A 57,671-nucleotide genomic window follows, 5' to 3' on the forward strand; every position below is an offset into this window, starting at 1 on the left:
TATGCGATAAAACATTCTCATTACCTGCCGGCAGGCCGGTATGGATATTTGGTGCAGGCAAGGCGGCAGCGGCCATGGCACAAGCACTGGAACCTATACTTTCTGACGTTCCTGTTCAGGGTATTGTCATTACCAAATACGATCATGCACTCCCCTTGCAGCATATCGAGGTAGCAGAAGCGGGACATCCTTTGCCGGATGAAAATGGTGTACAGGCTACTGCGCGAATGGAGGCCAGGTTGAAAGCGGTGCAGCCAGGTGATGTCGTATTGTTCCTTCTCTCCGGAGGAGCCTCTGCCCTGCTGGCCGATTATCCCGAAGGGGCCAGTCTGATACAGGTACAACAGGTATTCGGGTTGTTGCTGAAAAGCGGTGCTGACATCCATGAAATGAATGTGGTACGTAAACACCTGTCGTCCATAAAGGGTGGTCAGCTGGCTTTACTGGCAGATACGGAAGCCTGGTGCAGTCTTATTCTCAGCGATGTAGTGGGCGATGATCTGTCTATTATCGGTTCCGGCCCTACTGTACCAGATCCTTCTACTTTTTCAGATGCAGTCGCCATACTGGATAAATATAATCTGACGGCCCAATTACCGTCGGTCATATATGACCACCTGCAACGTGGTTGTGCAGGTGATATTCCGGAGACGCCAAAACCCGGGCATCCGGGATTAAAGGCTGTACATAACTTCCTGGTGGGTAGTAATGCCATTGCACTGGCCGCGGCGGCACAAAAAGCGATCAGCCTGGGTTATGCGACCGCCGTGCTCACCTCCACCGCTACTGGCCAGGCCAGCGCCATTGCAGGAGAACTGGTGACAACGGCCAAAGACTGGAAAGGTCCGCGGCCGGCATGTATCTTAATGGGTGGAGAAAGTACTGTTACGGTTACCGGTCAGGGGCTGGGAGGACGTAATCAGCACCTGGCATTGGCGGCAGGCCTGTTACTGGCAACAGCGCCGGGTATTACGATCCTGAGTGCGGGCACTGATGGTACCGACGGCCCGACAGATGCCGCTGGTGCAGTTACAGACCGTGAACTGATGCACAGTGCCACCACACAGGGGCTGGATGCTGCGCACTATCTTGCGCAGTATGATGCTTACCACTTCTTTGAAAAGGCAGGAGGCCTAATTAAAACCGGCCCCACGCAGACTAATGTTATGGATATAATGCTGGCAATCATTTCATGAAGCGTTGGTTCATCTTCTCAGATTTTCTTAGGTTTGCAAAACTTTACGAGGACAGCGTTAGCATAAACCATTGGAGTACACGTAATTCCAGTATGAAAAAGGAGCAGCAATGTGACGATGCCCTTGTGATCAGGAGAAATCATTATTACTAAATCATTAATTATTTTCCGGAAGTCCTATTTTTGGGGGCTTAAACCTTGATATGCGTATGCTTAGAATGGAACAGACATGGCGTTGGTTCGGACCGAATGATCCGGTTAGCCTTGCCGATATTAAACAAGCCGGAGCAACCGGTATTGTAACGGCATTACATCATGTTCCCAACGGAGAGATCTGGACTGTAGAAGAAATACTGAAACGGAAGGAGATGATCGAAGCCGCAGGTCTTACCTGGTCGGTTGTAGAAAGCGTTCCTGTTCATGAGGATATCAAGACACAAAGCGGACGATTCAAGGAATATATACAGCATTACCAGCAATCCCTGCGCAACCTGGCGCAGTGCGGCATTTATGTTGTTACTTACAACTTTATGCCGGTGCTCGACTGGACAAGGACTGACCTGGCCTACACCGTTGCAGATGGTTCAAAGGCATTACGCTTTGAAAAAGCGGCCTTCCTGGCCTTCGACCTGTTCATGTTACAGCGTCCGGGCGCAGAGAACGATTATGATCCTGCGGAAATATCCATGGCAAAGGAACACTTTGACAGTATGACCGATGCAGAGAAAACATTACTGCAAAGGAATATCATTGCCGGTCTGCCAGGTTCTGAAGAAAGCTTTAGCTTACAGCAATTCCAGGCTGCCCTGGATAAATATAAAGGCATTGATGCCACCCAACTGAAACTGCACCTGTTTTACTTCCTGCAGCAAATAGCTCCTGTAGCTGAGGAAGTCGGCATTAAACTGGCTATCCATCCGGATGATCCTCCATTCCCTATCCTGGGACTGCCAAGGATCGTCAGCACCGAGCAGGATGCCAGGGAACTGCTGGCAGCTGCACCATATGCGGCCAACGGACTTTGTTTCTGCACCGGCTCTTACGGCGTACGTGCAGACAATGATCTGCCAGGTATGGTAGAACGCCTGGGTGAACATATTCATTTTATACACCTCAGAAGTACACAAAGGGACAGTATTGGCAATTTCCACGAGGCCAATCACCTGGAAGGAGATGTGGACATGTACGCAGTGGTAAGGGCCTTACTGGCTATTATGCATAAGCGCAGCGTGTCTATCCCTATGCGTCCCGATCACGGTCACCAGATGCTGGATGACCTTCACAAAAAAACCAACCCCGGTTACAGCGCTATAGGCCGCCTGCGTGGACTGGCAGAACTACGGGGCCTGGAACTCGGTATTGCACGCTCCCTCTTCAACAAATGAAAGTCCACACCTGCTGCCCATTGGCAGCTCTATAAGGTTGGGATCAGGAATGAAAGGGTGAGCAGCTGGTTACAGGAACGCTGATGACATTTAATTTAGTAGCTCCAAAAAATAATCAACATGAACAGTTCACTGGATGAGCAGTTAGAGCGGCATCTGGCGCAACGGCAACATAGTCTTATCAGGTTGTTAGGCTTGTTGAAGAAAGATATGGACTGTAGAATAATCGGGAAACTACAGCACAGAGGGTATAACAACTTCAAACTGGGAGACCTTGTGCTGATCGTAAACATTGAGCCGCAAGGGACAATTAACAACGAACTGGCTAAGAAAGCCCGTATCACCAAACAGGCTATGAGTAAAGTGGTGAAGAACCTGGAGGCAGAAGGGTATATCCGTACCTGCAAGCATGCCAGCGACAACCGGGCATCACTTATTTCCCTGACGGACGAAGGTAAAAAACTGATTATCTGCGCGGCCGAGAGCTTCGAGGAAATACAACAGGAGTACACCGGTATTATCGGAGAAGAGGATACCACTGCCCTGAAAGAGATATTAAGAAAGCTGGTATTCAACCTGCACCCGGAACAATGCGGATAATGGGTATTATTTTACCTCTTTCTAATATGCACTAAATTCCGGTGGCACTATAACGTTTATATTCGTTTGAGTATTAAATGTATGGTAGTTGCCTGCCATATCAACAATAAACTTATATCATAGGCCGAAAAATATAACATAACTGTTCACTTTTATATGTTCCGACGCAGATTCCGGCACAGGCATTGTATTATTATTTTTGTCTATTGACCAGTGATTTTATACTTTTAATATCAAGTAGCAGACGTAGCAACTTATGGTTTCCAGCCGGCTAATAAATAATGACGATGAATACATTGATGGTTTGCTAGACAGCTCCCCTGCCATTGTAGATGCTATTTACAAGCGTTTCGCCCGTAAAGTGAAACATATGGTGACAGGTTGGGGAGGTAATATCAAGGAAGCAGCCAATGTATTCGAAGATGTGATAATGGCGATATACGATTATGCTCATCTTCACAAATTAACCCTGACCAATCACTTCGAGCCTTTTTTCCTGTATGCCTGTCAACTGAAATGGAAACAGGATCTCATGCAAAAAGAGCCCGGCAAGGCCATGTCCTTCCATCCGGTAGCGCCCGCCCCCGGCCTTGACGAACAACATATCAGATACATTGAAGCAGCATTAGCTGCCCCTCACCCCCACGTCAGGCAAGGTGCGGACAATACCAGGGAAGAACTGGAAGAAATAATTGCTGACCAGCGGGAACGCTGGTTTCACACCAAAGATGGTCCCAACAGAAAGGTGAGCATCTACGTGATCATAACGGCAATAATAGGCGCTGGTCTGGCTGGACTATTGTTCGTTAGCCCCTGGCACAAGGACATCTACCGTCAGTTCTCAGGAACGGAGATGGTGCATGCACATCATCAACCAACAGAACAGGATACCGCATTACTTATGCATCAGGCAGCAGCAGCCTTTAATCATGGTCATTTCAATAAAGCGATAGGTCTACTTAATCAGATAATAGTTAGGGACTCCTTAAATACAACAGCCCGTTACTACAGGGGAATCAGCCTTGTAGACGAGGGTAATCTTGCAGAAGCGCGTAAAGATCTTCAAACGGTTTTCAACAGCCATTCACCGTTCCGCTATGATGCCGCTTTCTATATGGCTTTAAGTTATATCCGTGAAAGAGATAAACAACAGTGCCTGGAATGGGTGCTTAAAATTCCGGAGAACGCCCCCATATACTGGAAAGCAGCGAGGCTCAAAGAGGAAATATCTTACTAGATCAATTCAGGTGGATCATGTGCTTGCTGAAGTGAATAATACTTTCTACTTCACCCTTGATCAATTCGTAGATCTGAACTTTGTCCTTTTTGATCATAATGAGTTGTTGCAGAACGAGGTAGTAGGTTTCTCCACCGTGGCCACTCATCTGGGCCCTTAAAATCTCTTTTTTGACTTCTTCAAAACCAACAGCTCCCAGCTTTTGGTAGATTACGTTAAGTTCTTCAATCCATTTCATAGGTTATGTGTTTTTGCATAGGCATATAAATTTATTCATAATATAATTAATAAACAAGGGGTTGGAGATATTTTTTTTATTGTGTCGGGCATACAATTTATCCCTTTTCCATTCGTCTACATTTCTGGAAACTATATTATCATGTCTGCTCCCCTCCCTTTGATCACCTCTTATGAGCTGGGAATTAAATCTCCGGCAGGTGTTCCTTTTTACATAGAAAAACTGTCTGCCCAAACAGTCAATGATGAAAGGATGCAACATCTGCACCGCCATGATTTCTATGTACTCGGCCTATGCCTGGAAGGCGCTACCACCCACATGCTGGACTTTAAGCAGGTCACCATTAAGACGGGAGAAATGCTGCTCCTTATCCCCGGACAGGTACATCAGACGATGGATGACGAGGGCTATGGCGTGAATGGTTACCTGATCGCATTTACTGCCGATTTCCTGTTACCCATGCAAATCGTATTGCCGAATTATCCGTCAGGCCCTGTTCAGCTTCCATCGGCAGATCTGCAACAGGCCATGTTGATATTCGGCCAGCTTCAGAAAGAATATATAGAGCGGTCACCACAATTTGTGGCAATGTTACAGCATTACCTGGCCCTGCTGATCATGCTCTTTCATCGCCATGCCGCGCCCCATACGCAGGCAGGCCCTCCGCTTCTGAGACGCTATAAAGAATTACTGGCCATACATTTCAATGAATGGACGAAACCAGCCCAGTATGCCAGCGCCATGCATGTCTCTGCCGATCATCTGAATGAAGTGGTAAAACAGCATACAGGGCAGACAGTTTCTGCCCTTATCAGTGAGCGGCGTATACTGGAAGCGAAACGACTCCTCTTACATGCCAATGAGAGCATCAAAGAGATCGCCTGGCACCTGCAGTTCAATGAAGTATCTTATTTCAACCGCTTCTTCAAACAGCATACAGGTTTTACGCCCGCTGCCTTTAGAGAGAAAGCCCGGGAAAAGTATCTATCTGACCCGGAATAGTATAAATACCTGCCTTAGGGGCTCGTTTAGCTTTGCATTATTATGTCATACCTGAAAGAAAAAGCCACGGCATTCCTGATGTCGCGGATAGGAAAACCCGCGCACGTTACTGCTGCGGAATATATTACAGACAGCCTGCTTGCCATCACACTACACATGCCTGAATTTGTGAAATGGCGCAGCTGCCAGCACCTGAAGTTTGAAACAGAGAAGTCTCACTTCAGGGACTATACGCTGGCCCAATGGGATGAAGCCAACAAACAGGGTATCCTGCTCATAGATGTCGGGCATAAGGGCCCGGGCAGCAACTGGGCAAGGCAGCTGCAACCTGGACGCTCCCTGTTGTACGCCGGCCCCGGGGGCGGCTTTCATCAGCCTACAAACGCGCCTCATCTTGTTTGTATTGGTGATGCCAGCGCTATCGGACAGTTTACTTCTTTGTACCACCGGATAACGTCGGGACAACAAGTGCATACCCTCATCAGTCATCAGCAGGCACTGCCAACCCAAATATTGGGCATGCCCGTACAAACCACACCTGCTCATATTGCAGGCATCGAACGCTGGTTATTGCTGCAGCCGCTCCCGATGCACGATACCACATGTTATGTAGCAGGACATATTCCTATGGTGGTACAGATAAGAAAGCTGCTTAAACGACTGGGAGCGCAACAGATCAAGGCCCAGGGGTTCTGGGAATAAAAAACGCCCCGTAGAGAACGGGGCGCCTTCTTATATCCGAATTAATCAATTATAGCCATCGTTCTGCTTCAGGTTGCCTCCTCCCAGGTCAATCTGACGCTGAGGAATCGGGAACACCTTATTCTTGGCAGCAAATGTTTTGCCATGCGCGGCAAAGGCAGCGGCAGCCCGTCCGGGTGACAGTGCATCCTGCCTGATCAGGTCAAAGAAGCGGTCATGCTCCATCGCCAGTTCCACCCGCCTTTCATGCCAGATGGATTCCCGGGTCACACTTCCAACAGGTCCCAGACCGGCACGCGGATGTAATGCATTGATATCAGTTATTGCTGCACCCGGATTACCTAAGGCCAATGCAGCTTCGGCATGGATCAGCAGGATCTCGCCATACCGCAGTATGCGCAGGTTCTTTGGCAGGCGCCCCCTGTTACCGCAATTGGATTCGGCAGTCTGGCTGTGATACGATTTGTAATTATAACGGGCGTTTTCCACACTATCCCGGCCCGGTACACGGAAGCCATCCCAAAGGAAGGTGCCATTAGGATTGATGAAGATAATCGTAGCAGCCTCCCTGCGATCGCCGTCGTCATACTCATCCACCAGACTTTGGGAAGGAGTACCAAAGCCCCAGCCAAGGTCTGCCCAGCCAAACTTACCGCCCGCACGGGGAGCCTGACATTCTGCATAGTTGGCGATAGCTGCTTCACAGGCTGAATTTATCCCTGTCTGTACTTCAAACAGGGATTCCTTGCTATTTGCCCCTGCTTCCCGCCAGATTTCGAAATAATCGTCCAGCAAACCATAAGTACCTACTTTCTGCGTGATGATAGAATCAGTAAGGCTAAACGCCCTTTGCCAGTTCTGGCGATACAACATCACCTTGGCCAGCATACCGGCAGCAGCACCTTTTGAGACCCTGCCATCAGCTGAGTTGGGAGCGCCTTTAGTCGCCACATTAGCCAATGCATATTCAAGGTCTCCTATGATCAAAGCATAGATCTCATCTACACTGGCCTTGGTCTGAAAGGCGGCGCTGTTTGCCTCTTGTGGCGTAATCACTCTATCTATCTTCGGCACACCTCCAAAGAAGCGTATGAGGTCAAAATAGAAATAGGCACGTAGGAAACGTACCTCTCCCATCAGCTGATTTTTCATCGTCGCATCCAGCGTACTGGCGTCGAGGGACGCCAGCGCCTGATTGGCACGTGATACACCCAGAAAGAAAAGCCTCCAGATGCTGTTCAGCGTATTAACAGAAGCGTCCATTGTCAGGTTGTCTAAAGCACCTGAGTTGGGTGAATCATCCGTAGGATTGCTGCCTTTATCTGCATCATCAGAAGCGATATTGGTCATTTGTACATAAGCAAAGCCATGCATATCGCCTTCCCACATGGTATTGTACACACCAACCACCAGTTTCTGGGCAGTAGCAGGGTCGAGTGCGGAAGCCTCCTGGTCCAGCTGCCCCTGAGGCCTTACATCCAGATAGTTGCTGCAGGAAGTAACACCGGTTAACAGTGCTGTCATGAGGCAGCAACAGATTGTTTTATGCTTGCGTATAAGATTCATTGTGTTCCGTTTTAAAATGTGACGTTAACACCCAGCGCGAAAGTGCGGGTGGTTGGATAAGCGCTCAGTTCAATACCGGCATCCAGGATACCGCTTTTGTTGTTGGTAGCATTTGCATCATCAATTGTACCACCTGGTAATTCCGGGCTGAAACCACTGAACTTCTTCAATGTGAAAAGGTTCTGGGAAGTGGCATAAACGCGGAAGCTGCTGATACCGATCGCCTTCATGGATTTAGCGGCGAAAGTATATCCCAGCATCAGGTTGTTGAGACGCAGATAGGTGCCTGATTCCACGAAATAGGTAGAAGCGGGGGTACCGGACGAAATAATCCGGGGATCGGTGGATGAAGGCCGTGCCGTCGTCCAGCGCTTTTCAGCATATTTTGCTTCTATGTTATCTGCCGGGTCAAAACGGAAAGCCTTTTTACCATTATAGATCTTGTTGCCTGCATTACCGTAAAAGTTAGCACTCAGGTCAAAGCCTTTATAATTGAGGCCCAGGTTAAATCCGAAGAAACATTTGGGCTGGAAAGAGCCTGCATAAATTTTGTCGTTGTCGTCGATATCACCATCATTATCCACATCACGGTATTTCAGATCACCGGGAGCAGCGCCTGGCTGCAATACGTTACCGTTCTTGCCTTTGTAGTTATCTATTTCTGCCTGATCCCGGAATACACCGATGGCGTCCCTCACGTAGAAACTACCTACAGGATGGCCGTTGTCTGTACGGGTCACAAAACTCTGCTGCCCAACGTTACCACCGAGCAATGCCTGACCTCCATTAAGCCCTGTAAGCTCGTTCGTGTTAAAGGTGATATTACCGCCTATATTGTAGCTCAGATCTTCGGTGATCTTATCCTTCCAGGTCAGGGTGATCTCCCAGCCCTGGTTCTTAAAAGAGGCCGCATTGGTGATATAGGAGTTATCCTGGTCACCCAGGATAGCAGGGGTGTTCACAATCACCAGTGCGTCTGTTGTCTTTTTATTGTAGTAGTCCACCTCACCGCTTAACCTGTTTTTCAGCAGGGCGAATTCGAGGCCGACATCATATTGGGTGGTAGCCTCCCATTTCAGGAATGGATCTTTGATCTCTTTCAGTGCGCCACCGATACTGACGTTCCCGTTAAACACATAGGGCGCATCCACACTGGTCACTGCTATATAGGCATTAGTGGGGATGTTATCGTTACCCAGTTTACCCCAGCTGCCGCGTAGCTTCAGAAAATCGAAAACACCGCTGCCTTTCATAAAACCTTCTTCAGAGATCACCCAGCCCAGCCCTACTGTAGGGAAATATCCCCAGCGTTTGCTGAACTTCGAGCTACCATCTGCACGTATGGAGGCACTCAGCAGGTAGCGGCCGTCATACCCGTAGTTGATACGTCCTACAAACGACTGACGGGCATATTTGTCGCCGACATTCGAGAGAGTAGACTGTATATTGGGATCACCCAGGTCCAGGTACCAGAGGTCTTCACTTTCCGGTACATTGATACGTACTCCCTTCAGGGATGTGCTGTAGAACCCTTCTGTTACGGAACCAGCCAGTACCGTAACGGAGTGTTTGTTGAACGTCTTGTCAAACGTGATGGTATTATCCCATATCCAGCCCTGTGAGCGGTATTCTTCGCGGGTCAGCCGGCTGTTCTGGTTCTGTTGGTTACCACCGGCTACCAGGAAGGTCTTATCGTCGTTAAAGTACTGGTAGGCATAGATACGGTCATTGCCGTACTTCAGATCGGCATTAAAGCCTGAACGAAGTTTCAGGAAGCGAAACGGGGAATATTCCAGGGCCACATTACCCTGTAAACGGTTTTCCTGGCGGCCGTCATTTCTTTTATTCAGCGACAGTAGTGGATTACCCACGTTGGCCCAGCCGGAGGTGTTACCATACCGACCACCTTCCATTGCCTTCACGATGGGGGCTGCCCTATAGATGTTCCGGTAGGTATCTCCCAGTTCCACATCGCGGGAGGTAGCCCGGGAGTAGGACAGCTGGGTAGTAAAACGCAACTGGTCGGTAATATTGACCTCATTGTTGGCCCTGAAGGTGAATCGTTTGAAGTTGTTGGTAGTGATAATACCATCTTCCTGTATATAACCACCGCTCAGGTAATAGGTACTTTTCTCGGAACCGCCTGACACAGAGATGTTGTGATTCATCTGGAAAGCCTTTCTAAGCACCTCGTTATACCAGTTAGTGGTACCATTGTAAACATAAGGGTTGTTCACAGCGTCTTTACCAGGCGCCGCGTCAGCGAGGTAGTTTATATATTGTTCACGGCTGGCCATTTTTACCAGACTGGAGGCTTCCCGGAAGCCAACGTTCGCGTCGTATCTTACCTGTGCGGCCCCAGCCTTTCCTTTACGGGTAGTAATGATGATCACACCATTAGCAGCGCGTACACCATAAATAGCAGCGGAGGCATCTTTTAATACGTCCATGGTTAAGATATCTGCAGTGGCAAGATTGCGGATATCATCCGTCAATACCCCATCTACCACATACAAGGGGTTAGCACCTGCCAGTACAGACCCGGTACCACGTACCCTGATCTGTGGCTGGGAGTTGGGTTGTCCGGAAGAGATCACCTGCACTCCAGCTATACGGCCCTGTGCAGCCTGGGTGACCGTCTGCACTGGCTGGGTCAGCAGGTCTTCGCCTTTAACGGAGGAAATAGCCCCTGTGAGGTCCTTTTTACGCTGGGTGCCATACCCAATTACCACCACCTGTTCCAGCTGGCTTTCTGAAGACCGCAGGACAATGTTCAGGGGGGATGTTCCCGCTTTTACTTCCTGACTTATATAACCGAGATATGAAAAGATGAGTGTATCTTTTCCTGCCGGCAGATTGATGGAGAAAACACCATCCGGACCTGAGGTAGTACCTGTATTGGTACCTTTGACACGGATGGTCACTCCTATGAGGCCAACTCCGTTATTATCCTTCACTGTCCCTCTTACAGGTCCCTCCTGTTCTGCAGGTCTGCTGCTATGGGTTGAGGCCACCGCTCCCTCTGCCGGGTCAGATGCCTGCTGTGCTACGGCTGGAAAGGCTGTAAACAGGGCCAATAGCAGCAGAGAGCCGGCTTTGTTTGTACCATTAATTCTCATAACGATGATTTTTGTTGCTTGGGTTTGATCAATTACTATGCTGACAGTTCGATAGTTAAGTATGCGATAGTTTTAGGTTCAATGATGATATATGATAGTTTAAAAGGTGATGAATGAGGCATGGGTAAACGGACAAACGACCGCGGTACAATACATGGATTATTCTGCTACGGGTACTGCGGAATACTATAAGCGCTTAAATGACACGGGTGACAAGCAGCTACAGACAATTGGCTCTGGCCGAAAATAGCATGTTCCAGTTAGATAACAAAACAGGGAATAAAAAGTTACAGATGGGGGAAACGAACAGACTCAACTACCCTACAAGTCTTTCCTGCATAGCTTTAACAATGGCGCCGGAACGGGAATTTACATCCAGCTTACGGTAGATATTCATAATGTGTGAGCGTACGGTGCCTACGCTGATGTGACAATGTTCGGCTATTTTTTTATAGGTATCTCCATTCACAAGACAATCAAGTACTTCGAGTTCACGGGGCGACAGGCCATAACGGTGTTCCTGCGCGTTGCCCGTCTTACGGTTAAAAAAGGCCAGTACCTTTTGCACCGCGAGAATATTGGTTTGCATGGCAGCTTCGTATACCTGGGAAAAGAAATTGGTCAGTGATGCCGGAGGACTCAGTGATACATTACGTGAAAGAACGTTGGCTACAGAAAATTCATTACCATGCGCGGTGAACAGTATGATATTCATGTCAGGGTAAGCAGCTTTTAATATACCGGCGGCCTCAGTAGGCGTTAATCCGGGAATATCCATGTCCATGAATACGATGTTGCTTATATCTTTCGCTAGCTGTTGGATAAGTTGTTTGGCTTCGCCCTGTCCTTCTGCATCTAAAGCATCAGCTTCATCAGTCTGTCCAGCGCCGTTACGCCTCACATTTTTCATAATGTTCTTTTTGGGTTTGAAATGTTGCGAAACCTTTTTCCGGTCACTGCAAGTACTGGCGATTCGTCTAGTAGTATGGCCACAACATGTTAAAACTGGCTAGATTTCATGGTTTCACATACTGAAACAAATTTGATACAAATACCAGCAGTAGTCAATCGGATAAGTATATGATTTTTCAATAAATACTAATAAACAAATTATTCAATATTAAAAATATCCCCAAATGAAAGGCGGGATATCTGGCATTGGCAGAGTTTGACATAGGTGTAACGCGGAGTAATTTTATGTTAGCAATTTACAGGTAAATACTGAAAAAACTAGTCGTGTGGTGTAAGGATCTGAAACTAGTTGTAAGTCATTGGATGATATCTAAAAAGTGAGGTGTCCTTAACAATCGGTTAACCATGGATTCAAAATATTATCTCTAGTTTTGATATAAATAACCCTTTTTAGTACTGATTATCAAATATTTTATTTTGTTGCGGTTATCGATATTCTTGCCATTCTGAAATCCGCAACGGTTGACATGTGAATGTTCAGGGCCCTTACCCATCAGTTGGTAAGGGCTCTTTTTATGTACGGGGCTGAAATCCATTTTTTCATACCGGGGTTGAAACCCCATTTTTTATACCCGGGGTTGAAACCCCGCGCTACAAACAAGGGGACTCCTACGGAGTCCTATTATGGTTTGTTTAATGACGGTTGTTTATAGAGTACGCTTTAAACATGCCTTTACCATGCTTTATACATGCCTTATACATGCCTTTAGGTTGGACTTGTGACAATTCCCGACCGGATCATCCATGGTACAGATAGTATCCCACTTCGCCCGGGAGTCGGTGGAGGCTATATCCTATAGGCTCTCTACTATAGCATTATAGGCACTTTGTATAGCGTTCGCTATAGAATAGTACCTGTAATGTAGCACTAGAGAGCCTATAGGATATAGCCTCCACTGAATCTCTACCGCATCTCCACCGAATACACAACCCCATGCCCGCCAGGGTGGCTATTACGTTTTGTGGAATACGTTATTGTCCCGGCTATTATTCCAGGAGACAAATACCTACTCGCGGTTGGCTATTGCGTTTTTGAGGAATACGTTCGTGGTTGTTCCGGCCCTATTATAGCCAGTGGGCGCTGATCCGGCCTGTCTGTCTTTCCCGCTGGGAAATAAGCCCTGTTCTCATATGGATATAGTCATCACAGATACCTGCAATATGATGCAGATTGATCATGAACTTACGCCTTACCTGCAGAAAGCAATCTTCCGGCAGGCATGCCCAGATCTTCTCAGGAGAGTCTTCAGTGATGACGTGTGAATGGGTCAGGTGAAGCACGCAACCATCGGCCCGGACTTCGACAAACTGAAGTTCCTTCAGAGGTATCCTGATGCGCTGGCCTTTTGAGTGGACATGAAATACTGTATGGTGGTTCATTTTAACTGGAGCAGTGGTTATGGCTGATATAAAGTTTTTTATAGTATACAGATTTAAAATCTAGCAGGTAACTGAATAGAAACCTGCGTACAGAAGCTTATGAAATCTAAACCGTCTTATGAGAAAAGTATTTTGAAAATTCGTTCGTTTGGATGTATAGGAAAGATATAAAGGATTCATCAATGGGTGGTTAACTCTCTGTTAATGCAATAGTTAATACGGAGTTAACTGCGGAGTGTCGGACTCCGCAGCAATTCCGTTCAGGCAAGGGAAATCCCCTGCAAATCAAATAAGAGCAGGAGGAAAACGAGTTACGGTAACAGGAACGAAATATTCGTAAACATACCCTGAAGGAGTACCAGGGCAAGCGTCAGGTTTTTCACGAAACGAATATTGAATCCGCCCTTTTCCGAATAGTAGTAGCTTTCCTTATAGCGGTCATAAGCTATCGGAGCTCCAAGCTCTTTCATCATTTTAAGGAATTCAAATAATGTCCTTTCGGAAATACGCAATCTTTTAGCAAGATGAGCGGGCTTTCCGGTGCCTTTGATCCTGATCAGATAATCAATGGTCTGCAGTCTTTCAAAATAACGTTTAGGCATGCTGGCATAGTGGGGTTTACAATGAACAGATTAAATTATAATTTCTTTTTGCTTCCTTGTTCGCATCGGCTTTCTCCGGGCTAATGTTGTGAGTAGCCATAATGTTTGTGTCTTTTTGTATCGATTGCTGAATGCTATGATGATATATTCTTATTGGCAACGGCATCTTCATAAGACTTTATTAATTGATCCGGATCATACAAACAGGGTCCACCGTTTCCGGTAGTTATAAGTGTAATTTTCATAAACATATATTTTGAGGGTATACGATCAAACTCAAATCTGCATAAAAGATGGCCCTTATGCAAGCTAAAGAAATGTACTGCTATTTTGTTGCAGCCCGACTGGTTTTTGTTGTTGTATTTCATACAGCAAGAATAAACTCCCCCGGTTGAAACCTGGGGAGTATTCATCAAAAACCAACCATTAAAAGTCTCTTCCACCGCGGTTTTCGTCCGCACAGATCCACAACCGGGCAATGTCTTCTTTAAAAAATATTTATCCATTATAGCTGTAACCTTCAGATAACTTTTAAAACTCTCAGGTAGATACCCGAGGGCTGTATCCATGGCTGACAAATAGTGGTATATCCTTTAACTTTCTTTCGCTGCATCACTACGTTGTAATACTACAATACGCGCCGCAGAAATTAGTTAATAAGATGTTAACGGAACAAAATTGTCCACCTCGCCAAGGCTAAGCGCATGTATATGAAAGATTTATAAAAAAGGGGAAGTAGAACGTTTTAGCAAAGAAACGCCCGGTCGTTAACATGTTGTTAAGTGAAAAAGGGTACTTAGCGTTGTACGATATAAGAGAGTATTTGTTGTACTACGCTGACGGCATCGTCATTATAATGATGCCCACCGGGCAACACAACCTGTTTGTAATTACTGATGGTAAGCGCCTTACTGTCGAAATCCTTTTCATTCTGCCCGAATATCAGCAACAGCGGCTTACCGGTTATATTGTTCATTGCGGCAGGTACATTCATACTACCAGGTGTACTTGACTTGCCCAGCATGTCGGATATATGCACCACCATATCTGTACTGGCAGAAGGAGACATAAATACCAGGTGGTGCACCTGGTCCTGCAACATCACAGGCAGCTTGTGATAAATAAATGGCAGCACATCTGCTCCCATGGAATACCCTACGAAAATAAACGAGTGGTTGTTCCACTGCGTTGCATAGTATTGCATCAGCGCGGCCACATCCGCAGCAGCCTGTTCCGGTGTCTTTTTACTCCAGAAGTATTTTAATGCATTCAGTCCGATAACGGGATATCCCCTACCTGCCAACGTATTCACGATATCTACCGAAAACTTTTTCATTCCCCCGTCGCCGGTTATATAAAACACCACGGGACGACCAGCCACGGGAACTGCAGGCACCTTCACCGTTACGGGCAGTTTACCGATGTCACTCTGTGCACTCACTGACATAGCGCCGGCCATCATTACCAGCAATAACAACACATACTTTCCTCTTCTCATATTGTTCCTGTTTATGCTCTCATTACCTTACTCAATGCACCCGGTAGCTGGATAAGATCAAAGTCATGCTCATACACCAGGTATTTATTGGACCACTCCGTTGCATATTTCTCTTTGAACTCACGCAAACCGTGATAATGGCGGAAGGCTTTTATTTTTTCATATGCAAATTTCACTACCTGTTCCGCAGCACTTTGCGGCTGGCTGATACCTGACATCGGCACCAGCCCAAGGTTGAGATATTGTAATCCTTTCTCCTTTGCGTCCTGTATCAGGGCAATGATCAAAGCGTCCATACAGCCACCGGGAGCATCTGTCCGTTTGCGGATCAGATCATATGTACACTCGCCGGGGGCATAGTCAGGGATGATGTTCAGGAACGCCGCTATCCTGCCTTCCGGATCTGTTACTGTAATCACAGATTGTTCCCGGATCTCATCCGCATCAAACAGCCCCTGTGAGAATGTCATCTCTTTTACATCATACTGTTCCAGCCACTCGTCTGATACTTCCTTCAATTCCTGTACCAATGCTGGCGGCAAAGGCGCTGCATGCACCGTGGTAATATATCCCTTGGCAGCAAGGCTGTTCAAACCATTGCGCAATGACTTTCTATCCTTTCCGCTCAATGTAAATGCGGTAACGTCCATAATACCCTCCTGTCCTATCAGCAGTTTCTTTTTGCGCAGATGTTCAAAGTAATACATGCTCTGCTCATCCACCCGGTAGAACGCCGGTTTAAGGCCCATTTTAAGGCACTGCTTTTCAAACTCCTGTAGCAGGGGCAGTTTCACATCGTCCGCACATACCGGCTCTTCCAATACAACGGCAAAGCCATTAGCAATACGGTAAGCAATAAAGCCCTGATATTCTTCAGACACAAACAACAGTTTATCATCCCCTACCTTAAAATGATCCATCGCGGAGCTACCGTACTGGCTCAGATAGTATTGTGCTTTTTCTACGGCAGCATTATTATGCTTGCTGGCAGGCAGATAAGGCCGGATAATGGTATAGAACAGGAAGGCCCAGGCGCCTACCCCCAGTACACGGATAGCGCTCAGGAATTCCCTCCCGAAACGGGTAAGCGGATGCAATCCATCATCTTCCAGTAACAGGAATCCATGGAAAGACGCTCTTAATGAACGTAACCAGGTGAATTCCATCCCGAAATGGCGGGCATGGAGGAAATAGAAGCCGACTGTCCCAAAAATGAGTACCACTAGTAATGTAGCAATCGCCGTCACCACACCAATATTCATCAGTTGCCGGTTACTCTTCAGCCGGTACTGGCTGGCGGTAATGACGAGGATAATAGCCGTAGCCAATGCCAGCGAGGCCTCCTCATAGTCCAACGCTTTACTCATATGCCCCAATACTGACAACAGCGATACTGACAATGCCACGATCCAGGCATTGCGCAATCCGCGGAACAGAAAGGTGGCCGTTACCAGCAGGATCAGTCCCAGAAATACCACCAGCAGGTTGGAGGCATGGATGCTTTCCACCGGTATATAAGCTTTCAGCATTCTTAAACGACCTCTGAGTGGTGGAGTGAGTACCGAAAAGATATTCACCATCCCCAGCAAAAAAATAAGCACCGGGGGAATTAACCGCAGCATCAGTTGTTTCCCTTTCAGCAGAAAAGCAACTACTCCGGCAACCATTGGCAGCCAGAATTCGAAAAGACGGTATAATAAGGTTATTTCCAGCGCTTGTAATGACGTGAAGCCATAGTTGGTCAGCAGATAGGCGAGGGACAATTCTATGGCCCCTAAACCGCGTAAAAATGGGGATACGATCAGGAAGATGGTGGCAACAATATACCCGACACAGGCAGCCTCCAAAGATGGGGTCGCGCCCGTTGCCATCATACTGATGTAAAGATGGGCGATGCCCACGATCTCTATTCCGGCAGAAACCAGGATAGTATGTACAAAAGAGGTACGGTTCAGGTTAAAAGCGAAGATCTCATCCACATGGCTCACCGCTCCCGGCAGATACTTTGCCATCAGGTTGTAGGCAGCCCCTCTGCGTTGTATAGATCTCACCAGCCATGCGATGCCACCTAGCACCGAACAGATGGCAACAAGGCCACCCACGGCCTGTATCATCGACTCGTCATGCAGCATGGCATAACCCACCACCGGAATGCCTACCAGGAACACCGAAAAGATACCGGTAAACCCATAGATGCCTGATGCCTGATGCACCTGTTGTTTGTTTATATGACTGCGGCGAAGATTCTGTGGCAGATAAGCCAGTGAACTGACACCTCCCGCAGGCAAGAAAATACTCAGTAAATTTCTTTTCAGAAAGAGTTCAGTACCAAGGTGGAGATTCAGCTTTCCACCTACTGCACGAAAACTATACCGGTACATCAATGCCTGCATCAGGATATATACTCCCGTCAGGAGAATACCGGCAATTACCCACAGGCGGTCTGCCCTTTCAATGGCGGGCCCGAGTGCATACAACTCATGTCTTTGCTGCCGGAAAAAGTAGATGGCAAGTAATATGAAGAGTACGGCTAATAGTTCTTTCCAATGCAATTTCCGCATTAAGTTTCCGAGGTTCAGTTTGTCCTTCAGCGCCATTACAGGTTATAGTTTAATGGATAAAATGTTCACTACATTCTTCACAAAACTACGGGGAAGTTGAAAGGCAAAACCAGGGAGGATACTACTTTAAGGAGATTTTAAGGCCATAGACAAGCTAGAATAGCTACCAGTAAGGGATAGCAAGCAACAGGCTCTTCCACATGATAAGCAGGTGATTAACCCTAATTTAAGCTGTTATTAAAGAAAAAAGGTGATGACTATAAGTCACCACCCTTTGATAATGTTTGCGCTCTGAGCGGATTAATGACCGTCGCAGTCCTGCTGCCCCGTCCACGCGTATCGAATGCTTTAAAGCGGATCGTACCTTTTTCTGTGATGGGCCCTGTATAGATCTTACTCTTGCTATCAGGTTCCTTTCCGTCTGTTGTGTAACGTAAGGTGAAGCCTGGCAATTGTATATTAGCCGTAACTGCACCATTGCTCAACTGCAGTCCCGGCGTAGGGATACGGTAATTGTAACCACCATTATAGTGATCCAGTCTTACCAGCTCTCTTTTACCCACTACATTCACAAATGTGTTCCAGGCATTGTTATACAGCTGCTCACTGCGGGCGCTGTCTTTCTCCGTTGCCCACTCAGGGTTCTTTGCCCAGGCACGTTCTGCCAGTCCGAGTAACTTAGGCAGGATCATATACTCCATACGTGCGGAATTCTTCACCGTTTCGCTCCACAACAGTCCCTGTACACCGGCAATATTGTCTGCTCCATACGCCGTCAGCTGATCTTTTCCTTTGAAGATCTCCGGGTTCAAACGGTTACCCAACGCGTCTACTTTTGAATTCTTATAGTAATTCTCCGGGATGAAATAGAATGGTTTGTCAATGTCTACAAAACCGCCCCAATAGAAGCCGGGCTCTTCGAAAGACTTCATATAAGCCATATCGAAATACAGATTGCTTACGCCGGATAACACTACTTTGTAGTTCGCATTAGCCAACCGGTAAGCCAGATCTTCTGCACCACCACCCATTACGTTATTCCATACATCCACCATGAAACCATTGTTGCTGAAATCCGGGTTAGGAATAGAATGAGGGTTACCATCAATACTGGTTTTACGCATGCCCATCTCTTCCCATCCGTATTGTTTCAGTCCACGTGCTTTCAACAACGAGTATACTTTTCCGTAGTAGTAATACCACAGATCATCTGTGTTCTTAATCGTCTTATCCTGCTGCATCAAAGCCTGTACAGCCGGTGACTTTGTCCATACGCCGGCAGGCACTTCATCACCACCCATATGTACATACTCCAGTGGTACGCCGGCTTCTTTGTAATACGCCTGCAGTTCTTCCACTACCTTATCCAGGAAAGTATATACTGATGGTAATGCCACGTTGATCACGTTATCATTCCAGTTCTGTACGGAATGATATGCTGATTTATCCTGCAAGTCTGACAACAGGTATTGTGTTGCTGCTGCATTCTTTCCCTGTGCCTGTAATGTCGCATAACGGGCTTCCATCGCTTTTACGGCTGCACGTGCGTGACCGGGCGTTTCTATTTCAGGGATGACAGTAATATGTCTGTCTGCCGCATATTTCAATATTTCCAGGAAGTCCTGTTTGGTATAAAAGCCACTACCTGCAGCATCTGTTACATCGGGACCGGAACCATAGGATGGTAGCAGGTGGTCTTTTTCATCCACAGTATGGCCACGATGACCGCCTACAGTTGTCAGTTCAGGCAACCCAGGTATTTCCAGTCTCCAGCCCTCATCATCAGTAAGGTGAAAATGGAATACGTTCAGTTTATACAGGGACATTAATTCCAGCAGGCGTAAGACGTCCTGTTTACTGTGGAAGTTGCGGGACACATCGAGCATAAACGCACGATATCCGTAACGGGGTGCATCCTTTACTTGTATAGCAGGCACTTGTATAGTTTTTTGTACACCAGCCCAGGAAGTGGGGGGCAAGATACTTTTCAGGGTCTGGATACCGTAAAAGATACCCGCTGCATCAGCAGCTTTGATGACCACTCCCTGAGGAGTTACCTGCAGGGAATAAGCTTCGGGCGCCAGGCTGGCATCCTGTTCCAACGCAATTCCATTGCCACTGCCTATTACTGGTTTGGCGCCAAGCAATTTCCCCAGCTCATCCGCCAGATAGGCGCCCTCTTTTGCAAATGCAGGTGCTGCGTTGATCTGTATACCAGCCTGTAGTGCATACGCACCTGTACCGGGTACAACCTCCTGCGGTGTGGGAAAGACCAGCGGTAACTGTTCGGCAGGAATATCCTTAATGTTCTTGTTCTGGGCATATACATCTGCCGGAGTGGTCAGCGCAGTTTTATCGCCCGGGAAGCGCAGATATTGTTTAGGCTGGGTGGAAGGACGTATTTCCAGGGAGGATAAGCGATATCCTTTAGCTGGTTCCTTGTCCCATACCAGATACAGTCCGTCAGGTGCATCCGTAAAGTTCACGGCCCAGGCATCTCCTACCATTTCAACGCGTATAGAATCGCCGGGGGCAATGCCCTTACTATCATCAGCCGGAGATAATTTGTACAGATCTCCATTCACATGTGCAGCCGTTACACCACCGGTGGTAGCGCCTTCCTTCACTGATCTTACGAAGTTAAAATACAGCTGCCAGCCCTTTGCGGGAAAAGCAGTTTTACCCTTGTTTACAATGGTAAAAGCAGAAAGGAACTGGGCCTTCCCCTGGTGGTTATTTTCCACTACCTCCCATGAAACCTTGATTTTCGAAGCGTCAAACGGCGCCTGTGCATGTAAGGGAGCCGCTCCTGTGAGCAGGCCACATGCTAATATCAGATGGCGAAATTGCATAAGCTGAAAAAAGTTGTCCCGTAAGATAAGGTTATACCCTTTCAAAACAAACTGAAACTGTCCCGGTTTTTCCGCAGTTGACCGGTTACAGGTACATGGCACAGTTATTAGCATAGTCTAGGTATCTGTTCATCAAAAGCTGCTTATTATGAATAACAATGTTTCGAACTGGGGAGATCTGATATGGGATAAGCTGCACCGGTGGGTAACTGCAGGTATTAAAATGCTGCCGAATATGGCAGTGGCTATCTTCGTGGCGATCGCCTTTTTCCTGCTGGCCAGGCTTATTAAAATGCTGGTGTATAAGTTTGTGTCAAAAATGTCTCATAACCTCACGTTAAGTGGCCTGTTTGCCAACATTTTCTCCATCATCGTCACTCTGATCGGCTTATTTGTAGCACTGGAAGTGCTCAAACTGGATAAGGCTGTATCCTCGCTGCTTGCGGGCGCTGGTATCATTGGTCTGGCCCTTGGCTTTGCCTTCCAGGACCTGACTGCCAATTTCATTTCAGGTATCTTCATCACCTTTCGCGGTCCGTTTGAAGTGGGACATCAGATAGAAACCAACGGCTTTTGCGGAAATGTGGAAGAGATACAACTACGTTCTACCCTGCTCCGTACCATCGATGGCCTACATGTTATCATTCCCAATAAAGAGATCTTTCAGAAACCCATCATTAACCATTCGCTCACGCCCGAACGGAGAACAGAGATCTCTTTTAATGTGCCGGCCGCACATGAAAGTGTGTCAGAGATCCAGCGCCTGGTGGCAGAAGCGCTGAAAGGTGTGAATAACCTGACAGAAAACAAACCGCCTGAGGTTTATTTCACCAATATTGATGGCACCAATCTCAAAGTGAGCGTAGCCTGCTGGGTCGTGAATGAGGATATTCGCACTTTTGAGGACACAAAAACTGAGATTATTATGAAGATTATGACAGTGTTAAAGAACAATAAGCTGATCTGATTTTTCCTAACTTAGCCCCTTATTAAAGGGAGCTTATATATGAAAGGATTTATTGCTTTTACGGTAATCAGCCTGGCTTTTATTACCTGTCTGGGATATTTCTTCCCCTGGACCTGGTGGCTACTGGTACTGATACTACCATTGATTATCATGGGGTTGATAGATGTGTTCCAGAAAAAACATGCCATTATGCGCAACTACCCTATTGTGGGCCGTCTGCGTTATTTTATGGAAGATATCCGTCCCAAAATCTACCAGTACTTTGTGGAGAGTGATATTGATGGCAGTCCGGTAAACCGTGTAGACCGCTCTACCATTTACCAGCGCGCCAAAAGAGAATTGAACTCCCAACCATTCGGTACACAGTTCAATGTATACGCTGAAGGTTACGAATGGATGGCCCATTCCATCCAGCCCAGGGCTTTCGAGAAAATGAACAAGGACCCGCGTGTGCTGATCGGCGGTAATGATTGTACACAACCTTATTCTGCCAGCATCCTGAACGTCTCTGCCATGAGTTATGGTTCCCTCAGTTCCAATGCGGTACAGGCGTTGAACGGTGGCGCTAAACTGGGTAATTTTGCGCATAATACCGGAGAGGGCGGCATCAGCGAACATCACCTGACGCAGGGTGGTGATATTATCTGGCAGATCGGTACCGGCTATTTCGGTTGTCGTACGGCAGAAGGCAATTTTGATGAAAAACTATTCTCAGAGAAATGTGCCACGCCACAGATTAAAATGATTGAACTAAAGATCTCCCAGGGAGCTAAACCAGGTCATGGCGGGATCTTGCCGGCCTCCAAGAATACACCAGAAATTGCGGCTATCCGCCACGTGCAACCGCATACTACCGTGGCTTCTCCTCCTTATCACACCGCTTTCAATACGCCCAGGCAGATGGTGCAGTTTATTGCTCGTATGCGCCAGCTGAGTGGCGGAAAGCCAGTAGGTTTTAAACTCTGTATCGGACAAAAAAGAGAGTTCCACGCCATCTGTAAAGCGATGCTGGAAACAGGTCATTATCCTGACTTCATTACCGTAGACGGTGGTGAAGGTGGCACCGGTGCAGCACCCCCCGAATTCTCCAACTCTGTAGGTATGCCGCTGATGGATGCGCTGGCTTTCGTGCATGATACCCTGACCGGTTACAACATCCGCAGTAAGGTAAAAGTGATCGCTTCCGGTAAGATCCTGACCGGTTTCCATATCCTCCGCGCAATGGCTTTGGGTGCAGATGCCTGCAACAGCGCCCGCGCGATGATGATGGCCATCGGTTGTATACAGGCACTGGTATGTAATACCAACCGCTGTCCTACAGGCGTAGCTACCCAGGACAAATGGCTGATGGCAGGACTCGTGGTAGACGACAAAAAGCACCGCGTATCCAATTATCATCAGGACACGATAGAAAGCGCTATAGAACTAGCTGCTGCTGCCGGTCTGGAAACACCACACCACATTACCCGCAGCCATATTTCCCGTCGCGTTTTCATGAACCAGGTAAAAACATTCGAAGAAATATATCCCAGTACTCCAGCCGGTGCATTACTGACCGGACCGGAAATGGAGACTGTGAGTATAGACGCGTGGTAGAACCGACTATTAAGAATCAGGAATTAGTGCTGTGATACTCATCCGCCACTAATTCCTGATTTTTTTTATTTACATTCATGTCTCAACCAAAATTGTTACCCGTACATGAATGCCCGCGTTCCGATATTATTTCTATTCCTGCTGATCAATCTGTTCATTACCTATGATGTATCTGCCCAACAACGTACTACTACAGATAGCATTGTGCTTCGTTATGCAGATACTACTGCCACCCCTTCCGGCTACTTCCTGGTTAAATTTGATGCATTTCCTGGTGAAGCGCTGCTACAACGGCATGGACTGACAAGATCACTCAGTGCCCGGCATCATATTCTGCAACAGGCACAGTTCGATTCTGTGGAGGCGAAACATGTGTTGCAGATCTATCCCGCCAATCATAACTGGAAATGCAGTGATGCCCTGATCAGGGCTATCAGCACATTACAATTAAAGGATACTTTGCTGGTACAGGTATCGTTTAACAATACTGTTAACACCCTTCAATATTGCCGCCCGCTATCTGCTGCGTCGTCCTACCCTGTAGTGATAGCCAGTGTAAAGATGAGCAATTGGGGTTTATTTACCGCACAACGCAATGTTCGCTTTATAGACAGACTCCGTACTGCACGCACGGAGGTCGCTATTAATAATGCGCTGCCATCTGTCGACTATATCAATGTGCTGCATCAACAATACCCTACATTACAAGGCGATAAGCATACTGTAGGCTTGAAAGAAGAATGGTTTGATACTACTGATATTGATCTCTTGGGGAAAGCAGTTCCTTCTCCGCTGGCGGCCAGGACTATCAATCCACATGCGACCATGATGGCTACATTGATTGCTGGTCTAGGGAATACAGGTCCCAGCGGGAAAGGCGTTGCTGTAAAAGCCAGGCTAAGCTCTTCTGATTATCAGCATTTGTTACCTGATGAAAACAACTATTTTAAGAATGCCGGTATTACTGTACAGAATCATTCCTACGGTACTACCCTTGAAAACTATTATGGTGCAGAAGCTGTGGCATATGATCAGCAGGTATATACACTGGATACACTACTTCACATTTTCTCTTCCGGTAATATCGGTAATACCGCTCCTGCGGATGGTACTTATAAGGGATTATCAGGTTATGCTAATCTCAGTGGAACTTTCAAACAATCAAAAAATGTATTGGTGATAGGTGGGATTGATACCGGCTATAATGTTCCTGTACTCAGTTCCAAAGGTCCTGCCTTTGATGGCCGCATCTCTCCACAGCTGGTGGCTTATGGACAAGCCGGTACTTCTGATGCTGCCGCTACTACAACAGGTATTTCCACACTTGTACAGGAAGCCTATCAGCAGGGATATGCCACAACACCCTCCTCCGCTATGGTAAAAGCCATATTGGTGAACAGTGCAGACGATATTAATACACCCGGTCCCGATTACAGCAGCGGATACGGTTTACTGAATGCTATCGCCGCCATACAGACGATCAAAGACAAGCAGCTTTTTAGCGGGGAAGTCGCTACCGGCAATACAGCCAGTATACCTGTTACTGTACCATCCAATACCGCCAGACTGAAGATCACCCTTAGCTGGAATGATCCTGCTGCTACTGAAAATGTCAGTAAGGCACTGCTTAATGACCTGGACCTGTCTGTTACAGACAATGCAGGCAAGACTTACCTTCCCTGGCAACTGAGCACCTTTCCTACGGCTGATTCACTCTCTGCGCCTGCCCGCCGTGGCAGAGACAGTGTGAATAACATCGAACAGGTATCTATTGACATACCTGCAGCTGGAACAGTAAATATCCACGTGCATGCACGGCAACTTAAGTCCGGTACGACCCAGCACTTTCATATCGCCTGGCAGGCTATTCCCCTGTCTTTCTTTGAATGGCAATATCCTGCTGCCGGCGAACAACTCTCCGCTGGAGACAACATTGCTATACGCTGGCGTACACCACATACCGGCAATGGTACACTTTCCTTCAGTGCAGACAGCGGACGTATCTGGATGCCGATAGCTGCAAATATTCCACTGGCAGGCGCGAACAGTCGCTGGAACATTCCGCGCATTTTCAGCAAGGGATTACTGCGGATGAGCACTACGGATACTACCTGGGTAAGCGATTATTTCAATATCTCCACTCCGGTAAGTATCAATATAGGTTATAATTGTCCGGATACATTGCAGATAAACTGGCGTTCTATGGACAATGCTTCCGGTTATAATGTATATACCATAAAGGGACAGACATTATCCCTTATCAGTACTACGCCGGATACTGCGCTGCTCATTGCTAAAACACAATTATCCTCTCCCTATATCTCGATCATACCGCAACATAAAGACGGATGGGCCGGATTACAGGGCACTACTTACAACTATGAACAACAGGGTGTTGCCTGTTTCTTCCGGCAGGTACTGGCAGATGTATTGGCAGATAACAGTGTTGATATTACCGTGGTGTTCAACGCAGGGAACAAGGTGAAAAAGATCTCCTGGGAACGTTTACAGGGCAACGATTTTATAACGCTCTCCAGTGAGGATATTACTCCGGATGATCACAATAACATGCTGCTTTATAAAGACCATCCTGGACACTCTGGTATCTTTTATTATCGTGTGAAGTTGGAATTAACTGATGGCCGCTCCATTTATTCTGATGTACAGTCGGTGCAGATATTGATCAACCAGGAATTCTATTTGTTCCCGGTACCGGCTTCACAGCAACTTACACTACTTAGTAGTCGCCTTGGTGATTTGCAGGTGCGGTTTGTAGATATGAATGGCCGTACCGTGTTTACACAACAGTTGACGCAGATGCGGGAGACCTATTCGTTGAAGGGACTGGCAGCTGGGATTTACATATGTGTGGTTTATGAGGGAGCGCAGAAAATATTTACGAAACGGTTTGTGAAATTGACGGATTAACATCATTGCAGCGGGTATTCAGATGGGACCTCTGGCTGTAGTTCTTTGAAGTTCCTAAGCATTTAGCTTTGGAATGCGTATGGGCAGTAATTATCTATTTCACTCCCATCAGCGTATCGGCACTTCAAACAACTAAGGCCAGAGATCTCCATCTGAACCCGCTGCTGCGACCAGATGTCTGATTATAATCTGGGCTTCATATTTTTAACTGTACTTCCCACTCTATTTGATCTTTATTACAAACAGGTTGCTGGTAATATCTCCCGGACGTAATCCAGACAGATTGATTACACAATCCTTGCCTTGCTGTTGCCATGTAACTGATTTATTACAGCCCAGTACTACTGCTTTGGCGTTTTTAGCAGGTGCGAAATCCTTTATCCGTAATTGTGGTTCATAACCGGTCGCTATACAATACAAAGCATCATCCTTCTTTGTAAAGAACATCTCAATATGCGCATGCTCTTTGGAAGGCTTCACCATCTTTGCCACATTGTAATCTGACATGAAGCTAGCTTCTTTCACCTGCGGACGATTTCCTGCACTCCACTGACGCGTTTCTTTCCATGGTTTTGTATTGTAGATCGCTTCTCCGTTCACTTCCAGCCAGCTGCCTATATCTACCAATCGTTGCTGCATGATCACTGGTATACGACCGTCAGCAGTGGGGCCTATGTCCAGCAGCAGGTTGCCACCACGGGAAACGATATCTACCAGTAATACGACCAGGTCATTGCTCTTCTTATAATCGTTCACATTTTCCATACGGTTATACCCATAGGAATTACCGATACCCTGACTTTCTTCCCATATTACACCGGGCTGCATACCACTACCATATTCAGAGGTAAGATAGGTAGCACCGTTGTTATGCCCTCTTGTGTTGCTGCCCCAGCGATCGTCTATTACTACTTCGTCTTTTACAGGAGATTCATTGAATAACCAGGCCAGTAATTCAGGACTGTGCCAGGCGGTATCTGACTGTTCCCATTCACCATCGGAGAAGATCACAGAAGGTTTATAACGTGTTACGAGGTCTTTGAACTGCGGTGTCATTAAGTTCTTTACATAGCTGGCCTTGTCTTTCTTCCACAATGGGTTGAACCACTCGTAGAGAGAATAGTAGTAGCCCATTTTCAGACCGGCCTTTCTGACTTCATTGGTCAGATCTCCCAGCAGGTCTCTTTTAGGCGTACCCGTTACGGCATTCCAGGGGCGGCCCCATACGGAATCTGCCTGTTTGTTGTCCCAGAGACAGTAGCCTTCGTGATGTTTGGAGGTCAGCACTACGTATTTAGCGCCTGAACGGCGGAATACATCAGCCCATTGGGCGGGATCAAATAAGGATGCGTTAAACTGCGATTCAAACTGCTGATAGGAGAAATCCTTTCCGTAGTTCTTATCATGGAAAGCCCGTACTTTCTGGTGTGTCTCATCTTTTGCACCATCCAGCTGGTACCAGTACCATTCGGAATAACCACCAGGTCCTACCACTGCAAAGGAAGGAACCGCATACACACCCCAGTGTATAAAGATGCCAAACTTAGCTTCATTGAACCAGGCAGGAATACCACGTTTGTTCAGTGATGCCCAGTCTGCTGTGTATTGTTGTGCAACAAGCGGCACGCACCCTATAAAAAAAGCGCATGCATAAAGGAAGAGTTTTTTCATAACTGTAGTTGATAGATGAGACCATGAATTGATAATACCCTTAAATATAGAATGACAGGGCAGGAATTCCTAATAGCATCTGCACAGGGACCGGTATAATATTAGTGTTCTGCCCATCTCCTCAAAGCATCTCTTTCAGTGATCAGATTAACAACAACGTTTGTCAATTCGCGGAACTTTCGCTGATTATCCTCCTGAAATAGAAAAGCCTCTCCGGTTATACCAGAGAGGCTTTTGCAATATGTTGCAATAAGTAATACTTACATTTCCAGCGCACCTGCTGCCGCTTCATCCACAAACCAGTGCAGTTCTCCATCCTGCGGACGGATCAGCTGAGAAGGGAATTTCTCCGCATTAAAGTCGCCTTCTATCACACTCTTCAGTGTCAGGGCCTTACCGGTACCGGTAGCCATGAATATCACACAGGCGGCATCATTTACAACCGGTGCTGTGAGTGTGATACGGAACATGTCCTGTGCTTTCAGGAAGAATGCTTTTACCCAGGCCTTTTTCTCATGCACGACTTCTGTACCGGGGAAGAGGGACAGGGTATGTCCGTCATCTCCCATACCTAAGAGTACGAGATCGAAGGTAGTATCGCTGTCTTCGAAATATTTCTGCAGGATCTTTTCATATTCTGCAGCTGCTGCTCCAGGCTCAATATCAGTGCGCATTACATGGATATTCTCTGAAGGTACGCCGACAACATTCAGCAGGGTATCGTAGGCCATGCGGGCGTTGTTACGTTCATCTTCAAAAGGCACCGCTCTTTCATCTCCCCAGAAGAAGTGAATCCTCTCCCATGGGATGATCAGTTTATACGGCTCTTTTGTGAGCAGGGTATATAACTGTTTAGGCGTGCTTCCTCCGGAGAGGGCCCACGTAAAGATAGGCTGGTCCTGCAGTACCTCCTGGATATAATTGCTGATCCATGCGGCCAGGTTCTCGCTGAGTTCCTGGGTGTTTTTGGCTATATGTAATTCCATTGCTCTTATTTAGGTAAGTTGATCCAGGCGTGACCATCTCTTGCGATCAGGGCGTCTGCATCCTCAGGTCCCCAGGAATCAGGTGCATAGTTAGGGAAATCTACCGGCGTGCGGGATTCCCATGTTTCCAGTATCGGCATTACTACTTTCCATGCAGCTTCTACCTGGTCGGCACGCATGAACAGGGTAGCGTCTCCTTCCATTACGTCCAGCAGTAGTGTTTCGTAGGCTTCCGGTGCGTGGTCGTCACCATATTGACGGTCGAAGTTAAAGACCATCTCCACAGGGTCCAGTTCCATGCTCTGACCCGGGCGTTTTGCCTGGAAGCGGATACGGATATCCATTTCCGGCTGTATACTGATGGTCAGGCGGTTGGGGCGCCAGGTTTCTGCTGATTCGGCCGGAAACGCATAGTGCGGTGCCTGGCGGAACTGCAGGGTGATGTTGGTCGCCTTCTGGTGCATGTTCTTACCGGTACGTACGTAGAACGGTACGCCCTGCCAGCGCCAGTTGTCGATATAGAACTTAACAGCAGCGTAAGTTTCAGTAGCGGATTCTTTATCCACTCCTTTTTCTTCACGGTAGCCTACTACCTGCTGGCCTTTTCTCCAGCCGGCAGAATACTGTCCGCGTACTGCGTTTTCGTGTATCTTATCTTTAGTGAATTTGCGGATAGCGTTCAGTACATCCACTTTCTTGTTACGGATCTCGTTCGCATCAAAAGACACCGGAGCTTCCATCGCAATCATACACATCACCTGCAGGATGTGGTTCTGTACCATATCGCGCAATGCACCGGAGCCTTCGTAATAACCACCGCGACCTTCCAGTCCCACAGTTTCAGAAGCTGTGATCTGTATATGATCGATGTAATTGCGGTTCCATATCGGCTCAAACAGTGCATTGGCAAAACGCAGGGCGATCAGGTTCTGCACCGTTTCTTTACCCAGGTAATGGTCAATGCGGTAAATCTGATCTTCAGAGAAGAGGCCTTGCAGCAGTGTATTCAGGTCGTGAGCGCTCTGCAGGTCATGACCGAATGGTTTTTCTATCACGATGCGGGTGCTGCGTGTATCACTGCACAGGTTCAGGCTACCCAGTTTCTGTGCGATGGCAGGCATCAGCTGAGGCGCTACAGACAGGTAGAATATCACGTTAGGATGTTCGTTCCATTCTTCTTCCTTTGCTTTCACAAAGTCGGTGATGGCCCCATATGCAGACTGGTCTTCCGCATCCATCTGCAGGTAACTTACATGCTGGTTGAAGTCTTTCCAGTGACCGTTCTGTTCTCCTTTACGGCGGGAAAATTTCTTGATACCATCCAGCAGGCGCTCTCGGTAAGCTTCATTATCATAGGGACTACGGCCGATACCTGCAATAGCAAATTTCTCCGGCATGTAGTTATCCAGGAACAGGTTGTATAAAGCCGGCGATAGTTTTCTGTAATTCAAGTCGCCGCTGCCACCGAAGATGAAGACGATGGAGGCAGGCGGACGTTTATGATTTTGCATAACTCTATATTTTATATGAGTGCTTACCCACCGCAAGCGGGTAAGCACTCTAAAATTCTTATTCACCCCATACAGTATGGAAACTACCAGGTACATCTATACGCTGATAGGTATGAGCGCCGAAGTAGTCGCGCTGTGCCTGCACCAGGTTGGTTGGCATACGCTCGGTGCGGTAAGCGTCGAAGTAAGCCAGTGCAGACATTATACCAGCAGCTGCGGTACCTGTCTGTGCAGCCTGGGCTACTACTGCACGTGTATTCGTGATGGCATTCTCAACAAGGGCTGCAACGTCCTTGTTCAACAGAATATTTGGTAACTCAGGAGAAGCTTTATAAGCGGTAGTGTATACTTCCAGGAGGGTAGAACGGATAATACATCCGCCTCTCCAGACTTTCACTGCTTCAGGTAAAGGGATTTCCATCTGCAGTTCTTTGGATGCCTGATGCAGCATTGCCAGACCCTGTGCATAGCTGATGATCACACCAAAGTACAGTGCATCGTGTACCTGCTTGATCCAGGTATCTGCAGGTGTATTGAGTTTTGCGTCAGGAGCTTTGTATAAAGCAGCTGCCTGCACACGCTCATCTTTGTAACCAGACAGGGTGCGGAGGGCTACAGCGGTGTCTATTACCGGAACGGCAACAGGCAGTTCCATTGCATCCTGTGAAGTCCATTTACCGGTTCCTTTTGAACCCGCTTTATCGGAGATCACGTCTACCAGTCTTGCGCTGGTCTTATCGTCCTTCTGCAGGAAGATATCGGCAGTGATCTCTATGAGGAAAGATTGCAGATCGCCTTCATTCCAGGTTTTGAATACCTGATGTAAACGGTCGTTATCCAGGCCCGCCTGTTTCAGCAACGCATACGCTTCGCTGATCAGCTGCATAATGGAATACTCGATACCATTGTGTACCATCTTCACATAGTGACCCGCACCTTCCTTACCCAGGTAGGCTACGCAGGGCTCACCATTTACCTTTGCGGAAATTGCTTCCAGCATTGGTCTTACTTTCTCATAAGCTTCTTTATCTCCACCAGGCATGATGCTTGGTCCCGTACGGGCGCCTTTCTCACCACCTGATACGCCGATGCCCATGAAATGAATACCTTTATCCCGCAGGTATTTTACCCGGCGCAATGTATCTGTATAATGTGAGTTACCACCGTCTATCACCACATCACCTTTTTCCAGCAGGGGGATCAGTGATTCGATCACATCATCCACCGGCTGACCGGCTGGTACCAACATCATCAGCTTACGCGGACGCTCCAGTAATTGTACCATGGTTGCCAGTTCTGCCACTCCCTTTACAGTAGTGCCAGCTGTAGCAGCCGATTCCAGAGCCCCGGTCTTGGTACTATCTTTATCAAAACCAATAACGGAAAAACCATGATCAGCCATGTTCAGTAAGAGGTTTCTCCCCATTACGCCCAGACCAATCATGCCAAAATCGAATACGCTTTGTGCCATAAATTATCGTGTAAGTGCCTAAAAGAATGAAGTAAAAGTACGAATTATCAATTACCAATTACAATTACTATTAGATGACCTGACAAAACTTTGAACATCCCATGACGTTTACCGTGGTTTATACATGAAAATCCGCGATAAGTGCAAGCTCCGGCCGTGTCTTAAATTTTCCTTAAATCTACCAGCCCAGGCATACCATTCCTATGCCACATACCAGTATAGTGAACCCTCCCAGGGCATGTGCATACCGCTCCAAACTACTGGTTCTCAATACGGAAAAGCCATAATACCCCAACATGACCATGGCCGTCATTGTAAGCAGCGTGAACAGTGTAAAAGCCCCGATCAGCATCACCATACCATAGGTAGAATGTTGTGCCGCCGGGTAGGTCAACAGAGGGATCAATGGCTCACAGGGCCCCAGCCCGAAAATGAGCAGCATAATCCAGGGTGTGACCTTCGTCCTGTCCTGAGGATAAACAATCCCCCCGTGTTTATGTTCATACACGTAAACATCCCCGTTATCATACACATCGAAATGCTTATGCACCTTGTTGCTCCAGGCCCGTTTCAGACCCCATACCGTATACAGCAGACCAAAGGTGAGCAAAGCCCATCCCGCCAGCCCTCCCCGCAAGCCTTCCAAACCGCTGATCTTTGACAAAGACCAGCCCAGACCTATGCCCAGCAGGCCTAATAATACGGAACTACCCACATGCGCGATGCCACACAGCAATGTCCAGACCACCGTTTTACCGGCAGTCCAGCCTCTCACCCTGCTCAGGGCAATGAACGGGATGTAGTGATCGGGCCCCGTCAATGTATGCAGACAACTTATTGTGACGGCTGTCAGCAACAATACCTGCAGTTCCGTATTCATATCCGGTAAAGTTTATAGTTTTCGTTCCTCCCCGGCCAGCAGCGCTACCTTTTTGAATAGCTCGTACAGCTGTTCTCCTCCCTGTCCCAGCACACGCAGAAGCAATGCTCCCGAGGCCGTGCGTGATACACCGGCAGTAATATTTGTTTCTGCGGATAAACACTCGTGCAACACCTCTCCCATCGCGGTCATATCCTGCCTTTCATCATACCACAGCAGGGAGGCCTGGTGTGTATATTCTTCCCATTGGCCCATATTTGCCGGTGGTACCATACCTGGTTGTAATACCGTTACATCCTTAAACAACAACCTGCCATTCCTGTACACTTCCAGTATATTTTGAAAACGTTTGCACTGAAACACTTCTCCGTTCAGTTTTCGACCACAGGTAATGATCTCGCCCCACAGTAAGCGGCAATCTTCCCCCAGCTCAATACGACTGGCACTGTCAAACACCGATTGCTCATGTGGCACCGCGGGATGCGGCAGATAGCATAAACTGCTGCCACGTTCCATCTCCACATGAAAACGTTGCCGTGCGCCATGCTGCATGTTAAAGATGCGCTGATAGGATTGCGTGTACAGATGTAATGCTGCATCTTCTTGTACCACAACCCGGATATCATATGCATCCCCGTCCAATATACCCGGCGAAGCCGTCATCATGGTCAGATGTAACATACCGGCCCTGCTGCCACTGATATCAGCCACTTTAAAAGGCTTTGTATAATAGCAGTGTTGCAGGTAAGTACGGGGGCCCCTGACAGCCGCTTTTATTTGCAGTTCACTCTTCATTGCAGCAAGGCAGGCTCCTCCACCATTTCCAGTAATGCGTACTTCCTGATCCATCCTATAACGGTGTCCAATCCCTCTTGCGTCATCAGGTTAGTAAACACGAATGGTCTACCCTGACGCATCTTACGGGCGTCCCGTTCCATCACTTCAAGACTGGCTCCCACATAAGGTGCCAGGTCAATTTTGTTGATGACCAGCAGGTCCGAACGGGTAATGCCCGGTCCTCCCTTGCGGGGGATCTTATCGCCCTCTGCTACGTCAATCACGAAGATGGTCAGATCAGCCAGATCCGGGCTGAAAGTGGCAGACAGATTATCGCCGCCGCTTTCAATAAAGATGATCTCCACATCCGGAAACCTGGTTGCTATTTCTTCCACGGCTTCCAGGTTCATACTGGCATCTTCACGTATGGCTGTATGCGGACAGCCACCTGTCTCCACTCCAATGATCCTCTCCGCAGGCAATAAGCTGTTCTTCACCAGGAATTCAGCATCTTCTTTTGTATAGATATCATTGGTGATCACCGCCAGGCTATACTGCTCATGCAGCCGCCGGGACAGCCTTTCTATCAGCGCTGTTTTACCGGCGCCTACAGGGCCGGCAACACCTATCTTTATGTATGTACGCAATTGCATGTTCATTCTGTTTACATAAATCAATTCATACGGTACCGGTCATACGGCATATGCCCTAAGACATATATAATCTCGAATACAGTCTTTCGTGCTGCATACTCCTGATATCAAATCCCACGCTGCAACGCCCCGCCAGTTCCCGTGGTATGTTAAACGTCTGTTCGACCAATGCAGGTAGCTCCGGCAACAGTGCAAACAGGATCTGCTGTCCCTGCTGCTGCCCTAGCGGCACCAGCTTTACGCTATTGGTCACCATACCGGTAGCGGCATTGTAATAGAAGGCGGTGATGGCTTCTGATAATGGTATGCCTGATAGACAGGCATACATTCCGAATACCAGACAGTAATGCCCGGCGGCCTCACCTGATTTTATGTACGCCATATAAGCATTACCGGTAGTATGTTCCACCATCGGAGAGAACAACTTCAGCAGGCGCAGGCCCAGCTTCTGACTGGCCGTTCTCAATTCCTGTGGCGCTTTCAGTGCCGTGCATTCCTGGTCTAGTTGCACCAGTTGCTGTACATCTCCAGCTTCCGCCGCGCGATATGCCAGTACGGCAAAAAGTGCATCGTTATATGGCAGGTTTTGCATCAGCATATTCCTGATAAATGCAGCTGCATCCCCCGCGTCTTTTATGAGTCCGTGCTGTACATAGGTTTCCAGTCCGCCGGAATGCGTATACGCCCCTATCGGCAGTGTAGGATCACTCAGGTGTAACAGGTATGGTAGCCAGTTGTACATGATGGTTTATTTGGACGCGAGCTGCATGATCTTACTGAATAGCGATCCTGAGCTGCCATGTTCATGTGGTATAATATTGCTCCGCAGCATATTGGTGAGCCTGCGCTGTTCCTTCATAGGATGGTGTCCTTTGGCTTCCAGCCAACGGAACAACGGCTCCTCGTATGGCACCAGCACTTCATTTCCTTCCAGGAATAATGGCAGATGTTTATTCCCGATCTCATAACAAACAGTCGCCATATCCTTCATGGTAACTGGTTGCAGAACAATCGCCGCTGCAGGAATAATGTCGATCGCGATGGCCTTTTTATCGTCCATCCACACAATATCTCCCTGTTGTAACATAGGCGCTTCCCGCATAAAACGTAGCGCCACTTCCTGCCCACCTTGTGTATGCCGGCGCAACAAGCGCTTGCCCGTTTCAAACCATTCCAGCAACAAAGGGTCTATGACCCTTTGTGCAGCGGAACCGTTTACGACGTTGCCTTCTATCTTTTCTATAATGATCATAACTATAATTAAAACAGGAAATACCGTTGCGCCAGTGGCAACACCGCCGCCGGTTCACAGGTCAGTACCTGCCCGTCTATGCTTACTTCATATGTCTCCGGGTTGACCTTTATTTCCGGTGTACTGTTGTTATGTACCATATCCTTCTTGCCGATATTCCGGCAGTTCTTCACAGGCAGTATTGTCTTTTGCAGACCATATTCCTGTGCAATATTTTTCCCGGCTGCCGCCTGTGATACGAAGGTCACACAGGTCTTATGCAGGGCGCCACCAAAGGCACCGAACATCTCCCGGTACATAACAGGCTGCGGCGTGGGAATAGAGGCATTCGGATCGCCCATACGGCTACAGATGATCATTCCTCCTTTGATGATCATTTCCGGTTTAGCGCCAAACAGGGCTGGCTTCCACAGCACAATATCTGCCAGTTTACCCGGCTCCAGCGATCCGACATGTGTGGCTATGCCATGTGTGATGGCAGGATTGATCGTGTATTTGGCTACATACCGTTTGGCCCTGAAATTATCATTGTTTTTACCCTGATCTTCTGCCAGAGCTCCCCGCTGCTTCTTCATCTTATCCGCCGTTTGCCAGGTGCGGATGATCACTTCCCCTACGCGGCCCATCGCCTGTGAATCGGAACTCATCATACTGAATACGCCCATGTCATGCAGGATATCCTCCGCAGCAATTGTCTCGGGGCGAATGCGCGAGTCAGCGAAAGCCACATCCTCCGGTACGCTTTTATCCAGGTGATGACATACCATCAGCATGTCCAGGTGTTCATCGATAGTATTGACGGTATATGGTCTTGTAGGATTCGTAGATGAAGGCAGGATATTCGGGTACATGGCCGCCTTGATAATATCGGGCGCATGGCCACCGCCAGCGCCTTCTGTATGATAGGTATGGATCACACGACCATCAATCGCCTTAATCGTATCTTCCAGGAAGCCTGATTCATTCAGCGTATCTGTGTGGATAGCTACCTGTACATCGTATTTATCTGCCGCCTTCAGGGAGGCATCGATAACAGCGGGAGAAGCGCCCCAGTCCTCATGGATCTTCAGCCCCAGGGCACCGGCTTCTATCTGTTCCCAGAGAGGTGCTTCCGTAGCGCAGTTCCCTTTACCGAGAAATCCCAGGTTCATAGGAAAAGCGTCTGCGGCCTGCAGCATTTTACGTATGAACCATTTACCAGGTGTGACAGTCGTGGCATTGGTACCATCAGCAGGACCAGTACCACCACCGATCATCGTGGTAATACCACTATGTAAAGCATGGGTGATCTGCTGTGGACTGATAAAATGGATATGCGTGTCAATACCACCGGCGGTAGCTATCAATCCAGCGCCGCCATGTACTTCTGTACTGGCGCCAATGATCATACCAGGATCTACGCCGTCCATGGTATCAGGATTACCGGCCTTCCCTATCTTCACGATCTTCCCGTCTTTGATACCGATATCCGCTTTTACAATTCCCCAGTGGTCAATGATCATCACACTGGTGATGACCATATCCAATACACCCTGGTCGCGGGTAGCAGTAGAAGACTGCGACATGCCATCGCGGATGGTCTTACCACCGCCAAATTTGGCTTCATCGCCATATACGGTATGATCATGTTCTATTTCGATAATAATGCCTGTATCTCCCAAACGTACTCTATCGCCTGTGGTAGGACCATACATCGCCGCATAGCGGTCGCGGTTTATCTGAAGACTCATTCCGGCTGGTGTTTAAATTGTTGTGCTTTTACCTGTTCCATGGCTTTATGGCGGGCATCATCCCCCACAGTAGTACCATTCACGAGGTTATTCATACCAAAGGCTTTCCGGTTACCGCCCAACGTCACCAGTGTGACAGTCTTTTCTTCTCCGGGTTCAAAACGCACCGCGGTGCCGGCTGCAATATTCAGGCGCATGCCAAAGGCGGCTTCCCTATCAAAGGACAGCATACGGTTCACCTCAAAAAAGTGACAATGGGAACCGATCTGCACAGGTCTGTCTCCTGTGTTGACCACCTTTACCTGTGCGACAGCCCGGCCCTGGTTAGCGTCAATTACGCCGGGAACAATAAAATATTCACCTGGGATCATCATTGAAGAGGATTTAGATCTTGGTTGATAAGCGTTGTTATCTGATTGGATGATGTACCGTTACAAGTTTGGAACCATCCGGAAAAGTAGCTTCTATTTGGATCTCATCGATCATTTCCGGGATACCCTCCATCACATCTTCACGGGTCAGGATAGTAGCGCCATACTGCATCAGTTGCGCAACTGTCTGTCCATCTCTGGCAGCTTCCTGTAAGCGACTGCTGATCAGGGCTATAGCTTCCGGATAATTGAGTTTGAGTCCTCTGGCCTTTCTCTTCTCAGCAAGTTCTCCCGCCAGATATAACAATAGTTTTTCAGTTTCCCTTGCCGTTAAATGCATAATATTCTGGTTTAAATGTGTCTTATAGCTCCTGACAGCTTATTGCAGGGAATGGGTTAATGACATTAAGTGTGTTCTTCCCATGTGTTAATTTACGCAAAAAAAGCAGAAAGAAAAACGCTCAATGCGGAATGCATTGAGCGTTTGTATAACAAGTATAAATAATCGTATTAAGCAGAATTCCTGCCGGCATTAATAATACCAAACGAGCAACGTACGACCAGTTTTTCATACGTCTCCTTCAGCCCATCGCCATTGCCTGCTTCATTGAGCTCACGGATACGGACCAGTGCTCCCTGCTGAATGGTTAGCAGTGGCAGTACGATACGCTCACGCATCTGGATAGACAACTGGTCTACAGGCGATTCTCCCATCAACTCTGTCTGTCCTACCAGGCGCAGTATGTATTTACGCGTACATTGGTATTCGTCATGTATCATATTCCACACCTCTGCAAAACGGGGATGTTTGCCATAGGCAGCGGTGAGCGGGAAATAACTCTTCTTCATCGCCATCTGGCAGTTGTCCAGCAATGTGCGGAAGAACAGTGAATTTTTATACAGTTTCTGCACAGCATCCCATTTACCTGCTTTATCCATCGCCTCCAGTGCAGCACCTACGCCATAGTAACCAGGTACATTCTGTTTCAGCTGACTCCATGCACCCACATAAGGTACTGCACGCAGGTCATTGAGGTTCAGTTTAGCGGCTGCATTCCTTTTGGACGGGCGGCTGCCGATATTGGTTTCTGCATAGTAGCGCAGCGGACTTGCAAAGTCCAGGTAGTCCAGGAAGTCAGGATGTAACTTCAGTTTATTGAACGACTTGAAGCCTTCATCTGCCAGCTCCTGCAGCAATGCATCTTCTTCATCTGTAAGGGTCACCTCACGGGAAGAGAAGATCTCATTGGCGATACCTGCATGTACCAGTTGTTCTATGTTGAACTGTGCAGAGTCAACCGTTCCGAAGTTGGAACTGATGGTCTGCCCCTGTATGGTCAGCTGAATTTCTTCATTGGCAATATCGCGTCCCATGGATGCATAGAACTGGTGCGTTTTACCACCACCTCTTGCAGGAGGACCTCCACGGCCATCGAAGAAGACAACATCTATATCATATTCCCTGGAAACGCGCGTCAGCTCCTGTTTAGCTTTGTGAATGCTCCAGTTGGCCATCAGGTAACCACCATCTTTGGTACCATCAGAGAAACCCAGCATGATGGTCTGTTTGTTGGAACGCTGACGCAGGTGCTCTCTATATGCGGCATTGTCATACAGTTCACGCATCACATTACCCGCCTGACGGAGATCGTCTATTGTTTCAAACAACGGTACAATGTCAACGCTCATGGTTTCCTTCTGCCAGCCAGCCAGCAGGAACAGGCCATACACTTCTATTACGTTCAGCGCATTCATACTGTGGCTAATGATATAGCGATGACAGCCAAACTCACCATTGTTCTGCTGTATTTCTTTCACAGCCGCGATAGTAGCAAGGGTATCCTTATGCAGCGGATCTTTCAGCGCATCCGGATTCAATGCCCCTCTTATATTCAGCAGGCTGTTTATTTTCTCTTCATCGGAGAGTGATGCATAGTTGGATGGCAGCAGATCAGAATTAGCTGCCACTGCATCCAGCAGTGGCCCGTGTACTGAACTGTCCTGCCTGATATCCAATGTGGCAAAGAACAGTCCGAACAGCTCTACCCGGCTTACCAGGTCATCGAGCAGGTTCAGGAAGAGTCCATTGTTCTCTTCAATGAGCACGATGCGGATACGTGCCAGTGTATCAAGGATATCTTTCTGAGAAATATTCGTCTTATGGCCAGGAATGAACAGGTTATTATACAACTGCTGTTCAAGTGCGGCCAGTTCCTGTTCAATCCCTTTAAAGGTGAGGCGGCGTTTCAGTTTGCGTACATCCAGGTAATAACACTTGAGGATGCCGCCACGCAGCGCTTCCGCCACCCGCAATGTAATGTCGGCGTTCACGAAAGGATTACCATCGCGGTCACCACCAGGCCAGAAGCCCATTCTGATCACCGGATTACTGCTATTGATAGCTGAAGGGAACTGTGCTTTTAGTTTAGCTATAATACGTCCGGCAGCGGGATAGAACGTATTCTCCAGGAACCATAACAGGCTGATAGCCTCGTCGTATGGTGTCGGCTTTTCCTTTTTGAAGAATGGCGTTTTACCTAACTGCTGCAGGTAAGAGTTTACGTGCGCGGTATTATCATTGATCAGCGCCCTTGACAGGTCATTGATGATGGTGAGTACATTACCCGGGTAGAACTGGGTAGGGTGTGCTGTTAATACCAGTCTCACTGAAAAGTCCTGTAGCTTCTTAGCCAGCTTTTCTTCTGCCTGCTCTGCAATGATCTCGGACTGCAGGTGACTCAGAGAGCCGGTACCATACATGTCGTGAATATTGCGGAAAGCCGCATCTTCCAATGCGTCAAACAACACTACCTGTCTTTCGGCATACTGCACAAAGCGGAACATGAGGTCCAACTTCTGCTGTTCATTACTACATGATGTGTATTGCTGAAAATAAGAGTTGAGAATTTCCTGGGGACTCTTTTCCTTCTCATATCCTTCTTCACAATGGATCAGGAATAAAGACAGAAATACGCCGGTTCTTTCTACCTTATGAAAAGGCAATGCCGTGAAAAGACTATTGTATAACTGGAACTTGGTACCAACCAGGTTCTTGAATAACTGCAGGGTATTATTAACCGGTGCTTCCATAACTAAATTTCGTAATTTAAAAGAGCCTTTGCCAACCGGGAGCTAAAAATAATATAAAATAGTTACAAAGTAGAATGGAAAGTTCCTGAAAAAAGTAAGGCCGTAGCTATCTGCCACGGCCTTTTGCAAGTCCCCCCTCAGTTTGAGAGTGTTGAAAGAATGAATCTGTTAATTGAGTAATATGATCTGGTAAAAAGAAATCAGCATTTAGTTGTCCAATTTGAAACCTATAGGCAGGTTATATCTTACGTTAACAGATTGACCGTTTTGCCTGCCTGGCTTCCAGTTTGGCATTAATTTCACCACGCGCATAGCCTCTTCTTCCAGTCCGCCGCCCTTCTGAGCGCCTACTGTCTGTACTTCACTGATCTTGCCTTCATGATTTACCACAAACTGAACAAACACCTTTCCCTCAATGCCATTTTCCTGCGCCATATGCGGATACTTTATATTTTTCTGCAGAAATCTTGATAACGCTTCTTCACCTCCGGGAAATTGCGGCATGATTTCTACCCAGCCAACTATCTCTTCTCTTTCAGCCACTTTGGGCGGTTCTACAATGGGGTTGCCTGGAGTACCATCACCTGCAAACGGATTGTCAACAACACCATTTATATCGTCCCCCTTAATATTAGCAACACCAATACTTTTATTACCAATACTATCTAACTTCGGCACTTCATCTTCTGTGCGTACAAGTTCGTCTTCGGTAATAACAGGTGGCGTCAATCTAATGGATGAAGTGGCCGGCGGTGGTGGTGTTGTTACCGGAGGAGGTGGTGGGGTTAACGGTTTCTCCTCTGGCATCTCAAGCTTTTTTAAGATCGTTTCTTTCACAGCTACATCTTTTCGTGTATGCATGTCCGCAGCCATCAATTTATTACTGAGTACATATCCACCGATGATGACCAATGCGATGGAAGTTGTACCAATAATGGCGTTGCGTACACGCCTGTCTTCACTTCTACGTAAGTCATAGGCACCGTAGTCTTTATTCCGACCATCAAAAAGAATGTCGAGAAAGTCTGATTTAATAATGTTCGTTGCATTCATGGGATAAACATTTACAATATAGATGCGACGTCATTATTTTTCCATAAGAGATTTTAAAAAACTTTAAGAGGAGTATTAATATTACCAGCCCAGATTGAAATCCGGATCGGGATCACCTATTTGCTAAAGGAAGTATTCACTATCTTTTGATGATGACATAATCGTCATCATCACGCAGGTATAGCAATGTTGTAATAAATCAAGTTGGCAGATAAAAAGGTAAGGAGGTCATGCCAGGGGGCGCGGGAGGTATATTACATTATAATTTACCACCAATAAATCTGCAACACACCTTCCCCGCTAGCCTGACCGGGCATTTTATTTACAGCTTATAGCAAACAATATCTTTTGTGATCAGCAACAGCCGTTTACAACAGCTGCACTACAGGATCGGGTATGATCAATATTTACCACTACACCTATCTTACTACATATTAATATTCCCTTATGCTGATGCATATAATAATCAGTTTTTGATTTTTACGTTGCCGATAATATTGTTTTGCAGGTGGGACAAAACAAGGAGAATACTCAGCGCTTTTCTCCGGTGGTGGTAAATCTTATTAGTCTACTGAATCTGTAGACAAATATACAGCATGAAATCATATTTCCAAATTCACGGACATACTTTTTTTCCAGACAGCATTCCTGCACGCAGCAAATGGCTGATTATCACACAGGAAAAAACTAATATCAACAATGTTGGGCAGATCATCTTCATTGCAGAAGCAAGTGCTATAAGCGCGCATAACGTTATAAGGAAATAACAGTATCTGCAGCATGCAATACCAGTGATCCTAATTCGCCCGTCGGATAAGGAAAATACAAGTAGATTTGAAATAACAGAAGACACTTATCTGATGAAAAAAATTCTACTGGCCCTTAGTATACTACCGCTGGCCACTCATGCACAATCATCATCTGACACTACCCGTCGTCTCCGCGAAGTAGTGATACAGGCATACCCCGGCAAACAATTCACCCTGCTCCAGGTGCCTACCAGCAGTACTGTACTTACTGCCCGCCAGTTACAACTGCAACAGGGCCTTACATTATTACCAGCATTGAACACCGTACCGGGCGTACGCATGGAAGAACGTTCTCCCGGCAGCTACCGCCTGTCTTTAAGAGGCAGCCTGTTACGCTCTCCCTTTGGTATCCGGAATGTAAAACTGTACCTGGATGAGATCCCGCTAACGGATGCCGGTGGCAACTCCTACCTCAATCTTACTGACCCGGGAAGCTTTCAGGGTATTGAAATATTAAAAGGGCCAGATGGCAGCCAGTTCGGCGCCAACTCAGGTGGTGTAGTATTACTCCATCCGGCAGGCACATTACCTGACAGCAGTCATTTGAAGGCAGATATACAGGGTGGCAGTTATGGGCTGTTCCGTGAGCAATTGGGCTGGCAGCAGCAGTGGGGCAATTATAAACTGCATATCTATGAAGCCGTTCACCACGCTGACGGCTACAGGGATAACAGTGCCATGAAGAGGTATTATGTGCAGACAGCGCAGGAATGGCAATATAATCCGCACAACCAGCTTAAACTGATCGCATTTTACAGCGACCTCGATTATCGTACTCCCGGTGGACTGACGGCCGCACAGGCAGCCGCCAATCCGAAAGGAGCGCGTCCTGCTACTGCCACATTACCCGGCGCCATCACCCAAAAGGCGGGTATCCGGAACAAAACAGCTTTCGGCGGACTGGTACATACCTCACAGCTCGCCACGCATTGGCAGCATGTGATCACCGTATTCGGCAGCAATACCCACTTCGAAAATCCATTTATTACCAACTTCGAAGCCCGGGACGAGAATACCTTCGGTGCCCGTACTTATATCGCCCTGCAGGACCAGCCACTGGGCAACAGCAATATGCGGCTGGATTGGACCACAGGACTGGAATGGCAACAGACAGGCTCCAACATCGATAACTATGGCAACAGAGCCGGCGTAAGAGACACCATACAGGCCGCCAGCGACATTACAGCCAGGCAATACTTCTATTTCACCGGTGTAACCTTACGCCCCGGTAAACAATGGGTGGCCGAAGCGGCAGTCAGCGTGAACTATTACCGTTATCACTTCAATGATGTGGCAGCAGGCGTAAACGGTAAAAAGAAATTCAGCGCGGAATTAATGCCCCGCTTCTCCCTCTCCTACCTGATCACACCCGACCTCTCAGCACGCGCTACGGTAAGCAGGGGCTATTCCCCTCCTTCCATCGCCGAGGTACGTGCTTCCGACAATATCATCAACACCGCCCTGCAGGCAGAAACCGGCTGGAACTATGAAACAGGTCTTCGGTTCAATAGCCGGAATAACCGTTTTCAGGCGGATGCGGCTGTTTTCTATTATAAGCTGCAGGATGCCATCGTCCGCAAGCTGCATGATGATGGCACAGAGTTCTTCACCAATGCTGGCGGTACGCATCAGACGGGGGTGGAATTTCAGGGGTCTGCCTGGTTACAGTCGCCCAGGCATCAGGGTTTTACCCGCGGTATACAACTCATGGGAAGTTACACCTACAGTCATTTCCTCTTCAGCGATTATATCAGTGCAGGCAAGAACTTTTCTGGCAATGCATTAACAGGTGTTCCGAAAAATGTCGCCACTGCATCCCTGCTCATGGAATTCCCTGCACGGGTGTCGCTGTATGGTCAGTATACCTATACCGACCGCTTACCGCTGGATGACGCCAATACCGCTTTTGCAAAGGAATACCACCTGGTACAGGCAAAAGTCAATTGGGGCATCAATACATGGCTGGCCGTTTATGCGGGCGCCGACAACCTGTTAAACCAGCGCTATAGCCTTGGGAATGACCTGAATGCCGTAGGCGCCAGGTATTACAATCCGGCACCCGGCAGGAATTATTACGGGGGCCTGCGGCTAACCTTATAATACGATTACCCGATAATAACCATCTCGTTTAAATGCATGAATAAAATAAGGGGCTGCTAAAAAGCGGCCCCTGCACATTTTGGTTCAAAAAAAGAATAAACAAAAAACAAGTCTATGCAGGTACCCCTGCTTTCTTATAATGCACTACCGGCAGCTCTCTCAAGCGTCCGGCAGCGTATTCTGGTGTAATATCCCTTTGAGGGTGCGCCAGCATCTCATATCCCACCATAAACTTCTTCACGGTTGCAGAACGCAGTAATGGCGGATAAAAGTGCATATGCCAGTGCCATTCAGGATGGCTCTCGCCATCATTAAAAGGCATCTGGTGCATACCTGCCGAATAAGGAAATGATGTTTCAAACAGATTGTCGTATTTGGTGGTCAGCTCTTTCAGGATTGCTGCCAGTCCATCACGTTCAGCAGGCGTAAACTGTAAGAGGTGCTGTACATGACGGCGACTGATGATCATTGCCTCATAAGGCCATACTGCCCAGAAAGGTACCAGCGCCACAAAATGTTCATTCTGTGCGATAATACGCTCTTCCTGCTTCAGTTCCTTCTCCAGGTATGCAGACAGCAGGCTGCGGCCATGCTGCTGATAATAATTACGTTGCTGGCGTGTTTCTTTTTCTATCTCCATCGGCACATCTTCAGACGCCCATATCTGTCCATGGGGATGCGGATTACTGCACCCCATGATCTCTCCTTTATTTTCGAAGATCTGTATATACTTAATGAAAGGTACTGCTGCCAGCGATTCCAGCTCGGTATGCCAGAGGTCTACTACCTTCCGGATGTCCGGCAGTTCCATTTCTGGTAATGTAAGGTCATGACGCGGGCTAAAACAGATCACACGGCAGATACCTTTCTGTGAACGGGCTACCAGCAAGTCATCTTCACTCACAACGCCCTTTGGCGTATCAGCTAATAGCGCAGAGAAATCATTTGTAAAGGCAATAGGTCCGGTATATGCAGGATTCTTAGTTCCATCAGCACGGGTATTGCCCGGACATAAATAACAATCTTCCACATAGGATGGACGTTGTACCAGCGCAGGTGATTCCACCTTCCCCTGCCACGGACGTTTAGAGCGGTGTGGAGATACCAATACCCATTCTCCTGTCAGAATATTTAAACGGGTATGAGGGTGAGCTGTAAGATCAAAGGTATTTTCAGACATTCTCTCAGAACATTTATCAGAACATAATGAAGGACTGATCCTGAATATGGTATAGGATCAGTCCTTTAATATCATCACTTAGTTGTTTACAAGATTATTAACGGTACGGCATCCATCTTCAATACTGGTCACATATGCCTTCAGCGGAGTTTTGAACTGCTGCTCATAACCTGCAGCTGCTTTTTCCAGCAATGCCGGTACAGCAGACTTCTTCACGATATTGATAGTACAACCACCAAAGCCGCCTCCCATCATACGGGCGCCCAGCACTCCCTGCTGACCAGCTGCAAATTCTGCCAGCCAGTTCAGTTCAGGACAGCTCACATTATACAGCTTGTCCAGCCCCTCATGTGTAGCGAAGACTTTCTGACCGAAAGCCTGCAGGTCATTACGCTGCAGATCTTCACATGCATCCTGCAGACGCTGTATTTCTTCCACCACATAGCGGCAGCGGTTATAAACGGTCGCATCATGTCCTTTCACATAAGCATCCAGCATATCCATATTGGCATCACGGAGGCTATTCACATGCGGATGATGTTTTTTGATCAATGCCACACCTGTTTCACATTCTTCGCGGCGGGTATTATACTCTGAAGATGCCAGGGAGTGTTTTACCTGTGTATCCAGCAGTACCAGGCTCACATCGTCAAAGTTGAAAGGAATATATTCATAGTCCAGTGAAGCGCAATCCAGTTTGATCAGCTGTTGTTTTTTACCGAACATGCTCGCAAACTGGTCCATGATACCACAACGCACACCTACAAAATGGTTCTCTGCAGCCTGTGCCAGCAACGTCATATCCTTGCGGCCTATTTCCAGTCCGAAGAGCTCATTCAGCGCATAAATAGTGGCGCATTCCAGCGCAGCAGAGGATGAAAGGCCTGCACCCAAGGGCACATTACCACAGAAAGCACATTCAAAACCACCAATGATATGCCCAGCCTGTTGCAGCTGCTGCACTACACCCAACAGATAGTCAGGCCACTGCTTGGCAGAATGTACCAGGCTATCCAGTGCGCCTTCATAACGGTCATTTACATCCAGTGCATGTAAGACGATCTTGCTGTCATTACGTTTTACAATAGCCAGGTAAATGGCTTTATCTATGGCTGCGGGCAATACAAACCCGTTATTATAGTCGGTATGCTCTCCGATCAGGTTAATACGCCCTGCCGCTCTTACCATAATTGGTTCCTGGTCAAAATGCTGCTGGGAAAAGGCGTTTAATTTAGCTTGCTCCACTGTGTATTTTTTTAATTGTTGATATGCTAATGGGAGATTGCGCTCCCCTCAAAGACTGAATCAATGTGACCTCTTCTTCACTGGATGGTATCCCATCCTTTCGGAAAACGTCATTAACGCCGCCGGTTCTTTTACCCCGGATGCGGTCATTTATTCCATACAGATCAGCTGACGGCCATATGATGCAGGCGCTCTATTGTCGGCTGATGTACTGTTTCATCTGTAAACCGTATGTTAATGAGGAAACCCTGTTGACATTAAAATCTAACCGTGGATATACTCATGGAATTCTATTTATGTGGAATAATTCTCAAAGTTAAATGATTTACGTAAACGATTACAATACTTCTCTCTAAATTCCGGTGCAGTACGCTTAACCTATTGGCAGTTTTTACAATAAATTATTGATAAACAACACAGTATAGAAAAAAGGATGTGGAATAGACATTAAATGTAATCGTTTACTTTCAATTTTGCAAGCGGCTGGTTGGGAGATTTCTCTTTGAGGCGACCGGATGATACGCGGCTTTCAGGTGGTATCCCTCAGGCCGTCCACCTGATTTATAGGACATTGGTACCAGGAAAAGAACGTCCGGCAATTATTCAAACGGAACTCCTGTACCACGGCAGCAGCAGATGGAGCTGGCTGGCCTCAGTTGTTTGAAGTTGCCGACACGATCCACCAGGGGTTTAATAGACATCCAACTGCCAAATACGACAATCACCGTCCCATAGAAAGGAACTTCAAAGAACTCAGCCAGCAAGCCCATACTGCCTGCTGCCGGTACGTCCTTCGCAAATAATTATTGAACGGCTAAAAAATAAAAAGAACCCTGATAGAGAACCTATCAGTATATTATAAAAGAAAAATCACCGTTTCTGAGAAGACTGCCTAAACCGCGTCACAGGATCAAGCACAACCTTCGTCCGCGTCTGCTGACTGACAACACCGTTCCCTTCAATCAATTCCATCAGCAACCGGAACGCCTCCTTCCCCATCTCGACAGTCTGCTGATCAATACTGGATAGACTCGGCGTAATATGCTCATCAAAAGACTCATTTGCAAACCCGATCACCCCAAACGCCCCGGGAATATCTATATGTTTATCTTTCAACTCCTTCACCGCACCCAAAGCCGTAAAATCCTCTACAGCAAAGACAGCATCCGGCGGCTGTGATAAAGAAAGGAAATATTGAATTGCCTGACGACCGGCATGAATAGACACATCTCCAAAAAAGACCAGCTCTTCTTCAACAGGAACACCATTATCAGTTAAAGCAGCCTTATACCCCTCTAACCGATCCTTGAAGATCTTGAGATGCTGCTGCCCCGCAATATGCGCCACCCGCTGATACCCCTGTTTCAGGAGATGCTCAGTAGCATAGTACGCACCCTTAAAGTCATCTACGACGACAGAAGGAATATTCAGACTGTCATTCGCACGGTCAAAAAACACCAGCGGTACCCCTCTCTCCTTGATCTCAAGGTAGTGACTGAATTCCATGGTCTCCTTGGCAATAGACGCCAATATCCCATCCACACGGGTGCTCAGGAAGGTCTCGATCGCCTTTTTCTCATACTCCGGCTGCTCATTGGACTGATAAATCAGCACATTGTAACCGTGTTGGTTCGCCATGCTCTCAATACCGTGAACAACGGACCCAAAAAAGTTTATTTCTGCACTGGGAATGATGACACCGATGATATTGGTGCGCCCCGACCTGAGAGACCAGGCGATCCTATCCCGCCTGTAATTCATTTTTTCCGCAGCAGCCTGCACCAGTTTACGTGTTTCTTCACTGGTGCCTTTGCGGTTATTCAGTGCCCGGGATACGGTAGCACCCGTTAAATTCAGCTCTTTAGCGATGTCTGCTATGGTGACTTTGTTATTCAACCAAGGATTGCTTTATCACTAAAGTTAAAAATTCATTCCGGATACGCCAAAATTTATGACTATGCGTAGTAAAATGGTTGTATTATATTTATAGACAACATATTTTACAGGCAACCAATTTCTATTTTTCCAGGTAACTAATTATGACTATGAGCAAAGCAACACCACAGCGCTTTTTACCGCTGGACGTTTTCAGGGGACTCACCGTATGTTTTATGATCATTGTGAATACGCCGGGATGGGACACGGCCTATTCCATTCTCAACCACGCTAAATGGCATGGTTGTACACCAACGGATATGGTATTCCCTTCCTTTCTGTTTGCCGTGGGAAATGCCATGAGCTTCAGCATGCGTAAGTTCGCGGAACTGGACAACACCACCGTGCTGGCCAAGATCTTCCGCCGTACCATTCTTATTTTTCTGCTGGGTTACCTGATGTACTGGCTGCCCTTTGTACGGCATACAGACACCGGCCTGGAATTTATCCCTATTTCCGACACCCGTATCCTGGGTGTATTACAACGTATTGCCCTCTGTTACTGCTTTGCCTCCCTGCTGATCCACTACCTGCCTAAAAAGGCGGTATGGGCTGTGAGCGCATTGTTTCTGCTGGGCTACTGGGCGATCATGTATTTCTTCGGAGATCCGGCAGATCCTTACAGCCTGACCGGCAATGCGGCGATACGCTTTGATAAACTGGTACTGGGCGACAGTCACATGTATCATGGGGAAGGCATCGCATTCGACCCCGAGGGACTGTTAAGCACACTTCCGGCGATTGTCAATGTCATTGCCGGCTACTTTACCGGCCTGTTTATCCAGGAACATGGTAAAACAACCCTGGGCCGTACCCGTCTCTTACAGATGGGTGGACTGCTGATACTGGTGGCATTGTGCTGGAATACCATATTCCCAATCAACAAAAAGCTCTGGACCAGCTCCTATGTGCTCTTTACCGTGGGTATAGACCTCTGGATCCTCGCGATACTGATCTATATCATTGACATAAAAAAACAGGAACGCTGGACCGGCTTCTTCACCGTATTTGGCAAGAATCCGCTGTTCCTCTATTTACTGTCTGAAGTGCTGGTTATTTTCCTCTATTTCTTCCAGGTCGGTGATATGAACGTACACCGCTGGATCAATACCTATATTTTCCAGGCGATACTGCCCGGTAAACCAGGCTCCCTGCTGTTTGCCCTGCTCTATATGCTACTGTGCTGGTCGGTGGGTAAGATACTTGATAAAAAGCGTATATACATACGTGTTTAAGTCAGGATGTCCTATCTTAGCTAATAAATTAAATAACAACGGCTTTTGCAGATCATTGTGTAATTATTAGTTATCTATTAGTATGGAACTATCGTTAAAGGGGAAAACCGCCGTTATCTGTGGAAGCACTCAGGGTATAGGATTGGCAACAGCACGCGAATTGGCAGCGTTGGGCGCAGAGTGCATCCTGCTGGCCAGGAACAGGGAATCGTTGAAAGCCGTTGTGCCTACACTGGCAACCGATCACTTACAGGAGCACAGTTACAAAGTAGCTGACTTCCGTGACACACAGCAGGTAGAACAGACCATCCAGCATATTACTGAAAGCAAAACAGTACATATCCTGGTGAACAATACCAGCGGCCCAAAAACAGGACCTATAATGGAAGCTGATATACACGAATTTACAGATGCCTTCCAGCAACATCTGGTCATCAATCATATACTTGTACAAGCTGTCATAGCCGGCATGACCGCCGCCGGCTATGGCCGCATTATCAATGTCATTTCGACATCAGTAAAAACACCACTCAAAAACCTGGGTGTATCCAATACCATCCGGGCAGCCGTGGCCAACTGGGCAAAAACGATGGCCAGCGAACTGGCGCCCTATGGCATTACAGTGAACAATGTCCTGCCCGGCACAACCAATACCGCCCGACTGCAGAGCATCCTGGAACAGAATGCCGCCCGGCGCAATACCGCCATTACTACCATCGAAGAAGAATTGCTGAACGAAATACCCATGAAACGGTTTGCAGATCCGAAAGAGATTGCTGCAGCTGCTGCTTTCCTGGCCACACCTGCAGCCGGTTACATAACCGGCACCAGCCTCTGTGTAGATGGAGGGAAAACACCTGTGCTATAAACTTCATATCAGTCTCACGACATTTCATGTGAGATATCCAACCTGAGAACATAACAAACAAGATCTTATAAAATGTAAAGGCCCCGGCGAAAACCGGGGCCTAATTCATCACTTTTTACTATTACAAATTGAACAAGTGTGTATCTGATTTTACAAAACTCCACATTCCTGAATCATTCTGTAAAGCAAAAACGGAAATTCATTTACGCAAGCGGGAAAACTGTCCCGCTTTTATGTTACTCCTTGTCAAACCATAAACGGGTAGTCAGCTGATCAGCGCCCTGATTGGCCACAGCTTTCTTATAATTAACCCCGTTCAAAGCCTGTTCAGAAGATGGATAAGTCAATCTCAGTGGCATCTTGCCTGCACCAAGTGCACCGGTATATGCCGGTGTCAGTTTAGGATAGTCCAGCCTACGCCATTCTGCAAAACCTTCCAGCCCGTCTCCAAACAGTGCCAGCCATTTCTGGTCACCGATGGATTGCTTGTAGTTAGCAGGATTGTATATTACGGAAGGCTGCGCCAAGTAAGCTGCTACATTCAGGTCGCTTACATTGTACTGCTTCAGTGAAGCGGTAACTGCCTTTGTGTACAGCGTAGCTGCATCACCGGATAATAATCCAACCTGCGCGGCTTCAGCCCTGATGAACCACAGTTCAGCTGCATTGAACAATACTGCAGGAGCCTGAGTAGCCGTGAATACTGCACCAACATCAGAAGTCTTATACAGCCCCAGACGGCCTGCAGAATCTGTACGCAAACCATTCGTAACACCTATGATCTTATTGGTATCTCTTGGCAGCGCACAATAGATAGTCAGACGCGGATCATTCAATGCATTCAGTTTATCTACCACACTCTTACTGATCCTGTAGTCGTTACGGTTTTCCCTGTTCTTTGCTACCGGGTTCTGATTAGGAGATGCCTGATAAATCAGTTGCGCATTATCTAAGTTGTCAATGATCAGGTTATTATCGTCAGCACCTATTTCATCAAATACTGCTTTCGCCGCAGCAAATTCTTTGTCGGAAATACGGAGTGCAATACGTAGTCTTAAAGAGTTGGCGAACTTCTTCCAACGCTGCATCTTTCCGTTGTACAGGATATCGCCTGCAATAGGATTATCTGACGTAGAGATCAGTCCTACCGCTGTTTTCAGTTCTGCCAGCAGGCCTAAATAAACATCACGCTGTGCATCATATTCAGGCGTCAGGTACTGTTCGATCTGCGAAGTCTGCTTATAAGGCACATCGCCATACAGGTCTGTCAATACCTGGAAGATCCATGAACGCATAATGATACCTACCGCCTTATAGTTAGGATTATGCAGGGTATCACCCAGCTGTATCAGTTTGGTAAAATCGGATACGCCCTGTGCATAGAAGTTATTCCATACCGCCTGGATACTGGTAGCCGCAGGCACATACCTGTCGGGATCAGTATACTGGATCTTGGCCCAGTACTGTACGTACAGCAGACTGGTTTCCATAGAAGCGTCAGTACCCCAGTAAGTATCCACATTGGCTTTGATACCATTGGTCAGCAGGTAGTCCGGCTGTACTGATTCAGATTCGTTCGGGTTCTTGTTAATGTCTTCCAGCTGTTTCGTGCAACTGCTGAAGATCACTGCTGCACCTGCCAGACCCAATATATATTTAACTAATTTCATGATTGCTACGTTTAAACTGTTCATTAAAAGGATACCCTCAGGTTAAGACCGATGCTACGCGTTGTCGGGATCTGTAAGGTTTCAAGACCTTGTCCGTTACCAGTGTTGAACGCTGTTTCAGGATCGATGTTTGGCACCTTCTTGTCGATATAAAAGAGGTTACGTCCGGTTACAGTCAGGTTCACCGCCTGCAAGCCCCATCTGTGGATCAGCTCCTGTGGCAGCGCATATCCCAGTCTTACTTCACGCAGTTTGATGAAAGAAGCACTATATACACTTGTTTCATTCAGGGAAGAGCTATACACAGATTTGTAATAGGTCTGCGCAGATACCACCTGCTCATTCTTTTTACCATCAGCAGTTACACCATCGAAGACCATACCGTCATGATATACGGTCTCTCCGTTCGGCGTTGCTGCATTATGATCTGCCAGACGTATCGCGGTAGTACCCGAATTGTTAGCATAGTAATAAGGAAGACCGCCATGTTCTGCATCACGACCCGGCAAACTTGCAGCCAGTACGCCTGTATAGATACCGGTATAATTGGTACCTGACCAGATCTGACCACCCTGTCTTGTATCGATCAGGAAACCGACTGTGAATCCTTTAAAGGAGAAGTTGTTGTTCACACTACCAGTCCATTTCGGAGTAAAGTAACCCAGCACTTTTTTATCGCTAGCGATCTGCGGCGTACCAGCAGAAGGACCAGTTTCATTTACCAATACACGTCCCTGTGCATCGCGGTTGTAGGCTTTACCATACAGGGCGCCATAACGCTTTCCTTTGCTGGCCAGTACCTGGATGTTGCCGGAACTACCCAGTACATAATCATTCAGGAAACCTTCTTTATCCAGTTCAATTACTTTACTGATGTTCTTCGCATAGTTGAAGTTGATGTCCCAACGGAAACCGGAAGCCGTTGTTATTGGAGTTCCTCCTAAGGTTACTTCCACACCATGGTTGTTGATCTTACCCGCGTTCAGCAGTTTTTTCAGATAACCGGTAGTGGCGCTTACATCAGCCAGCAATATCTGGTTGTAACTGCTGGATGTATAATAGGTCACATCGGCATGGATCCGGTCTTTAAGGAAGCTTGCTTCCAGCCCTACTTCCGACGCTTTGGTGATCTCAGGTTTCAGGTCTTTCTTCAGGAATTTATCATTCACTGTCAGCAGCGGATTGCTACCGAAAGGCTGGCTGAAAGGATAAGTATTGATCAGCTGATAAGGATCTGCATCTTTACCTACCTGTGCCCATCCACCTCTGATCTTCAGGGAAGACAGCACGTCGCCTTTGATACCCAGTGCATCACTCAGTACCACAGCAGCGTTCACGGAAGGATAGAAATAAGAGTTGTTTGCAGCAGGCAATGTAGAAGAGCGGTCGTTACGTGCGGTAACGTTCAGGTATGCCCAGTCCCTGAAGCTCAGCTGTGCAGATGCAAATGCACTATATACTCTCAGTTTGGAGAAATAGCTGGTAGAGATCAATGGGTCCCTGGAGTTGTTCAGGGTATACACATCTTTCACTGCCAGTTTAGGCGCCTGCTGATAGTTCTGCTCGAACTGGTTGGTACGCTCGTTGGCACCGATCAATCCGTCAATGGAGAAGTCGCTGTTCAGTTTCTTCTTCGCATTCAGTGTAAACTCGATATTGGTTTCTGTTACCAGGTAGTTATCCTCTGTATAGGAACCGAATGGAGTACCATTGGTATAGAATGCTACTTTGTATTTGCGCTTGTCGTTGTAAGTATCTGTACCTACGCGCAGATTGGCAGAGAGCCAGTTGGTGATATCGTAAGAGAGACGGGCATTTCCGAAGAAGCGGTTACGCACCTGTCCTACCGTGTTTTCGTTCTGGATCCAGTAAGGATTGCTGTAATAGCTGTGGTTCCAGTTGTAGTCTGTACCATCAGCGTTCTTGTAGTTACGCAGCAGTTTCGTGTCTACCTGACGGCCAAACCAGATAAACTGCAGGGTCACACTGTTACCGCGACGGCCATCCACACCGGGAAGGTTGTCTGCCCCGCCCCTGGTATAGTTGGCGAATGTGCTCAGGGTCAGTTTAGGTGCGATACGGTAGGTACTGTTCAGTGTAAATGAGTTACGGGTGATGCCTGTATTAGGCAGGATACCAGTCTGTTTGGTATTATTAAAAGAGAAGCGGTAATCCAGTTTCTCGTTGCTGCCGCCAACAGATAAACCATTGTTCAGCGTATAACCTGTTTCATAGAAGTCTCTCACGTTATCAGGATGCGCCACAAAAGGAGCCGGCTGACCGTTAGAGAAGAACTGAGGTATCAGACGGCCATCCATTTTCGGTCCCCAGCTTTCATCTGTACCATCATTCAATCCACCGCCTTTACCATCTACGTAGGAGAACTGTCCGCCGGAACCCTGTCCGTATACATCCTGGAATTTAGGCAGTACCAGCAGGCTCTCGAAGGTAGCGCTGGAGTTTACGGTAATACCCAGGCCTTTGGCGCCTTTACCGGTTTTGGTTTTGATCACCAGTACACCGGCCGCTGCACGTGAACCGTACAAAGCCGCAGCATTGGGGCCTTTCAGTACGTTCAGCGACTCAATATCGTCCGGGTTCAGGTCGGAGATTGCGTTGGCAAAGTCACGGCCTGTACCGATACCCAGCTGACTGTTATCTACCGGCACACCATCTATAATGAACAGTGGCTGGTTGTTACCTGCTATCGAAGTTTCACCTCGGATGATGATACGGGAAGACCCCAGGTTACCCTGGCTATTGGTCACCGTTACACCGGCGATCTTACCTGCCAGCGCATTTACCAGGTTGGTTTCTTTGGCTTCTGCGATGTCTTTCGACTTCAGCTCCTGTACCGCATAACCGAGGGAACGTTTTTCCCTGGAGATGCCCAGCGCTGTTACCACTACCTCATTCAGGCGGCTCTCTGCACTTTCAAGTGCAATATTGATCACCTTACCTGTACCCACTACCTGGTCTATGGGATTATAACCTATGAAAGAGAAATGAAGTGTATCAGTTGGTTTTGCTGTGATGCTGAACTTACCATCAGCATCTGTGTTTGTACCACGGTTAGTTCCCTTGATAGTAACGATCGCACCTGGAATACGCTGTGCATCGGAGCGGGAAGTAACAACACCGGATACCTTGTTATCCTGCGCCTGCGCCCACTGGAGGCCCAGTACCAGGAACAGCAGTATGCCAGCTGTTGTTTTTAAATGTTTGATCATTGTATCAGATTTACGGATTGATTTAAGAATGAATGCTGATCTGTTCAGGCAAAAGAAGCCCATCTGCCGGACGACCCGCAGTTACGACGATTCGATTGTTACTGTTATTTAATTATCTGAAAACTGGTTTTACATGCACATGTAAGAAGAACAATGCATGCCGGTATAGCACCGGGACATGGTTTCGGCTGATTTACTACAGACTTCTGCTGCTGTACCCTGATTGAACATATAGGCAATGACCATTTAATTGTTGGCTTTATTTCAGCGCCAAAATTAACATATATTTAGTAACCTACAAAACAAGTAGACTAAATAGGCTGAATAATACTCACATTTGTTTAAATACTATCAACAGAAGGAGAAATAAGTATCTATTGCTCTTCTCCAGGCAATAATCCTGCATCCTGGAGCTGTTTTTTCACCGCAGGATTCGTACCGTATTTAGATATGGGGCTCTTCAGATTCTTCGCGTCGAGGGTGAAGGGGTTAAATTTATCGCGGAATGCTTCTGCAAAGGCATTGCCATATATCAGGTTCATCCAGCTATAATAAGGCTCATACCTGCCGTATCCCCGGTACTGCCAGAACTGGTCCATCTGTTTGGTAAATTGTTCCAGGCCGGCGCTGAACTCTTGTTCAGTAGCCTTTGTAATAGGAGGTTTCCGCTTCAGCACATCCAGCTGCTCCTTCTTATAGAGCGTGATACTGAAATGGGAACCGGTATCCTTTTTAATGGCAAGCAGCGCTTCCTGCATGGTCTTATAGCCATTGTCCACACCATCTGCACAAAACATTACCAGGGAATCCTGTCGCTTGAAATATTTGAAGGTCGTACAGAAATAGAGGTTGTCGTCCGACAAATGGATCGTATACATCCTGCCATTATCAAAGACCCGCTTTATCTCCAGGTGCTCTGCCCCGCCGCCCCTGCCGGACGCCCCTGCTAACTTTACCTGCCGGGATGGACCACCTGTGGTTTCCACCACCAGTTCGTCATCATCGATCTTCAGATGGCAAACAGGCGTATTGCCGGTAGTGAAAGTATACCAGTCCCCCTTCTGTGCGAATACGGGAGAGATCAGCATGCATAATATAAAAAGACAGCAGCCGCTAAGAGACAAGGATCGCATAACGTTCATTAAAAAGGTTATTCACTTTGTTGCATAAGACTGAATAGTATCTTCTTTTCGCCTTCATCAAGATCAGTACCGGTGGTAGAATCAGCAGGAATAAAATGCCTTTTGAAAGCTTTTATAGCAGCCACCGAATCTCTTGTATCATATCCGACAATACGCAGCGCCTGTTTGCTGTTGAAATCTCCCGGCAGGATGGTCTTTGCAGTATCGCCATACCACAAACCAAAACCCTTTTCAGCCAGCTGCTGCCAGGGGAAATAAGCACTGGGATCTACCTTACGGCTGGGAGCAATATCCCCATGACCAATAAAATTAGCTGCAGGAATGTTATACCGGTGTTTCAATGAATCCAACAACACGATCAGGCTGTTGATCTGCTGTGGCTGAAAAGGCACAAGTCCGTTGTTGTCCAGCT

The 57,671-nt window shown here is 47.3% G+C and carries 43 protein-coding genes (2 of these 43 only partly in view); 13 read left to right on the plus strand and 30 right to left on the minus strand.

Features of this window, described 5'->3' with window-relative positions:
- The 4 genes from CLV42_RS22505 to CLV42_RS22520 form a co-directional block, all read left to right on the plus strand.
- Window positions 1-1,196 carry the 3' portion of a glycerate kinase type-2 family protein gene (locus CLV42_RS22505; protein WP_106604174.1) on the plus strand. Its footprint begins 115 nt before the window's first position, so only the last 1,196 of its 1,311 coding nucleotides appear in the window; its start codon lies off the left edge, out of view; it ends in the stop codon at window positions 1,194-1,196.
- Between the two features lie 208 nt (window positions 1,197-1,404).
- Window positions 1,405-2,580, plus strand: a complete 1,176-nt coding sequence (gene uxuA / locus CLV42_RS22510; RefSeq protein ID WP_106604249.1) for a mannonate dehydratase — start codon at window positions 1,405-1,407, stop codon at window positions 2,578-2,580.
- A 120-nt stretch (window positions 2,581-2,700) separates the two neighbouring features.
- A complete protein-coding gene (locus CLV42_RS22515) occupies window positions 2,701-3,180 on the plus strand; it encodes a MarR family winged helix-turn-helix transcriptional regulator (RefSeq protein WP_106604175.1) in 480 nt (159 codons plus the stop codon).
- Between the two features lie 304 nt (window positions 3,181-3,484).
- Window positions 3,485-4,417 (plus strand): tetratricopeptide repeat protein, encoded by a 933-nt coding sequence (locus CLV42_RS22520; RefSeq protein ID WP_170117608.1) that lies wholly within the window; start codon window positions 3,485-3,487, stop codon window positions 4,415-4,417.
- Between the two features lies 1 nt (window position 4,418).
- Here the strand turns inward: CLV42_RS22520 and CLV42_RS22525 are convergent, their stop codons facing one another.
- Window positions 4,419-4,655 (minus strand): hypothetical protein, encoded by a 237-nt coding sequence (locus CLV42_RS22525; protein WP_089809602.1) that lies wholly within the window; start codon window positions 4,653-4,655, stop codon window positions 4,419-4,421.
- A gap of 141 nt (window positions 4,656-4,796) precedes the next feature.
- On the opposite strand from CLV42_RS22525, the gene CLV42_RS22530 reads away from it, so the two are divergent.
- Together CLV42_RS22530 and CLV42_RS22535 are read left to right on the plus strand one after the other, a co-directional pair.
- Window positions 4,797-5,657: a helix-turn-helix domain-containing protein gene (locus tag CLV42_RS22530; RefSeq protein WP_106604177.1), complete on the plus strand. Its 861-nt coding sequence runs from the start codon at window positions 4,797-4,799 to the stop codon at window positions 5,655-5,657.
- Between the two features lie 42 nt (window positions 5,658-5,699).
- Complete coding sequence (locus CLV42_RS22535) at window positions 5,700-6,359, plus strand: siderophore-interacting protein (RefSeq protein WP_106604178.1); 660 nt, start codon at window positions 5,700-5,702, stop codon at window positions 6,357-6,359.
- Window positions 6,360-6,404: 45 nt separating this feature from the next.
- Here the strand turns inward: CLV42_RS22535 and CLV42_RS22540 are convergent, their stop codons facing one another.
- The 8 genes from CLV42_RS22540 to CLV42_RS22580 form a co-directional block, all read right to left on the minus strand.
- Window positions 6,405-7,883, minus strand: a complete 1,479-nt coding sequence (locus tag CLV42_RS22540; protein ID WP_245901719.1) for a RagB/SusD family nutrient uptake outer membrane protein — start codon at window positions 7,881-7,883, stop codon at window positions 6,405-6,407.
- Window positions 7,884-7,936: 53 nt separating this feature from the next.
- A complete protein-coding gene (locus CLV42_RS22545) occupies window positions 7,937-11,044 on the minus strand; it encodes a SusC/RagA family TonB-linked outer membrane protein (RefSeq protein WP_106604180.1) in 3,108 nt (1,035 codons plus the stop codon).
- A 316-nt stretch (window positions 11,045-11,360) separates the two neighbouring features.
- Complete coding sequence (locus CLV42_RS22550; RefSeq protein WP_106604181.1) at window positions 11,361-11,954, minus strand: response regulator transcription factor; 594 nt, start codon at window positions 11,952-11,954, stop codon at window positions 11,361-11,363.
- A 1,127-nt stretch (window positions 11,955-13,081) separates the two neighbouring features.
- Window positions 13,082-13,396, minus strand: a complete 315-nt coding sequence (locus tag CLV42_RS22555) for a LytTR family DNA-binding domain-containing protein (protein ID WP_106604182.1) — start codon at window positions 13,394-13,396, stop codon at window positions 13,082-13,084.
- Between the two features lie 311 nt (window positions 13,397-13,707).
- On the minus strand, window positions 13,708-13,998 hold the full coding sequence (locus CLV42_RS22560) for a hypothetical protein (RefSeq protein ID WP_106604183.1): 291 nt from the start codon (window positions 13,996-13,998) through the stop codon (window positions 13,708-13,710).
- Between the two features lie 796 nt (window positions 13,999-14,794).
- Window positions 14,795-15,496, minus strand: a complete 702-nt coding sequence (locus tag CLV42_RS22570; RefSeq protein ID WP_106604185.1) for an AcvB/VirJ family lysyl-phosphatidylglycerol hydrolase — start codon at window positions 15,494-15,496, stop codon at window positions 14,795-14,797.
- 11 nt (window positions 15,497-15,507) lie between these two features.
- The gene (locus CLV42_RS22575) at window positions 15,508-18,093 is read right to left on the minus strand and encodes a phosphatidylglycerol lysyltransferase domain-containing protein (protein ID WP_106604186.1); all 2,586 of its coding nucleotides are present in this window, start codon (window positions 18,091-18,093) and stop codon (window positions 15,508-15,510) included.
- 221 nt (window positions 18,094-18,314) lie between these two features.
- Window positions 18,315-20,909 (minus strand): family 20 glycosylhydrolase, encoded by a 2,595-nt coding sequence (locus tag CLV42_RS22580; protein WP_106604250.1) that lies wholly within the window; start codon window positions 20,907-20,909, stop codon window positions 18,315-18,317.
- Window positions 20,910-21,057: 148 nt separating this feature from the next.
- On the opposite strand from CLV42_RS22580, the gene CLV42_RS22585 reads away from it, so the two are divergent.
- The 3 genes from CLV42_RS22585 (at window position 21,058) to CLV42_RS22595 (ending at window position 26,400) form a co-directional block, all read left to right on the plus strand.
- A complete protein-coding gene (locus CLV42_RS22585) occupies window positions 21,058-21,876 on the plus strand; it encodes a mechanosensitive ion channel family protein (protein WP_106604187.1) in 819 nt (272 codons plus the stop codon).
- Between the two features lie 39 nt (window positions 21,877-21,915).
- Window positions 21,916-23,472 (plus strand): FMN-binding glutamate synthase family protein, encoded by a 1,557-nt coding sequence (locus CLV42_RS22590; protein WP_106604188.1) that lies wholly within the window; start codon window positions 21,916-21,918, stop codon window positions 23,470-23,472.
- Window positions 23,473-23,577: 105 nt separating this feature from the next.
- Complete coding sequence (locus CLV42_RS22595; protein WP_106604189.1) at window positions 23,578-26,400, plus strand: S8 family peptidase; 2,823 nt, start codon at window positions 23,578-23,580, stop codon at window positions 26,398-26,400.
- Between the two features lie 222 nt (window positions 26,401-26,622).
- Here the strand turns inward: CLV42_RS22595 and CLV42_RS22600 are convergent, their stop codons facing one another.
- From CLV42_RS22600 to CLV42_RS22665, 14 genes are all read right to left on the minus strand, one after another.
- Window positions 26,623-28,071 (minus strand): alpha-L-fucosidase, encoded by a 1,449-nt coding sequence (locus CLV42_RS22600; protein ID WP_106604190.1) that lies wholly within the window; start codon window positions 28,069-28,071, stop codon window positions 26,623-26,625.
- 260 nt (window positions 28,072-28,331) lie between these two features.
- Window positions 28,332-29,057, minus strand: a complete 726-nt coding sequence (pgl, locus tag CLV42_RS22605) for a 6-phosphogluconolactonase (RefSeq protein WP_106604191.1) — start codon at window positions 29,055-29,057, stop codon at window positions 28,332-28,334.
- A 5-nt stretch (window positions 29,058-29,062) separates the two neighbouring features.
- A complete protein-coding gene (gene zwf / locus CLV42_RS22610) occupies window positions 29,063-30,568 on the minus strand; it encodes a glucose-6-phosphate dehydrogenase (RefSeq protein ID WP_106604192.1) in 1,506 nt (501 codons plus the stop codon).
- Between the two features lie 58 nt (window positions 30,569-30,626).
- A complete protein-coding gene (gndA, locus tag CLV42_RS22615; RefSeq protein WP_106604193.1) occupies window positions 30,627-32,039 on the minus strand; it encodes an NADP-dependent phosphogluconate dehydrogenase in 1,413 nt (470 codons plus the stop codon).
- A 178-nt stretch (window positions 32,040-32,217) separates the two neighbouring features.
- On the minus strand, window positions 32,218-32,919 hold the full coding sequence (locus tag CLV42_RS22620; RefSeq protein WP_106604194.1) for an urease accessory protein UreH domain-containing protein: 702 nt from the start codon (window positions 32,917-32,919) through the stop codon (window positions 32,218-32,220).
- A 12-nt stretch (window positions 32,920-32,931) separates the two neighbouring features.
- Window positions 32,932-33,768 carry an urease accessory protein UreD gene (locus CLV42_RS22625; RefSeq protein ID WP_106604195.1) on the minus strand — a complete coding sequence of 279 codons (837 nt, stop codon included), beginning with the start codon at window positions 33,766-33,768 and terminating at the stop codon, window positions 32,932-32,934.
- Window positions 33,711-34,349 (minus strand): urease accessory protein UreG, encoded by a 639-nt coding sequence (gene ureG, locus CLV42_RS22630; RefSeq protein WP_170117609.1) that lies wholly within the window; start codon window positions 34,347-34,349, stop codon window positions 33,711-33,713. Before ureG ends, CLV42_RS22625 begins: the two co-directional genes overlap by 58 nt.
- Window positions 34,350-34,404: 55 nt before the next feature.
- On the minus strand, window positions 34,405-35,091 hold the full coding sequence (locus tag CLV42_RS22635; protein ID WP_211303516.1) for an urease accessory protein UreF: 687 nt from the start codon (window positions 35,089-35,091) through the stop codon (window positions 34,405-34,407).
- Between the two features lie 6 nt (window positions 35,092-35,097).
- Window positions 35,098-35,601 (minus strand): urease accessory protein UreE, encoded by a 504-nt coding sequence (gene ureE, locus CLV42_RS22640; protein WP_106604198.1) that lies wholly within the window; start codon window positions 35,599-35,601, stop codon window positions 35,098-35,100.
- 8 nt (window positions 35,602-35,609) lie between these two features.
- A complete protein-coding gene (ureC, locus tag CLV42_RS22645) occupies window positions 35,610-37,331 on the minus strand; it encodes an urease subunit alpha (RefSeq protein WP_106604199.1) in 1,722 nt (573 codons plus the stop codon).
- On the minus strand, window positions 37,328-37,705 hold the full coding sequence (ureB, locus tag CLV42_RS22650; protein WP_245901720.1) for an urease subunit beta: 378 nt from the start codon (window positions 37,703-37,705) through the stop codon (window positions 37,328-37,330). The genes ureC and ureB overlap by 4 nt, the downstream gene beginning before the upstream one ends.
- Window positions 37,706-37,739: 34 nt before the next feature.
- A complete protein-coding gene (gene ureA, locus CLV42_RS22655) occupies window positions 37,740-38,042 on the minus strand; it encodes an urease subunit gamma (protein WP_089809655.1) in 303 nt (100 codons plus the stop codon).
- Window positions 38,043-38,212: 170 nt separating this feature from the next.
- Window positions 38,213-40,792 carry a phosphoenolpyruvate carboxylase gene (locus CLV42_RS22660; protein ID WP_106604200.1) on the minus strand — a complete coding sequence of 860 codons (2,580 nt, stop codon included), beginning with the start codon at window positions 40,790-40,792 and terminating at the stop codon, window positions 38,213-38,215.
- Window positions 40,793-40,999: 207 nt separating this feature from the next.
- The gene (locus CLV42_RS22665; protein ID WP_106604201.1) at window positions 41,000-41,845 is read right to left on the minus strand and encodes an energy transducer TonB; all 846 of its coding nucleotides are present in this window, start codon (window positions 41,843-41,845) and stop codon (window positions 41,000-41,002) included.
- Between the two features lie 596 nt (window positions 41,846-42,441).
- On the opposite strand from CLV42_RS22665, the gene CLV42_RS33995 reads away from it, so the two are divergent.
- Window positions 42,442-42,612: a hypothetical protein gene (locus tag CLV42_RS33995; RefSeq protein WP_170117610.1), complete on the plus strand. Its 171-nt coding sequence runs from the start codon at window positions 42,442-42,444 to the stop codon at window positions 42,610-42,612.
- Window positions 42,613-42,705: 93 nt separating this feature from the next.
- On the plus strand, window positions 42,706-44,754 hold the full coding sequence (locus tag CLV42_RS22670) for a TonB-dependent receptor (RefSeq protein WP_106604202.1): 2,049 nt from the start codon (window positions 42,706-42,708) through the stop codon (window positions 44,752-44,754).
- A 112-nt stretch (window positions 44,755-44,866) separates the two neighbouring features.
- On the opposite strand, the gene CLV42_RS22675 is transcribed toward CLV42_RS22670, so the two are convergent.
- From CLV42_RS22675 to CLV42_RS22685, 3 genes are all read right to left on the minus strand, one after another.
- Window positions 44,867-45,934 (minus strand): UDP-glucose--hexose-1-phosphate uridylyltransferase, encoded by a 1,068-nt coding sequence (locus CLV42_RS22675; protein WP_106604203.1) that lies wholly within the window; start codon window positions 45,932-45,934, stop codon window positions 44,867-44,869.
- A gap of 78 nt (window positions 45,935-46,012) precedes the next feature.
- On the minus strand, window positions 46,013-47,179 hold the full coding sequence (galK, locus tag CLV42_RS22680) for a galactokinase (protein ID WP_106604204.1): 1,167 nt from the start codon (window positions 47,177-47,179) through the stop codon (window positions 46,013-46,015).
- Between the two features lie 870 nt (window positions 47,180-48,049).
- Window positions 48,050-49,075, minus strand: coding sequence for a LacI family DNA-binding transcriptional regulator (locus CLV42_RS22685; RefSeq protein WP_106604205.1), 1,026 nt, complete (start codon window positions 49,073-49,075; stop codon window positions 48,050-48,052).
- 149 nt (window positions 49,076-49,224) lie between these two features.
- Here CLV42_RS22685 and CLV42_RS22690 point away from each other — a divergent pair, with 149 nt between their 5' ends.
- A complete protein-coding gene (locus CLV42_RS22690; RefSeq protein WP_106604206.1) occupies window positions 49,225-50,349 on the plus strand; it encodes an acyltransferase family protein in 1,125 nt (374 codons plus the stop codon).
- An 82-nt stretch (window positions 50,350-50,431) separates the two neighbouring features.
- Entirely contained in the window at window positions 50,432-51,217 is a 786-nt protein-coding gene (locus CLV42_RS22695; RefSeq protein WP_106604207.1) for an SDR family oxidoreductase, read from the plus strand.
- 236 nt (window positions 51,218-51,453) lie between these two features.
- On the opposite strand, the gene CLV42_RS22700 is transcribed toward CLV42_RS22695, so the two are convergent.
- From CLV42_RS22700 to CLV42_RS22715, 4 genes are all read right to left on the minus strand, one after another.
- Window positions 51,454-52,887 (minus strand): SusD/RagB family nutrient-binding outer membrane lipoprotein, encoded by a 1,434-nt coding sequence (locus CLV42_RS22700; protein ID WP_106604252.1) that lies wholly within the window; start codon window positions 52,885-52,887, stop codon window positions 51,454-51,456.
- A 23-nt stretch (window positions 52,888-52,910) separates the two neighbouring features.
- Window positions 52,911-56,117: a SusC/RagA family TonB-linked outer membrane protein gene (locus CLV42_RS22705; RefSeq protein ID WP_106604253.1), complete on the minus strand. Its 3,207-nt coding sequence runs from the start codon at window positions 56,115-56,117 to the stop codon at window positions 52,911-52,913.
- A gap of 374 nt (window positions 56,118-56,491) precedes the next feature.
- The gene (locus tag CLV42_RS22710; RefSeq protein ID WP_146154452.1) at window positions 56,492-57,250 is read right to left on the minus strand and encodes a hypothetical protein; all 759 of its coding nucleotides are present in this window, start codon (window positions 57,248-57,250) and stop codon (window positions 56,492-56,494) included.
- Between the two features lie 17 nt (window positions 57,251-57,267).
- Window positions 57,268-57,671 carry the final stretch of an N-acetylmuramoyl-L-alanine amidase gene (locus CLV42_RS22715; RefSeq protein WP_106604254.1) on the minus strand. The gene runs 424 nt beyond the window's last position, so the window shows 404 of its 828 coding nt (coding positions 425-828); its start codon lies beyond the right edge, outside the window; the stop codon is at window positions 57,268-57,270.

It is taken from the genome of Chitinophaga ginsengisoli (genome assembly GCF_003014595.1).
GTDB lineage: Bacteria > Bacteroidota > Bacteroidia > Chitinophagales > Chitinophagaceae > Chitinophaga > Chitinophaga ginsengisoli.

What these genes read in the sequence shown, in the direction of transcription:
- CLV42_RS22550 (WP_106604181.1), bottom strand. Translation starts at nt 11,954, where the DNA reads ATGAAAAATGTGAGGCGTAACGGCGCTGGACAGACTGATGAAGCTGAT.
- CLV42_RS22540 (WP_245901719.1), bottom strand. Translation starts at nt 7,883, where the DNA reads ATGACAGCACTGTTAACCGGTGTTACTTCCTGCAGCAACTATCTGGAT.
- CLV42_RS22585 (WP_106604187.1), top strand. Translation starts at nt 21,058, where the DNA reads ATGAATAACAATGTTTCGAACTGGGGAGATCTGATATGGGATAAGCTG.
- CLV42_RS22515 (WP_106604175.1), top strand. Translation starts at nt 2,701, where the DNA reads ATGAACAGTTCACTGGATGAGCAGTTAGAGCGGCATCTGGCGCAACGG.
- CLV42_RS22525 (WP_089809602.1), bottom strand. Translation starts at nt 4,655, where the DNA reads ATGAAATGGATTGAAGAACTTAACGTAATCTACCAAAAGCTGGGAGCT.
- gndA (WP_106604193.1), bottom strand. Translation starts at nt 32,039, where the DNA reads ATGGCACAAAGCGTATTCGATTTTGGCATGATTGGTCTGGGCGTAATG.
- CLV42_RS22530 (WP_106604177.1), top strand. Translation starts at nt 4,797, where the DNA reads ATGTCTGCTCCCCTCCCTTTGATCACCTCTTATGAGCTGGGAATTAAA.
- CLV42_RS22620 (WP_106604194.1), bottom strand. Translation starts at nt 32,919, where the DNA reads ATGAATACGGAACTGCAGGTATTGTTGCTGACAGCCGTCACAATAAGT.
- CLV42_RS22690 (WP_106604206.1), top strand. Translation starts at nt 49,225, where the DNA reads ATGAGCAAAGCAACACCACAGCGCTTTTTACCGCTGGACGTTTTCAGG.
- CLV42_RS22555 (WP_106604182.1), bottom strand. Translation starts at nt 13,396, where the DNA reads ATGAACCACCATACAGTATTTCATGTCCACTCAAAAGGCCAGCGCATC.
- zwf (WP_106604192.1), bottom strand. Translation starts at nt 30,568, where the DNA reads ATGCAAAATCATAAACGTCCGCCTGCCTCCATCGTCTTCATCTTCGGT.
- ureG (WP_170117609.1), bottom strand. Translation starts at nt 34,349, where the DNA reads ATGCAATTGCGTACATACATAAAGATAGGTGTTGCCGGCCCTGTAGGC.
- CLV42_RS22595 (WP_106604189.1), top strand. Translation starts at nt 23,578, where the DNA reads ATGAATGCCCGCGTTCCGATATTATTTCTATTCCTGCTGATCAATCTG.
- ureE (WP_106604198.1), bottom strand. Translation starts at nt 35,601, where the DNA reads ATGATCATTATAGAAAAGATAGAAGGCAACGTCGTAAACGGTTCCGCT.
- CLV42_RS22665 (WP_106604201.1), bottom strand. Translation starts at nt 41,845, where the DNA reads ATGAATGCAACGAACATTATTAAATCAGACTTTCTCGACATTCTTTTT.
- CLV42_RS22675 (WP_106604203.1), bottom strand. Translation starts at nt 45,934, where the DNA reads ATGTCTGAAAATACCTTTGATCTTACAGCTCACCCTCATACCCGTTTA.
- uxuA (WP_106604249.1), top strand. Translation starts at nt 1,405, where the DNA reads ATGCTTAGAATGGAACAGACATGGCGTTGGTTCGGACCGAATGATCCG.
- CLV42_RS22545 (WP_106604180.1), bottom strand. Translation starts at nt 11,044, where the DNA reads ATGAGAATTAATGGTACAAACAAAGCCGGCTCTCTGCTGCTATTGGCC.
- CLV42_RS22580 (WP_106604250.1), bottom strand. Translation starts at nt 20,909, where the DNA reads ATGCAATTTCGCCATCTGATATTAGCATGTGGCCTGCTCACAGGAGCG.
- CLV42_RS22575 (WP_106604186.1), bottom strand. Translation starts at nt 18,093, where the DNA reads ATGGCGCTGAAGGACAAACTGAACCTCGGAAACTTAATGCGGAAATTG.
- CLV42_RS22570 (WP_106604185.1), bottom strand. Translation starts at nt 15,496, where the DNA reads ATGAGAAGAGGAAAGTATGTGTTGTTATTGCTGGTAATGATGGCCGGC.
- CLV42_RS22560 (WP_106604183.1), bottom strand. Translation starts at nt 13,998, where the DNA reads ATGCCTAAACGTTATTTTGAAAGACTGCAGACCATTGATTATCTGATC.
- CLV42_RS22625 (WP_106604195.1), bottom strand. Translation starts at nt 33,768, where the DNA reads ATGGATCAGGAAGTACGCATTACTGGAAATGGTGGAGGAGCCTGCCTT.
- ureB (WP_245901720.1), bottom strand. Translation starts at nt 37,705, where the DNA reads ATGATGATCCCAGGTGAATATTTTATTGTTCCCGGCGTAATTGACGCT.
- CLV42_RS22590 (WP_106604188.1), top strand. Translation starts at nt 21,916, where the DNA reads ATGAAAGGATTTATTGCTTTTACGGTAATCAGCCTGGCTTTTATTACC.
- ureC (WP_106604199.1), bottom strand. Translation starts at nt 37,331, where the DNA reads ATGAGTCTTCAGATAAACCGCGACCGCTATGCGGCGATGTATGGTCCT.
- CLV42_RS22535 (WP_106604178.1), top strand. Translation starts at nt 5,700, where the DNA reads ATGTCATACCTGAAAGAAAAAGCCACGGCATTCCTGATGTCGCGGATA.
- CLV42_RS33995 (WP_170117610.1), top strand. Translation starts at nt 42,442, where the DNA reads ATGAAATCATATTTCCAAATTCACGGACATACTTTTTTTCCAGACAGC.
- pgl (WP_106604191.1), bottom strand. Translation starts at nt 29,057, where the DNA reads ATGGAATTACATATAGCCAAAAACACCCAGGAACTCAGCGAGAACCTG.
- CLV42_RS22700 (WP_106604252.1), bottom strand. Translation starts at nt 52,887, where the DNA reads ATGAAATTAGTTAAATATATATTGGGTCTGGCAGGTGCAGCAGTGATC.
- CLV42_RS22600 (WP_106604190.1), bottom strand. Translation starts at nt 28,071, where the DNA reads ATGAAAAAACTCTTCCTTTATGCATGCGCTTTTTTTATAGGGTGCGTG.
- CLV42_RS22695 (WP_106604207.1), top strand. Translation starts at nt 50,432, where the DNA reads ATGGAACTATCGTTAAAGGGGAAAACCGCCGTTATCTGTGGAAGCACT.
- CLV42_RS22710 (WP_146154452.1), bottom strand. Translation starts at nt 57,250, where the DNA reads ATGCGATCCTTGTCTCTTAGCGGCTGCTGTCTTTTTATATTATGCATG.
- ureA (WP_089809655.1), bottom strand. Translation starts at nt 38,042, where the DNA reads ATGCATTTAACGGCAAGGGAAACTGAAAAACTATTGTTATATCTGGCG.
- CLV42_RS22660 (WP_106604200.1), bottom strand. Translation starts at nt 40,792, where the DNA reads ATGGAAGCACCGGTTAATAATACCCTGCAGTTATTCAAGAACCTGGTT.
- CLV42_RS22635 (WP_211303516.1), bottom strand. Translation starts at nt 35,091, where the DNA reads ATGTACAACTGGCTACCATACCTGTTACACCTGAGTGATCCTACACTG.
- CLV42_RS22705 (WP_106604253.1), bottom strand. Translation starts at nt 56,117, where the DNA reads ATGATCAAACATTTAAAAACAACAGCTGGCATACTGCTGTTCCTGGTA.
- CLV42_RS22670 (WP_106604202.1), top strand. Translation starts at nt 42,706, where the DNA reads ATGAAAAAAATTCTACTGGCCCTTAGTATACTACCGCTGGCCACTCAT.